This window comes from Mesorhizobium opportunistum WSM2075, assembly GCF_000176035.2.
Lineage (GTDB): Bacteria > Pseudomonadota > Alphaproteobacteria > Rhizobiales > Rhizobiaceae > Mesorhizobium > Mesorhizobium opportunistum.
The window spans coordinates 5,234,879-5,288,415 of sequence record NC_015675.1 but is presented as its reverse complement, the minus strand read 5'-3'; the positions used below and the strand labels follow the sequence as shown (position 1 = coordinate 5,288,415).

Genomic DNA, 53,537 nt, shown 5'->3' with positions numbered 1-53,537 from the left:
TTCGCGCTGGTCGGCGCGGTGGTCGGCGAGTTCCTCGGCGCCAAGCAAGGCATGGGCCTGCTGATCTCGACCGCGCAGGGCGCATTCAACGCCAATGGCGTGTTCGCCGCGATGATCATCCTGGCTGTCATGGCGCTGGTGGTGGAGTTCATCATCACCCGCTTCGAGAACTATGTCGTGAAGTGGCGGCCGGCGCCGTTCAACGAGCAGGGAACGTGATCGGTCAGACCAGGGGCAGCCTGACCAGTCAGGCCAAGGGCAGCCTGACCTCGACCACCAGACCGCCGGCCGCACCATCCCCGAGGGTGACGCGGCCGCCGGCGTTCTCGACCACCTCGCGCACGATCGCCAGCCCGAGCCCGCTGCCTTGCTCGCTCGAACCGGCGACGCGATAGAAGCGTTCGAACACATGCTCGCGCTCGTCCGCCGGGATGCCGGGTCCGTTGTCGGCGACGGTCAGCACGGCCTCGCCATCGAGGGCCGCCAGGCTGACCGTGACACGCCCCCCGACCGGGGAGTAGCGCAGCGCGTTGTCGACAAGGTTGACGATCATCTCGCGCAGCATGGTGCCGTCGCCGGTGACCGGCACGGGACCGGCCTCCTCGAGGCCGAGATCGATGTTGCGGGCGATCGCTGTCGGGGCCTGCGTTTCCAGCACGTGGCGGGCGGCTTCGGCCAGGTCGACGCGGTCGGCGCGCGGCCGCCGGCTGCCTGGCTCGGCGCGTGACAGGGTCAGGAGCTGTTCGGCCAGCCGCGCCAGTTTGCCGGAACTCGCCTGCAGCGCCACCAGCGCCTCCTGGCGGGCATCGGCGGCACTTTCGCGAAGCGCATAGCTTGCCTGTGTGGACAGCAGCGCCAGAGGCGTGCGCAGCTGGTGCGCCGCGTTGGCGATGAAGCGGCGTTGCGCCGCCATCTGCGCCCGCACGCGCTCCATGTAGGCGTTGAGGGCGTCGATCAGCGGGCGGATCTCGCTTTGCGCACCGGGCACTTCGACGGGGTCAAGGTCGCTGCGGTTTGGCGAGCGTACCGCATCGCGCAGCCGGATCAGCGGCGCCAGGCCGCGACGCAAGCCGAGCAGCACGAACACGCCGGCAATCGCCACCAGCGCCAGTTGCTGGGCAAAGGCGCTGAACCAAAGCCGTTTGACCATGGCGTCATGGCCGGCAAGGGTGACGCCCACGGTGACCGATATCGGCGAGTCGTTGCCGGCGCCGATCACCGCATGGCCAAGGGTCATGAGCCGTAGCTGGTGATCGCGATAGGCAGCCTCGACACTGGCATGCTGCGGCGCTTCGGGCAGGTCGGGGTATCCGGTCAGCAGCCGCCCGCCGGCTGTCTCGACGCGATAGTAGACGCTGTCGCGGTCGCCGGTGTCGAACATCTCGATCGCGGCCGGGGGCACCGTGGCATCGAGCACGCCGTCGACCATGGCGACCTGCTCGGCAATCGCCCGCGCCGATCCGACCAGCATCCGGTCGGTGACCAGGTCTGCGGTCGCCAGTGCGTTGCGCTGGCTGGTCCACAGGTTGATGGTCGCGAGCCCGGCAAGCGGCAGCACCACCCATGCCAGCAATTGCAGGCGGAGGCTGTTGATCCTCATGGCGCCAGGATCGTCACGGCGCCAAATCGTCTTGGCGCAAGAGGTAGCCGAGGCCACGCAGTGTGGCGATCTGGACCCGCGACCCTTCGAGTTTCTTGCGCACGCGGTGCACGTAGATCTCGATGGCGCTAGGATCGGCGTCGGTCTCGAAATCGTAGATCGCGGCCGACAATGCCGCCTTGCTCACGGTGCGCCCGGCCTTGACCATCAATTGTTCCAGCACTGCGTGTTCGCGCGGTGTCAGCGCCAGCGTTTCGCCCGCGAGCGAAAACAGCCTTGTGTTGGTGTCGAAGACGAGGTCACCGCAGGTGATCATCGGCGCGGTGCGGTCATTGGCGCGGCGCAACTGCACGCGGATACGCGCTTCGAGTTCCTCGATCTGGAAAGGCTTGGCCAGGTAGTCGTCCGCGCCTTCGTTGAGGCCTTTAACGCGGCCGTCGAGGCTGGCATTGGCTGTGAGCACGATCACCGGCACACGGTTGCCGCGCGCCCGCAGCATGCGCAGCACCTCCATTCCGCCCATGCGCGGCAGCGCAAGGTCGAGGATGATGAGTGCGTGGTCGCCGGCCGCCAGCGCATGCTCGACATCCTCGCCGTCATGCACGATGTCGACGACATAATGCGCCTGGCGTAGGGTCTTGCCCAGCCAGTCCGCCAGTTCGTGGTTGTCCTCGACAAGCAGCAATCGCATGTCTGTTGCTGTTCCTGCATCCGTCTCTTCTCGATCGCGGCGGGCTGCCCTGGGCTTGAACGGCCGCCGCATCCGACAATCAGACTTGAAATGAGCGATAGTCTCGATCTCGACGCAAGGCAAATGCGGGCAGGTGGCCGGCGGCGAAAGGCTTTTCGCAGGCTCGATCCATCCATTTCGGCGTCCACTTCAGCATTAAATCGAACCGAACGGTTCGGTTCTGATTGACAGATTGTATCGCAAATGGTGAACAATAGATCGCGAACTGGTGTCGCTTTCGTCGAAGGCGAAAACTTAAGTTACTGGAAATATTGGAGAAGTCATGTCGCATTTGCTGCGGTGCAATATGCATTGTCCATAATATAACGAATAACTGCAAAACCGATGCGACTGGAAATCAAAAAAGGCATTCCCTACTTCGGGGTGGTCCGAGCGACGCGAAATTCCTCCCAAGGGCACGCCACTAGACGGACAGGACTAGCAAACTGGAGTAACCAAAATGACCAAGATCGCTCTTACCGCCGCCGCCATCCTCGTTGCCACGGGCACGGCCTTTGCCGGCAGCGACAATTATGGCTCGGCCAACGCCAATCAGCCCGCCGCCACTGTCGACCATTCCGTTACCGCTTCGATCTCGAAGTCGAACGGAACCGTCCAGGCCCCGGCTCCGCAGGGCGCCGATCACAACCTCTTCGGCAACCACTAATCGCGTTTCCCGAACCGATCGCAACCAATCTTCAAATCAGGAGTAAATAAAATGACCAAGATCGCTCTTACCGCCGCCGCCATCCTCGTCGCCACGGGCACCGCTTTCGCCGGCAGCGACAATTATGGCTCCAACAATGCCAACCAGCCGGTCGCCAACCAGTCGACTTCCAACGTCGACACGCTCCGCACCGGTTCGATCCTGAAGATCGACAAGACGCAGGCCGACGCCAATGCGAAGGTTCCTGCCGAGTCGGGCCAGGGCATCTGGGGCCGCTAACAGCTTCAAACCCTGCATGACGACAAAGAGCGGTGGGCTTGGCCCGCCGCTCTTGTTTTTTGTGCCATGGCGCAGGCACTGACGGGCACCGTCTTGGGCCGTCGGTCTAGAAAAAAGCTTCCATCTCCAGGAATAAAACGTGGCGGCCTCGGGTCTTGTCCATAGAGCCGGATGATTTCAAGTCGAATGACCTGAAATCTGAATTCGCCTCTAAATCAAAGAGATAGAGCATGAGGGCGCCCGAAAGCCGCGTCACATTTTTTGGCATCATGCTCTAGCGGAACCGTCCTCCCAAGACGCCGCCCAACGGATGAAACAGGAGATTGAAATGAACAGGATCGCTCTCGCTACCGCCGCCATTCTCGTTATGACCGGCGCTGCTTTTGCCGGCAGTGACCACTATGGCTCCGATGGTGCCAACCAGCCGGTCGCCTCGGTTGCCGGCGTCGACCATGCCGCCACCGGCGCGGTCAAGGACACGGACATGGCCGGGCACAAGGCAGCCGACACCAACATGAAACCCGCCAAGGAATGGCCCGAACCCGGCCAGGGCATCTGGGGGAACTGATGTCCGTGGGCAGATATGCGGCGGGTTCGCCCCGCCGTTCCTGCCAACATCAGCCTACTGGCTCAGATCCCTCGGCCGCAGGAAATGCGTCAGCCGCGCGGACGACAGGCCGGACCAGTCGCCCTCGAAGACCAAGCGCGCAAGGGCTGCCGTCGGGAACTTTTCCTCGAGCCGCTTGCGCGCTTTCGCTTCCGATCCTGAACCGGCAAGCTGTTTCGCCAGATCCTCCAGGCCCGGATTGTGGCCGACCACCAGCAGGCAACCGTTCGACGGATCGGCCAGGCGAATCTGGCTCAGAATATCCGCCGCCGAAGCGTCATAGAGCGCCTCGGCAAACACAGATCGAGGATGCATGGGCAACTCCGCCGCCACCAGCCGCCAGGTGTCGCGTGTGCGCAGCGCCGGCGACACCAGCGCCAGATCCGGAACCCAGTCGCGCGCCGCAAGCTCGCGCCCGATCAGCGGCGCCGTCTTCAACCCGCGCTCGGCGAGCGGCCGGTCGAAATCGGCAAGCTTGGGATCATCCCGACTCGACTTAGCGTGGCGCAGGACAAGCAGCTGTCTCATCGGTATTGGTCAGGACCAGGGAATGTCGGCATTGAAATCCTTGCCATATCCGCCACCATACTTCGTGCCCGTGGTTGCATCAAAGGCCGCTGACAAAGTGCCGAAGATGAACAGACCTACACGTTGCTTGTCACGATCCCACCTAACGGCGACATCTGCCTCGGTGATCGCCCACGCGCCTGAGCGAATATGAATTGTGCCAATGATCGGTCCAACTGCCTGGCCCTTGATCTCGCTCAGATAAAATAGGCTCTAGCGTTTTGTGCCCCATCGGTCTCGTCATATTCAAAAATACCGGCGAAATCGCCTTTTCTTCGGATTGCACTGTCGAAGACGTCCACGGCTTTGATCCTAAAACAGCGTCGAAACATCGCGCGCACCATGCACGATACGCACGATCTCGATCCATCCCTCCGCGAGGCGATACAGGATGAGATAGTTGCCGATCGTCAGCGCTCGCGCGTCGGCGCCGATGTCGGGTCTACGTGGTCCGGATTCGGGGAAGGCAGCAAGCTGCAGGATACGTTCCGCGATAGCATCAAGAAAGTGATCGGCTGCACGTGGACTGTCATTGGCGATGGCAAGCCAGATATCGACAAGGTCTCCTTCTGCCGCCGGGCTGCGGATGATCGGCATGCTCACCATGAAGCTATTTCTTGATAGCGTCGACGAGCCGGCTGCGGGCCTTCTGTTTTATGTCTTCGATGTCGAAAGGAGCGAATGGACCGCTTTCCAACCCCTCGATCCAGGCTTTGCGCAACCGTTCCGCCTCGGCCTCGCGCAACGGCTGGCGTAACCGCCACTCGCGCAGCGCCTCGCGGATCACCTCGCTTGCCGATCCGTAGCGCCCGCTGTCGACGGCGCCCTTGACCATCTCAAGCAACTCCGGCGAAAGCGCCACGCTAACTTTCTCGACTGTCGCCATTGAACTGTCTCCTTCAACCAGAAGGGTAGCAATATTTGCTACCAGGCTCAAGGCTCAAGGCGTAATCCGCGCCAGGTGCTCCAGATCGGCTTCCTCGCGCAGCGGGTCGGGCGCCATCACCACCGACGTGCCGTTGTCGGCATCGTCGGCAAAATGGGCAAGCACGGTGCGGCCGGCCTCCATGCGCGCCTTGCCTTCGGCGACCAGCCCCAGCGCCAGCGCATAGAGCCGGTGCTCGGCCTTCAGCACCCGGGCGGCCAGCGTGTCGGCATTGTCGCCGACCATCACCGGCACGGCCGCCTGCGCGATGATCGGGCCGTCATCCATTTCGGTCGTGACGAAATGCACCGTGCAGCCGTGGATGCGTATGCCGGCCGCAAGTGCGCGCGCATGCGTATCAAGCCCCTTGAAGGCGGGCAGCAGGGCAGGGTGGATGTTGATCATGCGGCCCTGCCATTTCTGCACGAAGCCGGGAGTGAGGATGCGCATATAGCCGGCCAGCGCCACGATATCGGTGTGGAAGGCCGTGAGTGCGGCGTCTATCGCGGCATCGTGCGCCTGCTTGCTGCCATGGTCGGCACGGGAAATGACCCGCGTGGCGATGCCGCGTGCCTTGGCGATGCCGAGGCCGGCGGCATCCGCCTTGTCGGAGATGACGCCGACGATCTCGGCCGGGAAGGCCGGGTCGCTGGCAGCCGCGATCAGCGCGGTCATGTTCGATCCACGTCCCGAGATCAGGACGACGGTGCGTTTTTTCTGCATATTCATAGGCCGATCGAGCCCCGATAGATGACGCCGGCGTCGCGGCGCGGCACGATGCGGCCGATCGGCGTCACCGTCTCGCCGGCTTCCTGCAGCACGGCGGCGACCTGCGCCGCCTGGCCGGAGGCGACCGCCAGGATCATGCCGATGCCGCAATTGAAGGTGCGCATCATCTCTTCCGGCGCCACGCCGCCGGTCTTGGCCAGCCAGGAGAATACCGCGGGCACGTCGATCGCCTCGAGGTCGAGTTCGGCCGAAAAATCCTTGGGCAGCACGCGCGGAATGTTTTCCGGGAAGCCGCCGCCGGTGATGTGGGCCAGCGCCTTGATGCCATGCGTGTTGCGGATCGCCTTGAGGATCGACTTGACGTAGATGCGGGTCGGTTCGAGCAGCGCCTCGGCCAGCGTCACCTCGTCGTTGAATGGCGCCGGATCGCTCCAGGCGAGGCCGCTGACACCGACGATGCGGCGCACCAGCGAAAAGCCGTTCGAATGCAGGCCCGAGGAGGCCAGACCCAACAGCACGTCACCTTCGACGATATCGTCGGTCGGCAGCAACTGGCCGCGTTCGGCCGCGCCCACCGCAAAGCCGGCAAGGTCGTAGTCGTTGCCGTGATACATGCCGGGCATTTCCGCGGTCTCGCCGCCGATCAGCGCGCAGCCGGCCTGGCGGCAGCCCGTGGCGATGCCGCCGACGATCGCCGCACCTTGGTCGGGATCGAGCTTGCCGGTGGCGAAATAGTCGAGGAAGAACAGCGGCTCGGCACCTTGCACGACAATGTCGTTGACGCACATGGCGACGAGGTCGATGCCGATCGTGTCGTGCTTGCCGGCTTCGATGGCGATCTTGAGCTTGGTTCCGACGCCGTCATTGGCCGCGACCAGCACCGGATCGGTGAAGCCCGCCGCCTTGAGGTCGAACAGGCCGCCGAACCCGCCGATCTCGCCATCGGCGCCCGGCCGGCGCGTCGCGCGCACCAGCGGCTTGATCTTCTCGACCATCAGATTGCCGGCATCGATATCGACACCGGCCTCGGCATAAGTGAGCCCGTTCCTGCGCTTGCCCGTTTTGTCCTGGCCCGTTTCGCGCTTGCTCATCGCAATTTCCCTGTTTGCGGGCTCTTCGCATGAATGGTTTCGGGGGGCAAGGATAACGGCGGCGGAGGGGCGGTTCAAAGTGACAAAATCGTGGACAGCGGACCCCAACCGGCCAGTCCGCGCGGCAAAGGGGATTGGCGGCTTCTCCCTTGCACCCGGCTTTCGTCTCGATCATCTATCAGCAAGCAAACTGGCAGGCACGCATTTGACGATCCCCAACCTGATCACCATCCTGCGGCTTCTCCTGGTGCCCGCCGTGGTGCTGGCGATGCTGCAGGAGCGCTGGGACTGGGCCTTCGTCGGGTTCGTCGTCGCCGGCGTCTCCGACGGTGTCGACGGCTTCATCGCCCGCCGTTTCAACCAGTGGTCCAGGCTCGGCGCCTATCTCGATCCGATTGCCGACAAGCTGCTTTTGGTTTCGGTGTTCATCGTCATGGGCTTCATAGGACAGTTGCCGCTATGGCTGGTCGTCACCATGGTGGCGCGCGATGCGCTGATCGTTTGCGCGGTTCTGTTGTCTTCCGTCATGGCCCAGCCGGTCGAGATGAAGCCGCTGTTCGTCTCGAAGGCCAACACCGCCATCCAGATCGTCCTGGCGGCGGTCGTGCTGGGCGAGCTGGCTCTTGCCGTGCGACTCGACCCTTTGCGGCCGGCCCTCATATTGCTGTCCGGGGTCTTGACCGTGGCTTCGGCCGCGGCCTATCTCGTGGCTTGGCTGAGGCATATGAGCGGCTATGGCGAAAGCTCCAAACCGGACACCTGACCAAGGATCCATCGAAGCGGCCGCTGAGGCTGCGGCGGCAGGCGAAACTGCGTCTCTGGCGTTCCGCCGGCAGATCTTCTTCTGGCTGGCCGGATTGGCGGTGCTTGCGCTGTTCCTCTATGTCTTCAGCGACATCCTGCTGCCCTTCGTCGCCGGCATGGTGCTTGCCTATTTCCTCGATCCGGTCGCCGACCGGCTGCAACGGCTCGGCCTGTCGCGCTTCATGGCGACGGTGGTCATCCTCATCACCTTCCTTATCGTGCTGGTGCTGGCATTCGTCATTCTGATCCCGGTGCTGGCGACGCAGATGGCCGACTTCGCCGGCAAACTGCCGGAGTACCTGACCCGGCTGCAGAGCCTGATCACGTCGTTCGATCCGAAATGGCTGGAAGAGAAATTCGGCGTCAACGCCAATGGCTTGCGCGACGGCCTGAATTCGCTGCTGACTTCCGGCTTTGGCCTGATCACCACCGTCTTCACCTCGTTGTGGAGTTCCGGCATGGCGTTGGTCTCGGTGGTCAGCCTGTTCGTGGTGACGCCGGTGGTTGCCTTCTACATGCTGCTCGACTGGGACCGCATGGTCGCGGTCATCGACAGTTGGGTGCCGCGCGACAACGTCGCCACGGTGCGCGCCATCGCGCGCGACATCAACACCGCCACCGCCGGCTTCGTGCGCGGCCAGGGCACGCTCTGCCTGGTGCTTGGCGCCATGTATGCCACCGGCCTGACGCTTACCGGGTTGAATTTCGCCATCCTCATCGGCCTCTTCGCCGGGCTGATCTCCTTCATTCCCTATGTCGGTTCGTTGACCGGCCTGGTGCTGGCCGTCGGCGTTGCCTTCGTCCAGTTCTGGCCGGACTGGACCATGATCGTCGCCGTTGCCGTGGTGTTCTTCATCGGCCAGTTCATCGAAGGCAACATCCTGCAGCCCCGGCTGGTCGGCAAAAGCGTCGGCCTGCATCCGGTATGGCTGATGTTCGCGCTGTTTGCCTTCGGCGCGCTGTTCGGTTTCGTGGGCCTGCTGATCGCCGTGCCGGCTTCGGCGGCCGTCGCCGTGCTGGTGCGCTTTGCCATCGCCCGCTATCTCGAATCGCCGCTCTACAAGGGCCATGCGAAAGAGCCCGTGCCGCCGCTGCCCGCCGATCGTGGCGGCGGCCGCCGCACGCAGCCGCGTCGCTGACGTGACTGCCCAGCGCACCGATCCGCCGCGCCAGCTGCCGCTCGATCTCGGCCACGGCACCGGCTATTCGCGCGACGAGCTCGTCGTCTCCGGCACCAACAGCCAGGCGGCGGCGCTGGTCGACCGCTGGCCCGACTGGCCCTCGCCGGTTGTGGTGCTGGCGGGTCCCGCCGGATCCGGCAAGACGCATCTCGCCGCCATCTGGCGCGCGCACGCCAACGCGGTGGCCGTCGACGCCGGGCGCATCGGCGACAGCATCGCCAATCTTGGCGCCCGCCCGGCGCTGATCGACGATGTCGACGCCGGAGCGGTCGACGAACAAGGCCTGTTCCACCTTATCAATGCCGTGCGTGGCGCCGGCTCGACGCTGTTGTTGACGGCGCGGCGCTTTCCGGCCGCCTGGGGTGTGTCATTGCCCGATCTTGCCTCGCGGCTGAAGGCGGCGGCGACAGTCGAGATCCACGAGCCCGACGACCTTCTGCTGGCGGGTGTCATCACCAAATTGTTCGCCGACCGCCAGGTCGAGGTCGAGCCGCATGTCGTGCAGTATCTGGTGCGGCGTATCGAACGCTCGCTGGCGACGGCGATGCGTGTGGTGGAGCGGCTGGATCGCATCGCGCTCGAGCGCAAGATGCCGATCACCAGGGCGCTCGCCGCCGAAACCGTCAGCGTGATGGACGAAGGACAGGGTGAGTTCGAGATCTGACGGCCTCGATGTTCGGATAGAGCCTGCCGGCATGGCGGCTCTCCGTGCTACCTGCCGGTGTTCCATTTTGGGAAAACAAGGCTGGCATCAGTCTTGCTCCGAGAGTTTGCCGGCTGACCCCGGTCCTGATTGCGTTCCAAGTCAGGTTGTAGGCTCGCCGGGGGATGGCGCGGGGGTTCTCGCCCGGCGAGCTTGCCTGTCGAAAGGCCCAGGATCGACGGGCCTAGAAAGATCGACAGGCCCAAAGGTCGACAGGCCCATGGTCGGCGAGCCACAAGGCGGCCATGCGCTCATGCCAGTGGCTATCGATATCGCGTTTTTGAGAAGGATGGTCGGAGTGGAGAGATTCGAACTCCCGACCCTCTGGTCCCAAACCAGATGCGCTACCAGCCTGCGCTACACTCCGAACGGTCTGTTGCCTATTCATTTCGGCGTTGGATGGCAAGTGCAAAAACCTGCAAGTGCAAAAACCTTGCCGCCGTGCGCATTGCGCAGTAATGACGGGCCAAGGGCGGGCGATACCGCCTTGCACAACAATGAGGTGGCCATGTCCGCGCGCATTTTCAGCCCAGCCAAAACCGCGATGCAGTCCGGCAAGGCCAAGACCGGTTATTGGGTGCTGGAGTTCGACCCCGAGATGCGCAAGAAGATCGACCCGCTGATGGGCTATACCACGTCCGGAGACATGAGAAGCCAGATCAGGCTCACCTTCGACACGCGGGAAGAAGCAGTGGCCTATGCCGAAAAGGAAGGCCTTGCCTTCCGCGTCGAGGAGCCGAAAGAGGCTAAGCGCCGCCAGATTTCCTATGCGGAGAATTTCCGTTATGACCGCAGGACGCCCTGGACGCATTGAACGCGCGCCCAAACGGGCGCCAGAGGCAATATCTACCGGCCCCCGGGTCGGCCAGCGGTCCCGTAGCTCAGCTGGATAGAGCACCGGCCTTCTAAGCCGATGGTCACAGGTTCGAATCCTGTCGGGATCGCCAATCTTTTAAGTGTACGGCCCGGACGCATGGGTTACGGTTTATACCGAAGACATGGGTAACACTTGGCCCGAGAGGGTTCTGTGGACGGTTTTGATTTTGATTGCGTTTTCATTTTAGGAAGACCTAATATCGAAGTGCTTTGAAATCGGCATTTTGGGAGGAGTGTCATGCCTAGAGTTTCAGATCTTTTCTTCAAGACCGCCGTCGTGTGGCTCATTTTGGGAATAGGCGCCGGTTTGCAGATGGCGATCTCGGGCGACCACGGTGCTTTTCCGGCCCATGCACATATCAATCTGCTCGGATGGGTCACAAGCGCGATATTCGGCGGCTACTACGCCCTCAATCCCGCAAAGGCAGCTCGTAGGATCGCAATGATCCACTTCGGCCTCTATACGATCGGCTTGGTAATCATGCTGCCAGCCCTGTATCTGATGCTACACGGCGGCTATACGGCGATCGAGCCGGTCGTCGCCGCCGGCTCGCTGATCGTGGCCGCTGCCGTGCTGGTGTTTGCCTTCGTGGTCTTCTCAGGCGCGAGCGTGCGTTTGGCATCTGAGCTGTCGCCAGCCACACGCTGAATTGGCGGAATTGATATCAGCGAGATAAGCCCGCCAGCAAGCCGCGGGCCGCCGAAGCTTTGGGACCGGCGATCGGCCCGCGCAAGCAGCGCCAGAACCCTATTGGCAATTCCGCGCGCCAAGGTTTGAGGAGGAGCATCACCGGCGGCACAATATTTTAGTGGCTGCGAAACAAAGATTTCCGACCCGCGTTTAGGCTCGTCCGACATGGGAGCCTCGGGAATGGATCCAGCAACCGCAGCGGTGATGGTTTTGCTTTCGTGCAGCCCAGGCCATGCGTCTGTCTGCAAACCGGTCAACTGGGCGCCTGAGACACGCTATGCCTCGCTTGAGAAATGCCGTGCCTCATTGGCCGACAGGCTCGGGGCCACGCCTAGCGGAGAATTAGTCGGTCGATGCCGTCTTGTCGACCAGACCGTCACCGGTTCGCTGCCTGCCGGATATACGACGGTTGTGGTGACCCGAGGCATTGGGAGCAACGCCGTCAGCACGAGCTATATAGTGCAGCACCACGAGTGAGGTTTCCTGGAGGAAGCGAGCTACGCGGCGGACTTGATTGTCCGCTGGGCGGATCCCCTGGCTGGGCGCCCGCCCATTTTGGGTGCGGGACCGCAGTCCGCCGAGTTCGCAATCCGAGCAAACAAAAGTGCGACAAGATCAGTATGCGTGCAGTCGGCTTCCGGCCGCTCAGCATCATCGTCCCGGAATTATTTCGTGATCTTTCGGGCCTGGAACCTTACCACACACCGCGCGTTCGGGGCCTTGTATTCGCGGTGCCTGATAAAAAGGCAATGTGAGGACCAGCGAATCGGGCGGGGCAAAATAGGTGCGGGTTGGGGGAGGAGAAGCAGGCCATGTCGAAACGTGAAATTGGAACGTCCCCTGCTTTGGGGCGGCGTATCGCCGAACTCAAGGCCAGAATGCAGGATGCCGAAATTTCCGACCATGAGATGAGGACCTTTCACAAGGTCGCCGCCATCATGGGGGCGGGCGACGGTTCGCTGCGACTGGATGCCGACGACCTGATCGCGGCATCCTTCGTTGTCGAGGCGGGTGGACCGTCACCCAACCGCTGACATTCAGGATTTTCCCGCATCCGCGCGAAGTTCGGTGAATTCGCTTCCGCCGCCGGAGCACTGCCGCCCATTGAGGCAAGCGTGCTCCGGCTCCCGCTCAACCGATCTCGAATTGAAACGAACATCTTATCATTTTGTTTGCGTTGGCACGTCATAGTAGAGGCGGCTAACGGAGTGAAACGGGATGAAGCTCGACCTGTCGCCGACCAGCTGGGGCAGGGTGGTCGCTGTCACTGCCGCCGGAACGGCGTTCTTTATCGCTGTGGCGTTTTTCGTCGATTCGTTCAATTTCCCCTATCTTTCGACCGAGGCCGTCTGGCGTGCGCAGCTGACCGACCTGATGCTTCCCCTGGTGCTGGGCGGCTCGTTCCTGTTTTTTCTCATGTGGAAGATCCGGCAACTGGCCATAGCCCAGCGCGATCTCAGCGTCATCGCGGCGACGGACAGCCTGACGGCGGTGTTGAACCGAGGCGCCTTCTCGATGCTGGTCGAAGCCTATCTCGAGCAGACCCGCAAACAGGAGCTGACCCGTTCCGGCGCGCTGCTGATCATCGACGCCGACCACTTCAAGTCGATCAACGACCGCCTCGGCCATGACTGCGGCGACCAGGCGCTCAAGCTGATAGCGCAGACGATCAAGGCACAGTTGCGCGGCAGCGATATCGTCGGCCGCATCGGCGGCGAGGAGTTTGGCGTGTTTCTGCCTGGTGTCGATCCCTCGCAATCTTGGCTGGTTGCCGAAAGCATCCGCCGGCGCATCAGCGAGATGGACTTTTCGCCCGGTGGCCGCTCCTGTCCGCTTTCCGTCAGCATTGGCGGCACCAGCTTCAACGGGCCGACCACCTACGAGGCGATATTCTCCGCCGCCGACAGACGGCTCTATGCCGCCAAATCGAATGGCCGCGATCAGGTCAGCTTCGATCCGGCGCAGGCCGCACCGGAACCCAGCGCCGCCACCATGCATTGACCACCGCCTTGCAAGTGGCTGGAGGCTACGCGGGCGGCTTCCTTGACGCTCTCTCACCGCTATGCTTCCTCCGAGCAAGGCCAGGTAAGCGCAGCGATCATGATCCATTTGTTCAACGGTTTTCAGAACCCGTTTGGCGGCAGTGAACGCGAAACGCTGGACCTGTACCGACTGTTGAGCGCCGATGTGCCGGTGCGGCTGTGGGCAACCTCCTCGCGCGTATCGGACGAGCTGATGCGCCAATTCCCGATTCGCCCCGTCTCGCCGGCAACGCGCAACGTGCCGGACGGTGGCACCTATGTCTTCCTCGGCGCGCATTGGCGCAACAAGCTATGGCCCTACCTGATCCCGAGGCCGCGCCGGCTGATCTATGTCTTCAACACCTTTCACCCGAAGATCATCGCGCTGACGACGCGCATGCCGCGCCTGCTTGGCTGGCCCGACGCCGAACTGGTTTTGATATCCGACTTTCAAAAGCGACTGTTGCGGGTCGAGGGCGTGGTTCATCCGTCGCCGATCGATATCGACCGTTTCGCGCCACGGCAGGGAAGGCCGGACGGTCCGTTCACGGTTGGCCGGCTGAGCCGCGACACGGCGGACAAGCATCACGCCGACGATGCGGCGCTTTACGAGGCATTGCTGGCCGATGGCGTCGCGGTGCGGATTCAAGGCGGCATGCTGCTCAGGGACAGGCTCGCGCCGCATCCGCTGCTCGAACTCCTGCCGCAGGGCCAATTTGCCGCCGAACAGTTCCTGCCGACGCTCGACGTGTTCTACTACCGCACCGGTTCGCATGTGGAGACGTTCGGCCGCGTCGTGTTCGAGGCGATGGCTTGCGGTTTGCCCGTGGTCTGTCATGTGCATGGCGGCTATGCCGACCACATCAGGCACGGCGAAAACGGCTTTCTGTTCGAAACCACGCAGCAGGCAGCCGGCATCCTGGCCGAGCTCAAGGCCGATCCGGCGCGGCGAGTAACCGTGGGCAAGAAGGCGAGGCAGACCGTCGAACAGCTGTTTTCACCGCAGGCATTGCGGCAACAGCTTGATTTCTACCGGCGTTAGCGGCACCACGCCATCTGGCCTTCCCAGGCACCCTTCGGCGCGCCAACAGATCGAGCAGGACTTCCACCGATGACATTGATGGGTGCCGCGGCGCTGCTGATCCTGGTCCTCACCTATGCCGGTGTCGCTATCGGCCGCATCCCTGGCCTGCGTCTCGACCGCGCGGGGATCGCACTGCTGGGCGGCGCCGCGATGATCGCCATTGGCGCCCTCAGCATGGAGGATGCCTATCGGGCCATCAATTTCGACACCATCACGCTTCTGCTCGGCATGATGATCGTGGTGGCTCATCTGAAGGTATCGGGCGCTTTTCGCGGCCTTGGCGCCATCGCCATCGAGCACGCGCACGCACCGTTCATGCTCCTGGTGATGGTGACGCTTCTAACCGGCGTGCTGTCGGCCTTCCTGGTCAACGACGCCATCTGCCTGGTCATGGCGCCGATCGTCGTCCACGTCACCCGCGTCATCAACCGCAACCCGGTCCCTTATCTGATCGCCACCGCCACGGCATCGAACTGCGGCAGCGTCGCCACCATCACCGGTAATCCGCAAAACATGGTCATCGGCGCGCTGTCGGGCATTTCCTATCCGGCCTTTTCGGCGGCGCTGGCGCCGGTCGCGCTGTTCGGCCTCGTCGCGGTCATCGTCATCGTGCGCATCGTCTACCGGGCCGAATTCACCCGCACCGCCGAATTGACGCCGCATGTCTCGCGCGGCCGCATGCATCGCGGGCAAGTGCTGAAGGCGGTGATCGTATGCATCGGGCTGGCGATCGCCTTCTTCGCCGGCGTTCCCGTGGCCAAGGCGGCGCTGGTCGGCGGCGCCATTCTCCTGCTCACCCGCGCCATCAAGCCTGAACGCATCTACCGCGAAATCGACGGGCCGCTGCTGTTCATGTTCGCCGGACTGTTCGTCGTGGTTGCCGGCGCCGAAAAGACGCTGCTGACACCCGACATCATCGCCTCGGCCAAGGATCTCGGCCTGGACGACGTCTGGCGGCTGTCCGGCTTCACCGCGGTGCTCTCCAACATCATGAGCAATGTTCCGGCGGTGCTGGCGTTGAGGCCGTTCATACCCGGCCTGGAGAATCCGCAGCGTGCCTGGCTGGTCGTCGCCATGAGTTCGACGCTCGCCGGCAATTTCACTTTGCTCGGCTCGGTCGCCAACCTGATCGTTGCCGAGCACGCGCGGGTCACCGGCAACCCGTTGTCCTTCGGTGCCTTCTTCAAGGTCGGCTTGCCGCTGACGCTGATCACGCTCGTCGCCGGCACCGCTTGGCTGGCGTTTGGGTTCTAGAGGGGAGCTTCAATCGAGTGACCAGCAAAGGTCAAGGAGACATCGGCAATCTGATCCGGCGGGCTGTGGCCGCCTTCAATTCCGGCAATCACGACCAGGCGCTGGAGCTGTGTGAATTGGGCCTGACGCAGCACCCGGGAGATCCGGCGCTTTGCCATCTCCTGGCGGCTGTATTGTTCGCGAAGGCAGACCTGCTCGAGGCTCGTGCACGCATCGAAGCCAGTCTTGCCGCTCGCCCGGACAATGTGCCGGCCTTGATCCTGGCATGCAGGATTGCCCGGGCCGAAGGCCGGTTTGAAGCGGCGCTGCGGCAATTGGAGCGCGCTGCAAGGCTCTCGTCGCATGCGGAAATACTCGTCGAGCGGGCACGCACCCTGGATCAGGCAGGTGATAGTTCGGCGGCGGGCGTGTCTTGGACACTTGTCTTGCAACAGGATCCGAAATCCGAGGAGGCAGCGGCTCGCCTCGGGCGCCTGGCGTGGGAACGCGGTGCGTCTCTGGAGGCGGAAGCTCTGCTTGAACGCGCCGTAGCAGGCGGCGGGCATCCAACTGCCTGGTTCGATCTCGGGTTGGTGCGTCAGGACTTGCGCAAGTTTGGCAGCGCCGCACAGGCCTATCGACGGGTGCTTGAGATGAGCCCGGACGCACCGGAGGCTGCTGTCAATCTGGGCGTCGTCCTGCAGGAAACCGGCGATCTCGACGGGGCCATGGCAGCCTATTCATTGGCCTATGGTTTGAGCCCATCTACCTTTGGAGTGATCGCCATGGCACTTACGTCGGCGCCAAGCGGCCGGTTGTGGCTCGATGAGGAGGCGCTGCGTCGCTCACTCGCAGGTGGAGCGCCCCCGCCTGGCGCGAAACCGTTTGCGGTAGACACCGGGCGTTGACAGGACATCGGCGACCGTCTGCGTAAAGGCGGCTTGGCGTTTCTCGTCGAACACCTCGTATTCGAGCTGCGGCGCGGCCCGCGGAACCGCAAAGCATTGCGCGACAGGAGTTCCTTTCGGGAGCACGCCCGAGAATTCGGGCTCCGTCCAGACCGCCGGGAAATTGATGCCGCCATCGCTGAACCGGTCGCAATCCACCAGACCCGTCACCAGCCTGAAGGGCAGATCGTCGCGATTGACCGGATGAGTCGCGAACAGCGACCAGCCATCCTCGACTTCAATGGTCCAGAAGCTGTTGAATTTGAGGGCGGCCTGGCCTGGGTTCGCAAACGGGCTGCCGGCGAGCTGACCCGGCGTGTGGAAACTCAGCGGAGCTCTGGGGTGGTTCTTGGTAACCGGATCCGGGATCTTCCAATTCCAGGAAAACGCCCCCTTGTCGACAACGACGTCGCAAGGCAGCAAGACCATGAAGCCATAGGTCATCGCGTCGACCACCGGCGGGCACTGCTTGAGCGTACGAATGTCGCGGCCATGGATTGCCGAATATGCGGTGGCAGGCATAGCGCGCAGCCAATCCGGCAGAGCGCCTCGCGCCGGCATTGGGCGCGGCAAATGTTCGGCCAACATTGGATCACATCGGAAAATGACACGCATCGCCGCCTCCTGGCGTTGCGATATCATGGTTGGCAGCTACGCTCCAAGCCAGTCAGTCCTTGTTCCCGCATCTAGCCCGAACAATGTTCGGCGGCCCGGTTGAGCTGCAGCGCGGCAGTACCTCGCCGCAGCTCAACCGGGCCAGAGATTAGGGCGATACGTCGAGATGGCCCTTCATGTTGGGATGGAAGCGGCAGAAATAGTCGAGCGTTCCCGCCGCCTTCAATGTCAGGCTTGCTGATTTCCGTGGCTGGATCATCACCTCCCAGCCGCCCTTCACTGTGGCTGTGTGGGCGATCACGTCCTTGTTCACCCACTCGATCGTGTCGCCGACCTTCGCCTCGACGGCATCAGGCGAAAAGACCAGCTTGTCGATGGTGACCTGGATGGTCGCACCCGCCGCCGGCGCCGCCGCAAGGACCAGCGCCAGCGTGGCCAGCCATGGCAAGCGATTTGAAGCTCCCGCTTTCATTTCAGCATGCCGGCGACGTGTTCGGCATGCTGCTCATGGCCTTGAAAGATCTTCAGGCCAGTCTCCAGCAGGCCCTTCAACTCGGCATTGCTGGCCGAGGGAATGAGCAGGGTTTCGAGCGCGCCGTTGACCTGCTTGTGGTAGGCGACCTCGTTGTCGACATAAGCCTTGTCGAAGGCCGCGCCTTTCAGCTTGGCGAGCTTGGCGCGCTCCTCTTTCGCCGCCTTCGTCAGCGCCTGGCTGGTGGCGTTGTCTTCGGGCTTCACCTTGAGCTTCTTGACCAGGTCGAGCGCCTGCTTGTTTACCGCTTCGTGGTCGCGCTCCATGTCCTTGGCGAAATCGAGAACCTCCTTGTTCTTCGATTTCTTGATCGCTTGCTTGGCGGCCTCGATGTCGAGGACGCCGGCCGTATAGGCGATATGAGCGATCTGCGGGTCGGTCGGCTTGTCGGCGGCCTGTGCGAACGGGGCGGCGCCGACGAGAAGCAAGGCGGCAAGGGCGGCGGTGTATCGGGTGAACATGGCATCCTCCTTGCCCGGTCGCGAGGAGGCGCCGGGCTCACATTTTTCAGTTGACGCTGATTGGATGCGGAAGCTGGAGAAACGTTCCCGGAAAATCAGGACAGGATCATTCGAAGCCCAGCCTTCCCATCACCGCCTGGGTCAGCCGCTCGCAGCGCCGGCCGGCGAAGGGGAAGGCGTCGAGCAGCACAGGGCCGATCTCGTCGTCCAGCGCCTTGCGCAACAGGGCACGCGCCCGGTGCAGCCTCGTCTTGACCGTCTCCGGCCGCAGACCGAGCAGGTCGGCGGTCTCCTCCATGCTCAGGCCCTCGATGACGCGGGCGACGAAGACCATGCGGTAGATGTCGGGCAGGCTGTCGGTAGCCCGTTCGACAAGTGCGAGAATCTGCCGCTGCGCCATCGTCCGCTCCGGATCGTCGCTGGGATTGAGGGGAAAGCGGATGATCCGCGCTTCCGGATTTTCAGGCATCGCCACAATGCGACGCCTCTTGCGCAGGCGGCCCAGCGCTTCGTTGATGACGATGCGCGACAGCCAGGTGGCGAGCGAGGACTCGCCACGGAATGCCGCCAGGCTGGCGAAAGCGTGGACATAAGCCTCCTGGACGATGTCCTCGGCCTCGGCGTCGTTGCGCACCACGCCGCGCGCGATGCGGAAGAGCCGCTGGTTGTGCGTCTTGATGATGGCGCGGAAGGCGTTCGCCTCGCGCGCCAGCGCTCGCTGCACGAGCAGCATGTCGCCGGAAGGGTTTTGGGCCACTGCGGGTGTGGCGGGCATTGCGAGCTTGCTCATCGCGACCGGATCTCCCGAACAAGGCCCGAACAGGCACTTGACTGCACGTTGGATACGCCTGCCGCAAAAAGGTTCCCGGGTTTCGGCGATCCGACTTCGCTTTTTTAGGCCGCCGCCAATCCCTTGTCAGCCGTCTGCACGCGTGCGGCCGCCGCCAGAAGGTCGGTCTGCGTGATCAGGCCGAGAATGCGCCGCTCACCGTCGACGATGACCACGGCGTGGCTGCGGCCGTCGGTCAGCACGGGAAGCAGGCTCATCGCCGGCGTATTGGGCGAGGCGGTGCCGGCCCTGGACATCACACCCTTCACCATATCGACGGCCTTCGTCAGCTCGCGCAGGCCGACGGCGCCGACCAGCCTTGCTTCGGCGTCGACCACCGGCAAGGTGCGGATGTTGTGATCGAGCAGCTGCTGGCGTGCCTCATCGACCGTGGCTTGCTCGGGCACTGAAACCACGTCACGCGACATAATGTCCTGGCAAAGCAGCGTCCGGTGCGACCGCACCATCGCCTGCAGTTCGACTTGTCTCAACAGCCGTTCAAGGTCGTCGCGGTCGATGTCGAAGGTTTCGTCGAGTGTGGTCAGCGCCGCATCGACATCCTCGGGCCGGAAGCCGACGCGCTGCCCCGCAGGCGGATCGGCGGTGCCGTGGCTGTTGGCGGCGGGCACGGCGACATGCGGATAGTTGCGCCGTGCCAGCCTGTGGAAGAGGTAGCCGAGCGTGACCAGGATGATCGAATTCAGCGCCACCGGCACGAAGGGAAACAGGAAGCCCGCGCTGACGACGGCCGGCCCGCCGAGCACCGCCGTCAACGCCGCGGCACCACCCGGCGGATGCAGGCAGCGCGTGAACGACATCGCCGCGATGGCGAGCGCCACCGCGAGGCCGGATGCAAATATCGGATCATGGACGAAATGCATGACTGTCACGCCCACCAGCGCGGATATGGAATTGCCGCCGATGATCGACCAGGGCTGCGCCAGAGGGCTCGCGGGCACGGCGAAGAGAAGCACGGCGGAGGCGCCCATCGGCGCCACCAGCAGGGCCACATGCGGGCCGCCGCCCATCGCCAGTCCGCTGATCGCGCCGGTCAGAGCGATGCCGATCGTCGCTCCGATGCACGCCAACAGACGTTCACGCAGCGTCGCGCCGGCGAGGATGGGAACAAAAAGACGAAAGGCCATGGCAACTTTGTGGTGGAGGGATCGGCTTGGTGACGAATGGATTGGCTAAAATGCCGTGCAGCACGCAATGAAGCCGAACCCACGGATTTGAAAGTCAAACAAATCCGGAAAGCCGCGGCCCGGGAGAATAATATTGCGTGCCACACGGCGCTGGGATGCTGCGAGCGGCTCGCGCTTTGTCATCAGCGTCAATGCTTTGCGGTCGTTTTCTGATTCTGCTCGGCAGCCGGCCCGTACGCGCGGTCAGGCGGCAGCCGCGGCGGCCAGACCACGCTGGATATCCGCCTTCAGATCGTCGACATCCTCGAGGCCGATCTGCAGGCGGATCAACGGGCCTTCATAGGCAGCTTTTGCAACGACGCGATCGCCGAGCCAGACCGGCACGGCGAGGCTCTCGTAGCCGCCCCAGGAATAGCCGAGCCCAAAGATCCGCAACGCGTCGAGGAAGGCGTGCTGCTGTTTCTGGCCGCCGCCGGCAAGCACGATGGAGAAGATGCCGCTGGAACCGCAGAAGTCGCGCTTCCACAGGCCATGATCAGGGTGGCTGGGGAGGGCAGGGTGGAGAACGCGCGCCACGCCCGGCTGGCCCTCGAGCCACGACGCGATGGCGAGCGCGCTGCGCTGATGATGCTCCAGCCGCACGCCCATGGTGCGCAGGCCGCGCAGCACTTGGTAGACATCGTCGGGTCCAGCACAGCAGCCAAGCGTGCAAAAGCTCTCATAGAGCTGCTTCCAGCAACGCTCATTGGCCGAGACCGTGCCGAGCAGCACATCGGAATGACCGGCCGGATATTTCGTCGCCGCATGGATGGAGATGTCGACGCCATGGTCGAGCGGACGGAAGTAGAGCGGCGTCGCCCAGGTGTTGTCCATCATCACGATCGCGCCGGCCGCATGCGCGGCGGTGGCGATGGCCGGAATGTCCTGCACCTCGAACGTGTTGGAGGCCGGCGATTCCGTGAACACCACCTTGGTGTTGGGCTTGATCAGGGCGGCGATGCCCGCGCCGATATGGGGGTCGTAATACTCGACCTCGACTCCCAGCCGCTTCAGCATCGTGTCGGCGAAATTGCGGGTCGGGTGGTAGACGGAATCGACGATCAGCAGGTGATCGCCGGCCGATACGAAGGCGAGCAGCGGTATGGTCACCGCCGCAAGCCCCGACGGCACCACGATCGTGCCGGCCGAGCCTTCCAGCGCGTCGATGGCGTGGGCAAGGGCGTCCGTCGTCGGCGTGCCGCGCGTGCCGTAAGTGTATTTCTGGCTGCGCGCCGCCATCGCGGCGGCATTGGGAAACAGCACGGTCGAGGCATGCACCACCGGCGGATTGACGAAGCCGAAATAGTCGTGCGGGTTGTTGCCCGAATGGGCAAGCCGCGTGTTGATGCCCACCTTGCCTGGCCCGCTGCCGTCATTCACCATTCTTGGTCGCCTCGTTTGACAAGGCGCTAGGCATAGTGCGGCGCCATGGGCCGTGCAACAGCCAGCCGCCGCCACGGGACGGACTTCGGATATGCCAATTCGAGGACAGCTTTGCCGGGTGCGATCTGGCCGCCGGATATTGTAAGCCGCTGCAAAAGGTATATGGTGGATGTCTAATACAAATAGGCGGGCCAATCTTACCGGATGTTCAATCCCGGCAGCGGCTAACGCACTGGCAAATTGGGCATCCGCATCACCGCTTCTCGCTCCCGCCGAACAACAATGGGAGGGATCGTTATGCCCAACGTCAAGTGGATGTTAAAGGCGCGTGAATTCGTCAATTGCAACTGCGCCTATGGCTGCCCATGCCAATTCAACGCCTTGCCGACATATGGTTTCTGCCAGGCTGTGGTCGGCATGGAAGTCGAAAGCGGCTATCATGGCGATACCAGGCTCGATGGCCTGCGCTTTGCGGGTGTGTTTCGTTGGCCTGGCGCGATTCATGAAGGCGGCGGCGAGGCCGCGGTGGTCATCGACGAACGGGCGAGCGAGGCGCAGCGCGTAGCCCTGCTTCGCATTCTCGGCGGCGAGGACACCGAGCCCGGCGCGACCATATTCCAGGTTTTCTCGACCACGCTGGAAACGCTGCATGACCCGATCTTCGCCGCCATCGACTTCAAAGTCGACGTCGATGCAAGGACAGGCCATCTGCACGTGCCCGGCATCACCGAGGGCCATGGCGAGCCGATCAAGAATCCCATCACCGGCGCCGAGCATCGGGCGCGCATAGACCTTCCGCGCGGTTTCGAATACGCACTGGCCGAAATCGGGCGCGGCTGGACCAAGGCGACCGGTCCGATCGCGTTCGAACTGGCCGATACCCATAGCCACTTTGCCAATCTGCATCTCACGCAAAGCGGCATCGTGCATTGAGCTGATCATGAGCGACACGGCCCTCGAGGCGGCGCTGCGGCGCGACCGCGCGGTCGTGACGGCTGCGCTCGTCGTGATCGCCGTGCTCGCCTGGGCCTATGTGCTGTGGCTCGCCGCCGGCATGGTCACCCCCGGTTCGCCCGCGCCGGCCGGCGCGGGCGGCGGCATGGCCGAAATGGACATGTCGAACATGGCCGGCATGAACATGGCCGGCATGGACATCGCCGGCATGGACATGGGCGCCACCGCGGCGCCCGTTTTCCGGGCCTGGGCAGCGGCGGATTTCGCTTTCATCTTCACGATGTGGACGGTGATGATGGTCGGCATGATGACGCCTTCGGTGGCGCCGATGCTGCTGCTCTATGCCGGCGTCGGACGCAAGGCGCGGGCCGACGGCCGGCCCATTGCCTCGACGGGATGGTTTTTTGCCGGTTATCTCGCGGTCTGGGTCGTCTTCAGCCTGGTGGCGACCGCCGCGCAATGGCTGCTCGCCGGCCTTGCCTTGCTCAGCCCTTCGATGGCGACCGACAGCGCGATCCTCGGCGGTCTCGTCCTGATCGCGGCCGGCCTTTATCAATGGACGCCGATGAAGGGCGTCTGCCTGCGGCAATGCCAGGCGCCGATCGCGTTCCTGGCCAGCCATGGCGGGTTCCGTCCCGCTCCGTTCGGCGCGCTTCGGCTCGGCATCGAACACGGCGCCTATTGCCTCGGCTGCTGCTGGGCGCTGATGGCCCTGCTGTTCGTTGGCGGCGTCATGAACGTGCTGTGGATCGCCGGCATCGCCGCACTCGTCCTGCTTGAGAAGATCATCCCCACCGGGCAATTGGTGCCGCGCATTACGGGCGTGCTGATGGCCGCAATCGGCGTCTGGTTCATCGTCGGAGCATTCTGAACAGCTTCGCATCCTCGCCCGCGAACGCCGCGGCCGTGTCTGCTCCGAGACGGATCGTGTCTGTCCGGAGACTGATGATGTCAGTCGATCGCGGCGGGACGCCAGTAACGCGGAGTAACGGGCAAGGACGGATTCCGACCGGGAACCTCACTTTACGTAAGGCTGATCATGCCGACTTTATTTGCGCTCATGACTAAATCGCGGGCGCTCTTGTCCGCAATTCAGGCATTCGGGGCAATCGATTTTCAAACACGTTGGAAATCAGTCATTTCCCTTGACCTCACGGGAATTATCGCCTTCGATGCTGTCCGTGAATGGGAGGCAGCGCGTCGGTTTACGATGCGGGGTTCCGGGAATGGGCCGGAATGGGAGCTGCGTTCACACGGAAAAAAGATCAGGTTTTGCCTGAAAACAGAAAAGGGTCTGTGGGTCATGAAACACATTGCTATCGGCATTCTTGGTGCCGCTGCTCTTGGATTGATGGCGTCGGCCGCATCGGCTACCACGCTCGATACGGTCAAGGCGAAAGGCTTCATCCAGTGCGGCGTCTCGACAGGCCTCGCCGGCTTCTCGGCGCCGGACGACAAGGGTGACTGGCAAGGCATCGATGCGGATTTCTGCCGCGCTGTCGCAGCCGCCGTCTTCGGTGACGGCACCAAGGTCAAGTTCACGCCGCTCAGCGCCAAGGAGCGCTTCACCGCCCTGCAGTCCGGCGAAGTCGACATCCTGTCGCGCAACACCACCTGGACCATCAACCGCGACACGGCACTTGGCCTGAATTTCATCGGCGTCACCTATTATGACGGCCAGGGCTTCATGATCAACGCCAAGAAGCTGCCGGGCGTCAATTCGGCCCTCCAGCTTTCGGGCGCCGCAGTCTGCGTGCAGAGCGGCACCACCACCGAGCTCAACCTCGCCGACTACTTCAAGGCGAACAAGATGGAGTACAACCCGGTTGTCTTCGAGAAGCTCGAAGAGGTCAATGCCGCCTATGACGCCGGCCGCTGCGACGTCTACACCACCGACCAGTCGGGTCTCTACGGCATCCGCCTGACCCTCGGCTCGCCGGCGGATCACGTCGTGCTGCCCGAGATCATCTCCAAGGAGCCGCTCGGACCGGCGGTGCGCCAGGGCGACGACCAGTGGTACCACATCGTCAAGTGGACTTATTTCGCGCTGCTCGACGCCGAGGAACTCGGCATCACCAAGGCCAATGTCGATGAGATGAAGAATTCCGCCAGTCCGGAGATCAAGCGCGTGCTCGGCCAGGAAGCCGACACCAAGATCGGCACCGATCTCGGTGTCTCCAACGATTGGGTCGTCAACATCGTCAAGGCCGTCGGCAATTACGGCGAAATGTTCGACCGCAATGTCGGCTCGGGCAGCCCGCTCAAGATCGCCCGTGGCATCAACGCGTTGTGGACCAAGGGCGGCCTGCAATACGCTCCGCCGATCCGCTGACCGAAATGTGATCCGGGAGGCAGATCGTCTGCCTCCCGGTTTCTCTTTCCAGGGGATGGTCGCATGGCATCGCAGGAAATCCTTCGCGAGGAGCCAAGCCGGGCTTCGTTCGTCAATGATCCGAAAGTCCGCAGTCTCTTCTTCCAGACGCTGGTCGTCATCGTGCTGTTCGGCTCTGTCTGGTGGATCGTGCAGAACGTCATCGACAATCTGCAGCGCCTGCACATCGCCTCCGGCTTCGGCTTCCTTAGGGGACGCGCCGGTTTCGACATCTCGGACACGCCGATCGCCTATACGTCGGACTCGACCTATGGCCGCGCCATCGTCGTCGGCCTGATCAACACCATCATCGTCGCCGTCGCCGGCATCATCACCGCCACCATCATCGGCTTCGTCATCGGCATCGGCCGTTTGTCGCAGAACTGGCTGATCCAGAAGATCTGCACCGTCTATGTCGAGATATTCCGCAACATCCCGCCGCTGCTGGTCATCTTCTTCTGGTATTCGGGCGTGCTGGCCGTGCTGCCGCCGCCGCGTGACAGCTACAACCTGCCCTTCGGCTCCTTCCTCAACCAGCGTGGCTTCTACTTTCCGCGCCCGGTCTGGGGCGACGGCTCCTGGCTGATCCTGGTCGCGCTCGTCGTCGGCATCGCCATGGCGTGGTTCGTCGCCCGCAAGGCGCGTCAGCGGCAGATGGCGACAGGCCAGCAATTTCCTGTGTTGTGGACTTCCGTGGCGCTGATCGTCGGGCTGCCGCTGCTCGCTTATGTGCTGAGCGGCTTTCCGCTGAGCTTCGATCTTCCGAAACAGTCGACCTTCAACCTGACCGGCGGCTTTCAGGTCAAGCCGGAGTTCCTGTCGCTCTATCTGGCGCTGTCCTGCTACACGGCGGCCTTCATCGCCGAGATCGTGCGGGCCGGCATCAGGGGCGTCAGCAAGGGCCAGACCGAAGCCGCCGCAGCCCTTGGCTTGCGGTCCGGATCGATCCTGCGGCTGGTTGTGGTGCCGCAAGCCATGCGCATCGTCATTCCGCCGCTGACCAGCCAGTATCTGAACCTGACCAAGAACTCCTCGCTGGCCATCGCCATCGGCTATCCCGACCTGACGGCGACCGCCGGCACGGTGCTCAACCAGACCGGCCAGGCGGTCGAAGGCGTGCTGATCATGATGATCGCCTATCTCATCCTCAGCCTGGTGACATCGGCCGTCATGAACGTGGTCAACGCCAGAATGGCGCTGGTGGAGAGGTAGGACCATGCAGGAACACGACATGTCCTGGGTGCGTACCGAAATGGCTCTGGCGCAGCCGGCGCCGGCAAGCGTCAGCGGTCCGATGGCCTGGGTGCGCAAGAACCTGGTCGGCACGGTCGGCGACACCATCCTGACCATCCTCGGCATCATCATCGTCGCCTGGGTGCTGCCGCAGGTCATCGGCTGGGCGTTCATCAATGCCGTGTGGACCGGGCCGGATCGCACCGTCTGCGCGACCGTGGCGCAAGGCGGCATTCAGCCGGATGGCTGGAGCGGCGCCTGCTGGGCCTTCGTCAACGCCAAGTTCGGCCAGTTCATGTTCGGCACCTATCCGGTCGAGGAGCGCTGGCGGCCGATCGTGGTCGCCATCCTGTTCGCGGCGCTGCTGATACCGATGCTGATCCCGCGCGTGCCGCGCAAGGGGTTGAACGCCATCCTGCTTTTCCTGGTGCTGCCGATCGTTTCCTTCTTCCTGCTGGTCGGCGGCATGTTCGGTCTGCCGCATGTCGAAACCTCGCGCTGGGGCGGGCTGCTGATCACGCTCAGCCTCTCCTTCGTCGGCATCGCCGTGTCGCTGCCGCTGGGCACAGTGCTGGCGCTCGGCCGGCGCTCCAAGATGCCGATCGTCAAGATGCTGTGCGTCATCTTCATCGAAGCCGTGCGCGGCATCCCGCTGATCACCGTCCTGTTCTTCGTCTCCGTCATGCTGCCGCTGTTCCTGCCGGCCGGCGTCACCTTCGACAAGTATTTGCGGGCGCTGATCGGCGTGTCGCTGTTTGCCGCCGCCTATATGGCCGAGGTGGTGCGTGGCGGGCTGCAGGCGATCCCGAAGGGCCAGTATGAAGGCGCCGATTCGCTCGGCCTCGGCTACTGGCAGAAGATGAGCCTGATCGTGTTGCCGCAGGCGCTGAAGCTGGTCATTCCCGGCATCGTCAACACCTTCATCGGCATGTTCAAGGACACCAGCCTGGTCCTGATCATCTCGATGTTCGACCTGCTCGGCATCGTCAAGCAGAACTTTTCCGACGCCAATTGGGCAACGGCGCAGACCGCGAAATCCGGTCTCGTCTTCGCGGCCTTCGTGTTCTGGCTGTTCTGCTTCGGCATGTCGCGCTATTCAATGTACACTGAACGCCGGCTCGACACCGGCCACAAACGCTAAACAAAAAAGCAAGGGGACCCCGTCATGGCCACCGAAAATGCCGTCAGCGCGGAAGAGATCAAGGTCAACGCCGCCAAGATGCATATCTCCACCACCGATGTCGCCATCGACATCATCGCCATGCACAAATGGTATGGCGAGTTCCATGTCCTGAAGGACATCAATTTGAAGGTGATGCGCGGCGAGCGCATCGTCATCTGCGGCCCGTCCGGCTCCGGCAAATCGACGATGATCCGCTGCATCAACCGGCTGGAAGAGCACCAGAAGGGCAAGATCATCGTCGACGGCAAGGAACTCACCAACGATCTGAAGAAGATCGACGAGGTGCGCCGCGAGGTCGGCATGGTGTTCCAGCACTTCAACCTGTTCCCGCATCTGACCATCCTGGAAAACTGCACGCTGGCGCCGATCTGGGTGCGCAAGACGCCGAAGAAGCAGGCCGAGGAAATCGCCATGCACTTCCTCAAGCGCGTGAAGATCCCGGAACAGGCCAACAAATATCCTGGCCAGCTGTCCGGCGGCCAGCAGCAGCGCGTGGCGATCGCGCGCTCGCTGTGCATGAACCCGCGCATCATGCTGTTCGACGAGCCGACCTCGGCGCTCGATCCGGAAATGATCAAGGAAGTGCTGGAGACCATGGTTGGCCTGGCCGAAGAAGGCATGACCATGCTGTGCGTCACCCACGAAATGGGCTTTGCCCGCAAGGTCGCCAACCGGGTGATCTTCATGGATCAGGGCCAGATCGTCGAGCAGAACACGCCGGCCGAGTTCTTCGACCACCCGCGCCACGAGCGCACGAAACTGTTCCTGTCGCAGATCCTGCACTGAGCGCTCCGACGCAAGTTCAGGAGGCCCGGCCGCACCACGGCCGGGCTTCCTTGCATTTGAGCGAGTGGATCGCTTGCATTGGAACGCGACTGAGCCGCAAAGTCGCTACCTCATGAGAAAACTCGGCCGTTTTCTGGGTCTGCTGTTGATAGCGGCCGCGCTAGCCGCGACGCTCGGCACGCTGGTGCCGCGGCCGCTGTGGCCGGCCGCCGCGGCGGGCGAGGGCACACGGCACATATTGGTGCTGAAGAACCCGATCCACACCGACATCGCCATTCCGGTGGACGATGCCGTGCGCCAGCGCTTTCGTTTCCTGGTCGAGGCTGGCATCCCGGCCGACAGTCCCGAGGTGCGCTATATCGTCTTTGGCTGGGGTGGCCGCGCCTTCTATCTGGAAACGCCGACCTGGTCGCAGCTCAAGGCCATTCCGGTAATGAAAGCACTGACCATCGACGCGTCGGTCGTGCATGTCGATGTCACCGGCGATATCGTTGAACCGCATCCCGATGTCGCCAGCTTCGACATCGGCGAGGACCGTTTTGCGGCCTTGCTTGATTTTATCGCAGCCAGCTTTCAGCAGGGGGCTGGCGGCCCAATCGTCATCGAGAATGCGGCCTATTCCCGGTTCGACCGCTTCTACGAGGCGAACGGCCATTTCAACGCGCTGGTCGGCTGCAACACCTGGACGGCGGCGGCGCTGCGCACTGCAGGCCTGCGCACCGGCTGGTGGAACCCGCTGCCGGCTTCGCTTGGGTGGTCGTTGAGCTTGTACAATTAGTGTGCGCATTTCGCGAATTGGCAAACGTCGCGTTCCTTCGCGCCCCCCTCTGTCCTGCCGGACATCTCCCCCACGAGGGGGAGATCGGATCTGGCTCCGGCTTTCGCTAATCTCCAACGTTTGCAAAAGGACGCCGGCGCCAAAGCTGCCAATCTCCCCCCTCGTGGGGGAGATGTCCGGCAGGACAGAGGGGGGCGCTGTCCCCGCCAGCCTATCGGTTTCTTTATTGTCTCGATGTCCTACCGCCTAATAATCTTCGGTTCCTCCCACCCGTAGAGCCAGTCCAGATCCGCCGCGAGCTTTTCCGCCGGCCGCGTCGCCAGCACCAGGTTGCGAGCCAATGCCACCGGACCCCAGGCATGCCAGGCCAGCCGGTTGAGCGCGCCGCGCCGGATCACCTTCTCGACGCGCGGTCGCCTGAGATTTTCCCAGATCGCCAGGCCCTGCTTCGGATCGGCCGGGAAGTCGGCGATTACCCCGGCAAGCGTTGCGGCATCTTCGATGGCCATGGCGGCCCCTTGCGCCGCGAATGGGGTCATCGCATGTGCGGCGTCGCCAATCAGGGCGATGCCGGTTGGTGTCGTCCAGTGCTGCTTCTGGTCGACCGTATGGAGCGGCCAAGTCAGCCACGGGCCGGCCATTTCCACCAGCCTTGCAAGGGCTGCCGCCGTGCCGCTCATTGCATTGGCGAGGATGACGGGATCGGCATGACCCGACCAACCCTCGGCAATGCGCTCGCCTTTGGTGAAGGCGACAAGGTTGAAGGCATCGCCCTTGCTGACGGGATAGGCGACCATGTGGAATCCCGGATGCAGAAAAGTCGTGACACAATCAGCCGCCCCAATCGCGGCAAAGGCTTGCCCGGCGCCGCTGTCGGCGGCAACAGTCGTGCGCCAGGCCAGTTCGCCGGAAAAACGGCTTCTTGACGATCCCCCCCGAGCTCGATCGACAACCGCGCGCACGGATGACCACACGCCGTCGGCGCCGACCAGAAGGAAGCCCTGTGACTGGACGGTCTTGCCGTCCGTCTCCAGTGTCGCCGTCACACCATCGTCGCCTGTGGCAGCGCCGCTGACGCGCGCACCCTTGACCAGACGAATATTCGGGTTTTCGGCAACGTGTGCGGTCAGCGCGCTCTGCAGGTCGGCTCTGTGGGCGACGAGATAAGGCGCCCCCCAGCGTTCTTCGGCGGCCTGCCCGAGTGGTACACGCGCCAGTTCGCGCAACGTCCTTGCGTCCTTCAGCACCACGGCCTCAGGCCGCACCGTTGCCGGCAGCAGCCGCTTGAGCACGCCGAGTTGGCGCAGGATGCGTGTCGCGTTGGGGGAAAGCTGGATGCCGGCTCCCACGGCCTCCAGCCGCTGCGCCTGTTCGAACACCTGCACGGGGTAGCCGCGTTCGGCGAAGGCAAGCGCCGCGGTCAGCCCGGCAACGCCCGCTCCGGCGATGACGACTTGCCGCTTGTCGTCCATCAGGCCCGTCGCGGAAGAATCAGGCGGCCTGGTCGATGTAGAGGCAGCCCGCCGGCAGCGTTTCCGTGGCCTTCAGCTTCGGCGAATAGCGGTAGAGCGTCGAGCAATAGGGGCAGACCTTCTCATTGTCGTCGCCCATGTCGAGAAACACATGCGGATGGTCGAAAGGCGGGTTGGCGCCCGTGCACATGAATTCCTTGACACCGATGTCGATTGCCGGAAAGCCCGCATCGTTCTGGAAATGGGGAATGGAACCGCCTGCCATCGTCGTCTCCTTAACGCAGTCTCGCATGCATCTGGATCATAACAGGTCTCTTTGCAAGATCGATGAAATCAAACTGTCGCAAAAGCCTGTCAGAGGATAAGTTAAGCCGGTTAACCGGCCGAGCTGGTGGGAAGAGCAGGAACAATGAACGAACTGAAGCCGGTACAGAGCGAATTCATCAATGTCGAGGCGGCAAGCCCGGAGGGCGGCAATCCAGACCGTTTCGTCAATCGCGAGTTTTCCTGGCTGCAGTTCAATCGCCGCGTGCTCGAGGAATCGCTGAACACCAATCATCCGCTGCTGGAGCGCGTCCGCTTCCTGTCGATCTCGGCCGCCAATCTCGACGAGTTCTTCATGGTCCGCGTCGCCGGCCTCGCCGGCCAGGTGCGCGAGGGCATCGTCTTGAAGAGCCCTGACGGCCGCACGCCCGAACAGCAGCTCGAACAGCTGCTGCGCGAGGTCGAGCGGCTGCAGGAAGACCAGCAGAAGAGCCTATCGGCGCTGACCGTGCTGCTCAACAAGGAAGGCATCGAGACCATTACGCGGGATGCGCTGACCAAGGACGAGAAGACCTGGCTGGAAGAGCATTTCCAGGACCAGGTGTTTCCGGTGCTGACCCCGTTGTCGATCGATCCGGCGCATCCATTCCCGTTCATTCCCAATCTCGGTTTCTCGATGGCGCTGCAGCTTCGCCATCGCAAGAATGGCGAGGAGATGAGCGCGCTCTTGCGCCTGCCGGTGGCGCTGAAGCGCTTCATCCGCCTTCCGGACCGCAAGCACCATGTCCGCTTCATCCCGCTGGAAGAGGCGGTCGGCCTCTATATCGGCAAGCTGTTCCCCGGCTATGAGGTCAAGGGTTCCGGCACATTCCGCATCATCCGCGACAGCGACATCGAGGTCGAGGAGGAATCGGAAGATCTGGTGCGCCTGTTCGAGACGGCGCTGAAGCGCCGCCGCCGCGGTTCGGTGATCCGCATCGAATTCGACAAGCTGATGCCCAGCGAATTGCGCGACTTCGTCGCCGGCGAGCTTGGCGTCTCGTCGAGCCGTATCAGCGTGCTCACCGGCCCGTTGGCGCTCAGCCAGATCTCCGAGATCGTGGCGGTCGCCCGCGACGATTTGAAGTTCACGCCCTACAATCCGCGCTTTCCCGAGCGCATCCGCGAGCATGGTGGCGACTGTTTTGCCGCCATCCGCGAGAAGGACATCATCGTCCACCACCCCTATGAATCCTTCGACGTCGTGGTGCAGTTCCTGCGCCAGGCCATGGCCGACCCCGAGGTGGTGGCGATCAAGCAGACGCTTTACCGCACCTCCAACGACAGCCCGATCGTGCGCGCGCTGGTCGATGCGGCCGAGGCCGGCAAGTCGGTGACCGCGCTTGTCGAGCTCAAGGCCCGTTTCGACGAGGAAGCCAACATCCGCTGGGCGCGCGATCTGGAGCGCGCCGGCGTGCAGGTCGTGTTCGGTTTCCTCGAACTCAAGACCCACGCCAAGATGTCGCTGGTGGTGCGCCGCGAAGACGGCAAACTGCGCAACTACGTGCATCTGGGCACCGGCAACTACCATCCGGTCACCGCGCGCATCTATACTGACCTGTCCTTCTTCACCACCGATCCGACGATCGCCCGCGACGTCGCCCAGCTGTTCAATTTCATCACCGGCTACGCTGAGCCGACCGACGAAATGCGGCTGGCGATCTCGCCCTTCACGCTGAGAAGCCGCATTCTGAAGCACATTTCCGCCGAAGTCGCCCATGCGCTGGAAGGAAAGCCGGCTCGCATCTGGATGAAGATGAACGCGCTTGTCGACCCGATCATCATCGATGCGCTCTATGATGCCAGCCGCGCCGGCGTCGAGATCGACCTCGTCGTGCGCGGTATCTGTTGCCTCAGGCCTCAGGTTCCGGGGCTTTCGGAAAACATCCGGGTGAAGTCGATCGTCGGCCGGTTTCTCGAGCACAGCCGCATCTATTGCTTCGGCAATGGCCATGGCCTGCCCTCGGACGAAGCGATCGTCTACATCTCCTCGGCCGATCTCATGCCGCGCAATCTCGACCGCCGCGTCGAGACCATGGTGCCGATCACCAATCCAACTGTGCATGAACAGGTCCTTGGCCAGATCATGCTCGGCAACATCATGGACAATCAGCAAAGTTTCGACGTATTGGCTGATGGAACCTCCCGGCGCGTCGTGCTGGAGGAGGGCGAGGAACCGTTCAACGCGCAGGAATATTTCATGACCAATCCGAGCCTGTCGGGACGGGGTGACGCGCTGAAGTCGCACGCGCCCAAGCGCATCGCGCAGTTCAAGCGCCGCAAGAAGAACGCCGCAGCGTCCGGCTGATGCTGTCTGATTCCCAGGGCCGGCTGCAGGACCGCCGACCGCTGTCCATCATCGACATCGGGTCGAATTCGATCCGCCTTGTCGTCTATGAGGGACTGGCGCGTTCGCCGACCATGCTGTTCAACGAAAAGATGCTGGCCGGCCTTGGCCGCGGCATCGTTTCGACCGGCAAACTCGATCCCGAGGCGGTGACGCGCTCGATGGAGGAGTTCCGCCGCTTCCGTGCGCTCTCCGACCAGGCCGGCGCCGAGCACATGTATGTCTTGGCCACCGCCGCCGCCCGCGAGGCGATCAATGGTCCCGATTTCATCCACCGCGCCGAAGAGGTGCTGAAGACCGAGATTCGTGTCATCAGCGGTCGCCAGGAGGCCTATTATTCGGCGCTCGGTGTCATTTCCGGCTTCCACCCGGCCAACGGCATCGCCGGCGATCTCGGCGGCGGCAGCCTCGAACTGGTCGACGTCAATGGCGAGGCGATCGGCGATGGCATAACGCTGCCGCTGGGTGGCCTGCGCCTGCAGGACATGGCCAAGAACTCGCTTACCCAGGCGCAGAAGATCGCGCGCGACGAACTGGCGCGGGCCAAGCTGTTGAAGGGCGGGCAGGGCCGGCCCTTCTACGCCGTCGGCGGCACCTGGCGAAACCTCGCCCGGCTGCACATGGAGATGACCAACTACCCGCTTGGCGTCATGCACCACTACGAGATATCCGCCGAGAGCGCGACGGCCTTTCTCAAGCAGGTGGCAAAAGCCGAGATCGAGAAGATCAAGGGCATTGAAGGCGTATCGAAAAATCGCCGCTCGCTGCTGCCTTACGGCTCTATCGTCCTGCAGGAGATCATGGCGGCCATGCAGCCGTCGAAGATCATCGTCTCGGCGCTCGGTGTGCGCGAAGGCTTTCTCTATTCGCTGCTCGACGAGGCCGAGCAGAAGGCCGATCCGTTGATTTCGGCATCCGAGGAACTCGCCCGCTTGCGCTCGCGCTCGCTCACCCATTCGCATGAACTGGTCGACTGGACGGCAAAATCCTTTGCCGCCTTCGGCATCGATGAGACGGAGGACGAGGCGCGCTACCGCCACGCCGCCGCATTGCTGGCCGATATAGGCTGGCGCGCCCATCCGGAGTATCGCGGCAGGCAATCGCTCAACATCATCGCGCACGCCTCCTTCTTCGGCGTGGACCATCCCGGCCGTGCCTTCCTGGCCTTGGCCAACGCTTATCGCCACGATGGCATCTTCAACGAATCCATCGCGCCCGAAATCAAGGCGCTGGCGACGCCGCGCTATCTGGAACGTGCCCGGGTTCTGGCGGCGATGATGCGCGTCGTCTATCTGCTGACGGCCTCGATGCCCGGCATCATGCCCAGGCTCAAATGGGAGCAGCGCGCCAACGGCGTGCTGGCGCTGGTGTTGCCGGCGTCCCTGGCCGACCTCTATGGCGAACGGCCGGCCGGGCGCCTAGCGCAACTGGCGCGCATCACCAACCGTCGGCTGGTGCTGGCGGTCGAGGGCGGCCCGAGCATGTCGGTGAAATGAACACGGCCCATCAGAGCGTGATTTATCGGACCCACGCGGATATTGAATCAATTCAATCGCGCCACTTGCCAGCGGTTTCGCGTTTGATGACCGGCTTCCCCCACTCCGTCGCTGCTTCGCAGCGCCACCTCTCCCCCCCTCCGGAGGGAGAGGAAGGGAGCGTTGCTGGACGAGCGTTAACGCCAAAGAACTTGGCGCCTTCCTCTACCCCGTCGATCGGGGAGAGGTGGCTCGGCGAAGCCGAGACGGAGTGGGGGTCGACCAGTTCGGGCGCGGTTAAGCGAAGATATCAAACCGCGCCCCGCCCGTCGGCCGACCAGGCGCCAGCACCGGCCATGGCCAGCGCCAGGAAGCCGCCCGCGATCGCAATGTCCTTCATCAGCATCTGCTGGTGCAGGAAGGCGAGCGTCGCATCGCCGGCGCCCTGGCCATAATGACCGATGAAGCCGGCCGCGATGCAGAAGGCGGCAAGCAACAGCGCCACGATCCGCGTCTGGAAGCCGATGAGGATCAGCAGTCCGGCGATCAGCTCGAACAGGCCCGTGCCCCACGCGGCAAGCGCGGGCAGCGGCAGGCCCAGGCCGGCGAAATAATTGGTGGTGCCGGCGATGTTGGCGAGCGCCTGGAAGCCGGACGGTACGAACAGCACGGCAAACAGCAGCCGCGAAACGAGAAGCAATGCGTTGCGAGCCATGGCCCATCTCCCTTGTCGCCGCACGATCGGGCTCAGCCGGCGGCCAGGCAGTCTACGCCTGCGAGGCTGCGGCTGAAACCGGAGAGCCGCCTATTCCAGACAACGAAGAAGCGGCGCGAAAAATTCCGTGCCGCTTCCATTTTCAAGGCTTGGGAGGGAAGGCTTGGAGCAACTCCGAGGAAAAGCGCATAGCGCTTTCCCTCGGGAACTGCGTCAGAACAAGGAAACTCAGCCGCGCTTGGCGTCGATAGAGTAGGCGCCGGCGCCCGACGAAGCCAGCAGCAGGAAGCCGCCGGTGATGGCGAGGTTCTTGAGAAACTGGATCATCTGCATCTGGTCGGCCCAGCCGGTGTGGGCGACAAGGCCGGTGGCGACCGTGAAGATCGCGAGCACCCAGGCGGCGATCCTGGTCTGGAAGCCGACGAGGATGGCGAGCCCGCCGAGCAGTTCGATCAGGCCGACGATGACGGCCGTCACTGTTGGCAACGGCAGCCCGAGGGCGCCGAAATAGCCAGCGGTTCCGGAAATGGCAGCCAGCTTGCCGAAGCCGGAAAGCAGGAAAATGACCGCGAGCAGGATGCGGCCGAGCAGGATCGTGACAGAACTATTGGACGCTGTGCCGGCGCCGGCGGCGGAAGTGTTGGTGGACATGGTGGCTCTCCGAGTGGGTTGAATGACCACCCAGATAGACGATGCCGACTGTTCACCAAAGCCGCCTGTGTGGCGACACATTGTTCACAGGTCATACGTTTCCGTGATCGCGCGACGCGCGCGAAATTCGTGTCGGATGACGCGGTGACGGGGGTAAATTTTCCCGCCGAAAACCTCACCCCGGATGGGTCATGTCCGCGGGCCGCACCAGCCGGTCATAGTCGGCCTCGCTGACCAGGCCGGTGGCCAGCGTTTCCTCGCGCAGCGTCGTGCCCTTTTTGTGCGCGGTCTTGGCGATCTTGGCGGCATTGTCGTAGCCGATGGTTGGCGCCAGCGCCGTCACCAGCATCAGCGAGCGGTCGAGGGCCGCCTTGATGTTGTCTTCGCGAGCCTCGATGCCGACGACGCAATTGTCGGTGAAGGAGACCGAAGCGTCGGCGAGCAACTGCACCGACTGCAGGAAGTTGTAGGCCATCAGCGGATTGTAGACGTTGAGCTCGAAATGGCCTTGGCTGCCGGCGAAAGTGACGGCGGCATTGTTGCCGAACACCTGCACGCAGACCTGGGTCAACGCTTCGCACTGCGTCGGGTTGACCTTGCCCGGCATGATCGACGAGCCGGGTTCGTTTTCCGGCAGCGACAATTCACCGAGGCCCGAGCGCGGCCCGGAACCGAGGAAGCGGATGTCGTTGGCGACCTTGAACAGGGCAGCGGCAGCGGCATTGATGGCGCCGTGCGAGAACACCATGGAATCGTGCGCCGCGAGCGCCTCGAACTTGTTGGGCGCGGTGACGAAGGCGATGCCGGTAATGGCGGCGATGCGGTCGGCCACCCGCTCGGCGAAGCCAACCGGCGCGTTGAGGCCGGTGCCGACGGCGGTGCCGCCCTGCGCCAGCTCCTGCAGGCCGGGCAGCGTCAACTCGATGCGCTTGATCGACGAGGCGACCTGCGCCGCATAGCCCGAGAATTCCTGGCCCAGCGTCAGCGGCGTGGCATCCTGCGTGTGGGTGCGGCCGATCTTGATGATGTGGTTGAACTCCCTGCTCTTGGCGGCCAGCGCCTTGTGCAGGTGCTTCAGCGCCGGCAGGAGGTCGTGCACGATGCGCTCGGCGCAGGCGATGTGCATGGCCGTCGGATAGGTGTCGTTCGACGACTGGCTCATATTGACGTGGTCGTTGGGGTGTACCGGCTTCTTCGAGCCCATGACGCCGCCCAGCATCTCGATCGCCCGGTTCGAGATCACCTCATTGGCGTTCATGTTGGACTGCGTGCCCGAGCCGGTCTGCCAGACCACCAGCGGGAAATGGTCGTTGAGCTTGCCGTCGATAACCTCCTGCGCGGCCGCGATGATCGCCTTGCCGATGGCGGGATCGAGCCGCTTCAGCTCCATATTGGCTTCCGCTGCCGCCCGCTTGACGATACCGAGCGCCCGCACGACCGAAACCGGCTGCTTTTCCCAGCCGATCTTGAAATTGCCCAGGGAACGCTGCGCCTGCGCGCCCCAATAGCGGTCGGCGGCGACCTCGATGGGACCGAACGTGTCGGTTTCGGTTCTGGTCTTTGGCGTGCTCACGGCAAGTCTCCGGTCTGTCGATTTGGGCAACGGCGTATCGCGTTGCACAAAACGCATCAAGCGGAGATTGCGGACGGTGAGGATGCAAATCGGTTGAAGATGGTCCTTGGGATTACGCTTTGTATGCAGGCGCCCGCATGTTCGCGAAACTGTCTTTCCCGACCTAGAGGCCGCGGCGGCCAAATCCGGTTGGACCTGTGGGACGCCTCGTTTGCGGCGCCGGTGGTGCGGGATCGATCCTGCTGGCTTGCTGGCCCACCCTGGTGGATCGCGATTGTTGCTGAACAGAGTGCTCGGCCTTCATACGCGAGATGTGTGTGCTGAGCTCGCTTCTGGAATCATCGGTGCCGGATGGCGGACCATAGTCGTTGTTGCCGCCTGAACCGGAGAAAAAGCCGCATTCGACGAGCACCCATAGTCCGCCGATATAGGGGAGGAACAACAGCAGGGACCATACGCCCGACTTGTCCAGATCATGGTACCGCTTGATCGTTGCGGCGAAATTGATCCAGAGCGAAAGGACGGAGCCGGTGATTAGCGCCAGATTGACACTTAGCCGGTCTGAATGAAGCGCCCTGAGCCTTTGACCAGCCGATGCACCTCCGACGTGGACAAGCGCGGCGACGGTCACCACCAACAGGGCCAGCACCACGAACTGGGCCAACCACCATTGTCCACGCCCGATCCGCCCGGAAAATCCAAACAAAAGATTCATGTACATCCCCCATCGGCATGTGGGGGCAATATTCATTGCGTATGTAAAAAGTTACTAAAGATATGCTGGCGAAATAAGGAATATGGCGAGCCGACCATCTGGATGGTTAATTGATGAGGAATGGAGCATATAAACAAAGATCAGTATTTATTCTTGTCGATGGGATCTGCACTCGTCAGCTGAAGCAGCCGTTGGCCGACGATCGGATCTATCCGGTCCGAGGCAACAACGCGCCGCGCCTGTCCGTCTCACGCAGGGCGACAACTGGCGCTCATCCCGCCGTGTACCCGCCATCGATCGCGAAGATACCACCGCTCGTCCACGCGGCCTCGTCACTTGCGAGATAGACCGCGATGCCAGCCAGATCGTCCGGGCGGCCGATGCGGCCCAGCGGATAGCTGCGGTCGACATAGGCCTTCAGCTCCGCCTGTGCCTCGGCCGGCAGGTTGTCGACGGTCTTGCGCCGCATGGCGGTGTCGACCGTGCCGGGCGCGATGGCGTTGACCCGGATGCCGCGCGGGCCGAGTTCGAAGGCAAGCGACTTGGTCAGCGAATTCAGCGCGCCCTTGGACAGCGAGTAGAGGCTGGATGGCCGCTTCGGGATCATCTTGTTGGCGAAATAGGAAGAGATGTTGATGACAGACGCGCCGGCGCCGAAATGTTGCAACAGGCCCTGGGTGAGAAAGAACGCCGCCGTCACATTGAGCGCGAAGGAGTGCTGGAATTGCGCCTCGCTGACGGTTTCGAACGGCACGAGATAGGCGACACCGGCATTGTTGACGAGGATATCGAGCGGCTGGCCGGCGCCATTCACATGCTCGACGACGGCGGCGATGCCGGGGCTGACGGCAAGATCGGCCGACAATGTCTCGACCGTGCCGACAGGACCGGTAGCCGTCAGCTTGTCGCGAGCGGCTTCGAGCTTGCCCGCGTCGCGCCCGACGATCAGCATATCGGCGCCCTCGCGCAGGAACGCCTCGGCGATCGCAAGGCCGATGCCGTCCGAACCGCCGGTCACCAGCGCGCGCTTGTTGCGAAGTTTCATGGGAACGCTCCAAAGCAGCCTTGGCCAGCCCAAGAGCACTGCATAGTCGCGGCAGTGGTCAACCCAGCGGCCTATCCCACGGTATGAACTTCGATCGCCGCCGGCCCTGCGGCTTGCTTCGGAGGGGCGAACAGGATAGCCGGCTTGACCGAGCGGTCGTGCAGTTTCAAGTGAGGCGCCACGGGCTTCCTATCGAAATACCTTTCCCAAGAAGCATTGTTGAATCCCGCAAGGGCATTGTTGAAAATGGCTACTCTCGAGACCGCGAACCGAAAGCTTCCCTTGCCGGTCGATGTCGTCGAGGTCGGCAGGCGCTTTCTGCCCGGGCTCAATCGGGGTGAAATCTACTGTCGCCTCGACGACGGGAAGCTCATCGTGCGCTCCCGTGCCGCCTGGCTTGAACGGCACGTGCAGGTCCTGACGCTGATTGCCGAGGCATTGGCGTCGCTTGGCGCCCGCAGCATGCCGCCTTTCTACATGCTTCTCGGGGACACCCCGTCCCGCAGAAGGCATCGCCGTTTCCGCACCCGCTTTGCCTTCTCCCAAGCCGACGGCTATGGCGAGGTGGCGGCGCCCGATTTCGTTTTCGATGGATGGCCGGACGCAAAGTTCGACGATTATGATGAGAAGACACGAGCGATGGCGGTGGCATCGGAAGAGCCGCCGCGCGACAACAGATTGTTCTGGGCGGGGCGCTGCATGAACGAAGCCCGCAAAAGGGTCGTCGATCTCGCAAAAGCCCGGCCAGACCTGCTGGAGGCCTACGACACCGAGCCGAACTACGACGTCGCCGTCAATCGCTATTCCACCAGGTTCAGGACGATGGAGGAGCAGGTCGCGACGTACAGGTACATGATCGACATCGAGGGCGCCGGCTACAGTGGCCGCCTCAAGATGCTGCTCCACACCAAACGGGTGGTTCTGCTGCAGGATCGGCCATGGCGCGAATGGTTTTTCGACGATATCGAGCCGTTTCGCCACTATGTCCCGGTGGCGCGCGACATGTCGGACCTAGCGGAGCGCATCGAGTGGCTGCGCGCCAATCCGAAAAGGGAAGCCGAAATAGCCATGGAGGCGCAGCACTTCGCACAGACCCGCCTGACCCGCGCCGCAGCGGTGGCGGCATGGGCGAAGCTCCTGGGGGATCACGCCGCCGCCGGCGGCAATCTGAAATCCGGTCTCCAGCACCGCAAGCGCGCAACCGGCTGGCCGATCTGACCGTGCGCCTGTTCCCATGAGATGAAACTCAGCCCGGCTGGCAAGCCAGCCGGTTTACGCGCCGACGGCCGCAGGCTGGTGCATGGCCAGTCGCGCGGCGACAAGATCCCTGACCTGGCGGATCGCCTGTTCGCGCGAGATGCTGCCCGGTTGCAGGCCGAGCCGCAGCCAAAGCCCGTCGATCAGCGCGGTGACGCCAAGCGCGATGTCGTCCGCATCTCCAGGCGGGGCTAGGCCGCGCAGGCCGGACAACAGGTTCGAGCGCATGCGGGCGTGAAGCACCCTCTGGATGCGCGCCAGCTTCTCGTCGCGCGGGACCTCGGCGCAAAGCGAAAGCCAGGCATGGCATAGCGGTGGCCGGAACAGGTGCTCCTCGAAATTGCCGTCGATCACGGCATCGAGGCGCTCCATCGGCGTCCGCGCCTGGCGCAGCCGGGTGACCACCGCGTCGCGCAGGACGGCATTGGCCTCGCGCATGGCATGCTCGAACAGTTCCTGCTTGTTGCGGAAGTAGTGCAGCACGATGCCCTTGGAGGCGCCTGCGTGGGCGGCAACCTTTTCCAGCGTGGCACCTGCAATGCCTTCGCGCTCCAGCACGGCGAAGGCTGCCTGCCGCAATTCCTTGCGGCGTATGTCGCCGAGACGCTTGAGTTTCACGGGTTCGATCCATGCATGGCGAATCCACGTTGACATTTTCGTCCGGTCAGATCAATCATTGACCAGTGGGACAATAAAAAGACCAATTGGTCAATCAGGCGATAATTGGTCACAAGAGGAGAACCGAAAAATGTTGCGCATCCTTGCAAATGGCGTGTGTCTTGCCGCGTTGGCGCTGGCGTCTCAGGCAGCCCAGGCGGCAGAAGCGGAGGAGTGCAGGACGGTCCGCATGGCCGAACCGGGCTGGAATGATCTTGCCTTCACCACGGGCGTGGCCAACGTCCTGCTGCAAGCGCTCGGCTATCAGCCGCAAAGCGAGGTGCTTGGCATCAACGTCATCTACGAAGGCATGAAGAACAGGGATCTCGACCTGTTCCTCGGCTATTGGGACCCGGCGATGGTCACTTACTACGAGCCCTATAAGAAGGATGGCTCGATCGAGAATGTGCGCGTCAATCTCGTCGGCGCCAAATACACCTTCGCCGTGCCGACCTATGTCTGGGAGGCCGGCGTCAAGGACATTGCCGACCTGCACAAGTTCGCCGACAAGTTCGGCAAGAAGATGTACGGCATCGAGCCCGGCTCCAACCAATTGATGATGGACGCCATCGCCGATCCGAGCTTTGGCCTCGATGGCTGGCACGTGGTCGAGTCCAGCGAGGCCGGCATGCTCTCCGAGGTCGGCTACGAGATCAAGGAGAAGCAGTTCATCGTCTTCCAGGGTTGGGCGCCGCATCCGATGAACACCATGTACGATTTCAAGTATCTGACCGGCGGCGACAAGTTCTTCGGCCCGAATTTCGGTGCCGCCACGGTGACGACGCAGGTGCGCAAGGGCTATCTCGATCAGTGCCCGAACGTCGCGCAATTCTTGAAAAATCTCGCCTTCGACATCGATTTCGAGAATGTCGGCATGGGCTACCTGATCAATGACGGCATGAAGCCGGAGGATGGGGCGCTGAAGGCGGTCACGCTGAATAAGAGCCGCCTCGATGCCTGGCTCGCCGGCGTCACCACTTTCGACGGCAAGCCCGGCCTTGCCGCGGTCAAGGAAAAGCTCGGCCTGTGAGATCGGCCGCGCTGGATGCCTTGCCCGACGCTGGGGCCGAACAGGACGCCTGGGCCGGCCGCAAGCGATTGGTCGATGTTGGCGACCTCGAGATCGCCTATGTCGAGATCGCGGGCGCCGAGCCGCCGCTGCTTCTGGTGCACGGCTTCACCGACACCAGCCGCAGCTTTTCGCTTCTTGCGCCGCATCTGGCCGGCCGCCGGCTGATCATGCCCGACCTGCGCGGCCACGGTGCGTCGCAAGCGGGAAAAGGCTTCGGCATCGCCGAATTTGCCGATGATATCGCCGGCCTGATCGGGCGTTTGCGGCTCAACCGGCCCGTCGTCGTCGGCCATTCCCTGGGCGCCATGGTGGCCATCGCATTGGCCGCGCGACATGATGCGCTTGTCGGGGGACTGGTGGTCATGGCCGGCACGGTGAAGCCTGGTTTCTCGCGCGATCATGCGCTGGTCGCGGGCGTTGAGGCCTTGCATGACCCGATATCGCCGGCCGACCCGTTCTATGCCTGGTGGCATGCCTGCCGGCCCGGCGTGCCGCAGCCCTTTCTCGCCGGTCTTGCGAAAGACGCCTCGGCGATGCCTGCGGCGCGTTGGCGCGCCATCCTGGAAGAGATCCGCCGGGCCGACCTGACCGATGCGGCACAGACAGTTCGGACCCAAACGCTGATCCTAGCCGGCGCGTACGACCCGCTGTTCGGCGAGGCGCACCAGCAGGCGTTGCTCCGCGCGCTTCCTGATGCTGTCCTCGTGCGAGCCGACGCGTGTGGCCACAATCCGCATTGGGAGGAGCCGGCTTTTGTCGCCAGGGCCGTCGGCCGGACCTTCGGCGAAGCCTGAACTCAGCCGAATAGTGAGCGAAGCATCGACACCGGGTCGCCAATGAGGCCCAGCGCATGCAGGATCACCGCCACGGCGAACGCGATGATGAGGATCCGGCTGGCGATCACCAAGGCAAAGCCCAAGGGGTTTTTATCGACGTCGAAACGATAAATGCCATCATTGGCGACGCCCGAGGACAGCGATCTGTATATGCCCCAGACCGCCGCGAGGGCTAGCAGGCCGAAGACCGTTGCGATGAACCACTGCGGCATGGGTGACGTCCGATTGGATGTCGGCAGCATAAAACAGCCGGATTAAGCAATCGCTGATGTGCCGAGTAGCGATCGCCCGGTTGGCGAAAGCCGCAGCACGTCCGTCGGCTTTGACAGTCTCGGTTCCACGGCCCGCTGAAAAGCCTGCCAGCCGAGCGAGGCTGCAAGCGTCGTCTGGCATTGCGCGTGGGCATCCTCGCTTTCGAAGCCGGTGACGGACAGGAAAACATTTTCGCCGGTTCGAACCGGCAGGCGTGAAAACGTGTTTTCGGCGCGCTCCGTCATGAACGCCCCGAGCAGGCGCGCGCCGTTCGCGGCAAGCTGCGGGGCGGCCTCTGTTCGAAAGTGCCCAGCGAAGCCGGTTTCGGTGCCTGGCCGCAAATGATGAATCGAAATCTCAACGAGGGTATCTAAAGCGCTTTGCGGGTTTGGTTTTCCGGCTTCCGCCGCGGCTGGCCTTTGCAACCCCGACAGATCGAAACCCGCGCTCGGCCATGCCGGCTTCAAAAGCAGAACGTCGTCTGAATCGATCATCGTGGCGTTAGCGGCGTCCCGATGTTCGGCCCAGACCGGGCCGCCATAGAAGGCCGTCAGCGCGTCTTTCCTAGTCTCCATATCGTCGAAGCCGCGCAGCCAGACGAACATGTCGGGACGGTCGAGATCCCTGAACTGGCCGATAATGGTCATCCCGGCGTCTTCCTGGCCCTCGATGAACTTGCTGTCGAAGAGGTCGATGAGTGTGTCGCGCTGGCCCGATTTCAACGTGTATTGCCGCAATTCGACGACGGGCGACGCGCATGCCGCAAGCTCCGACTTGGCATTGAGGGGCAGGTCCATCGCGTTCTTCTCCAAAACAGGGTGATCATCCTGTTTATAAACAGACCGGTTGTCCTGTTTTGTCAACATGCTATTGTCCGGCAATGTCAGCAGAGATGACCATTCGACCGGGCCCACGGTCTCGCAACCGCATCAACGACCCCCAGGGCATGCGCCGGAAAATGCTCGATGTCGCCGAGGTCGCGTTCCAGGCGCGCGGCTATCACGCGTCCAGCCTCGGCGATCTGATGGCGGCGGCAGGGGTCAGCGGCGGTGCGCTGCATCACCATTTCCCGACCAAGAAGGCGCTGGCGCTGGCGGTGATCGAGGAGCGCGTGGCAGCCGCGGTCGAAGAGACATGGATCGTGCCGGTCAAGGCTGCGGCCTCAGTGCGCGAGGGCGTGCGCCTCGTCTTCGAGGCTGTGGCGGCCGAACTGGAACAGCAGGGTTTCGTGCGCGGCTGCCCGCTCAACAACCTGGCGCACGAACTGTCTCTTGCCGATCCGGAGTTCCGCACCGCCCTTGCCGGCATCTTTTCGGGATGGCGGCAGGCGATCGCCGACAAGATCAGGGCCGACCAGCAAGCGGGCAGGGAGCTGGGCATCGATCCCCAGCGCTTTGCGGCGCTGGTGATCGCCACCTACTCGGGCGCCATGTCGATGGCCAAGACGGCGCAGGACGTCGGCCCGTTGCGCGATTGCCTGGCGGCGTTGGAGTGGGACGCCTCCCAGGCCGAGTCGTCCCAGGGCGAGACGTCCCAGGGCGAGACGGGAGCGAGGCGGCGTCGCAGGGTGCTGCGGCGGTACGGAACCTCGTGAGGCCAGTCCCTTACCGGCCAGTCTCCCTTACTCGGCCAGTCTTCCTTACCCGGCTAGCATCCCTTACTCGGCCAGAGGTTTGATCGTCTCGTAGCCGTTCACCGATTCCTTGCTGGTGCCTTCATCGTAGCGCCGGGCGAGGGCGGCTTGCAGATCGGGTGCATAGAGCACGGTATAGGCATCGAGCGTCTCGCCTGCTCCGTTCTTGAAGATCTCCTGGACGGCGAGCACATTGTATTTGCAGTCGCCCAGGCTGAACGTCTCCTTGCCCTTGACCACCAGCGTCAGCGTCTTGGTGCTCTTCGGCTGCTTGCTGGGCGACAGCTCGACAAACTCGATCGTGCCTTTGGTCCCCTTCTTCAGCGGAAACAGTTTTCGCAGGTCGGAAAACGGGATCATCGCCAGCCGGCCGGTGTCGCTGTCGCGAAACACCTCGATCAGGCCGGCAAACAGGAACTGCTTCTGTGGTGATTGCGAAGCGTAGGTATTGGCGACGGAGACCATTCCCCCGCCTACGGGCCGAAACTCGCTTTGGATGCCGGGCCTCGCCAGAATGAAGCCATTCTTGGCGGACTTTGCGTCGATGCAACCGGCGGCATGCGCGGTGCTCGCGGACAGGATCACGATCGCGGCAAGGATCGCGCAGATCGGTGCGGTTTTCATTTCGTCCTCCTCTGCTCGCGCAAGTTGAAGGCTAGACATGCCAGACCCTAGACATGCCAGGCCCTAGACATGCCAGACCCATCACCCTGTGTCGATGCTCGGCAAGGAGAGGCGCTGGACGACCCCCCGCTCTCCATGCTGAAATTCCCCGATGATGAATCGCCTTTCGCCGCTTTCACGACGCCGCTTTCTGGTGGGGACCGCCGGTCTTGCCGCAGCTGGCGTGCTGTCACGATCGGCGCTCGGTCAGACCGGGCAACGCATCCAGCCCATCGACGCCACCTTCCTGTTCATCGCCGATATCCATGCCTGCCGCATGGCAAGCGGTTTGAGCCCCAACTGCCAGCAGGAAGGCAAGACCGACGCGGCACTGCTGCGCAATGTCGCGGCGCTGAACGCCATCGGCGACAAGGACTGGCCCGCCGAAATCGACGGCGTCGCCACCGGCCTGCGTTCGGCTGGCAGCCGCATCGGCACGCCGCTCGGTCTCGTCGTTGGCGGCGACATCACCGACGACGGCGGCGGCCAGATCACCCAGCCGAGCGAGGGCACGCAGCTCCTGCAGTTCAGCCAGCGCTACCAGCAAGGTGTCGGCCCCGATCGCGTTCACATGCCGGTCTATGTCGGTCTCGGCAATCATGATCTCGACCAGAACGGGCCGCCGCACCATGTCGACTGGTATCGGCGCGAAATGCGCGACTATGTCGAGGTCAACCACCGTGCCGGCGTCTTCTTCAAGCCGCCCGCGCCGGCCACCAGCTACGATGTCGACACCGACTGCTATTCCTGGGACTGGGGCGGCCTGCATCTCGTCCAGACCCATCGTTTCGCCGGTGACACCGGCCACGGCGCCGAAAGCAGCCTGCCATGGCTGAAGCAGGATCTGGCGACCTACGCGGCGGACGGTCGCCCCGTCATCCTGTTCCAGCACTATGGCTGGGACACGTTCTCGATCGAGCGTTGGGATGCCGTCAAGAGAACCTACGAAGATGACGGCGCCGGCGCGCCGCACTGGTGGGGCGAAGCCGACAGGCAGGCGCTGCTGGCGGCGCTGAAGGGCTACAATGTCGTTGCCATCTTCCACGGCCACCAGCACGCCACGCCGCTGATCTATCACCGCGACGGGCTCGACCTGTTCAAGCCGAAGGCCGCCTATATGGGCGGTTTCGCCGTCGCCAGGGTGACCAGCGACGGCATGGACGTCGCGCTTGGCGAGGCGATCGATGACCATGGCGAGGTCGCTTTCACCAACGCCTTCAGCAAAGGCTGGAGCACATGACAGTCGATGCAGCCATCCGAAAAGGTCAGAGCGCCTTCTTGATTTTTTCCTTCATGTCGCCGTAGGCCTTCTGCACCTTGCCGGTGGCCTTGTCGGCCATGCCTCTGGCCTGGGTCTGCCTGTTGCCGGTCGCCTTGCCGGCGGCTTCCTTGACCGAACCCTTGACCTGCTTGGCCACGCCTGCGACCTGATCCTTGTTCACCATTTCCGCATCTCCCGGGTTTTGAATTCGAAGGAATTGGGTTTTGAATTCGAACGAATTCATCCGCGGCAAGCCAACGGACAGATCCCGCTTGGGTTCCAGGCGTCGTTCGGCCGGCAGATCAGGTCGCACCGTCGCTTCCTGGCGAAAGGCCGGCAGGCTAGGCTGAGAATACGCATCGGGTTTGGACAATCGTGCGCGGGGAGAAAAATGGCGGAATTCACGCTCTACATCGGCAACAAATGCTTCTCCTCATGGTCGCTGCGGCCATGGCTGGCGATGAGGCATCTGGATATCCCGTTCAAGGAAGGTTTTGTGCGGCTGCGTACGCCGGAGACCGCCGCCAATCTGGCGAAAGTGTCGCCAACCGGTCAGGTCCCGGTTTTGAATCACAGCGGAAGGATCGTCTGGGAAACCCTTGCCATCCTTGAATATCTTGCAGACCTCTACCCGCAGAAAAAACTCTGGCCGGACGACCTTGGCGCCCGCGCGCTGGCGCGCTCGGTGGCGACCGAGATGCATTCCGGTTTTCGCGAGGTTCGCTACGGCTGGCCGATGAATTTGCGCCGGCCCAAGGTTCATAAGCCGCTCGACGCCGAAGGCGAGGCGCAACGCGCCCGCATCGAGGCGCTGTGGCGTGAGTGCCGCGAAAAATATGGCAAGGGCGGCCCGTTCCTGTTCGGCCATTTCACCGCGGCAGATGCCATGTATGCGCCGGTCGTCACCCGCTTCGACACCTATGGCGGCGTGCTGGCGCCCGACACCAGGGCCTATGTCGAGGCCGTGCTGGCAACGCCTGCGATGCGGCACTGGTATGCGGAAGCGGCGAAGGAAATGTGGCCGGAACCCGGGCCGGACGAATAAACTCGCCACAGGCTGGGCTTCCAGAAACGTTCGCGCGGCCTATCTGAAGGAGTGGGCCGGGCATCTGGAGAAGATCCATGACATCCTCTAATTCCCCTCTCCTGGGCAAGGTCGCGCTCGTCACTGGGGCCTCGTCGGGCATCGGCGAAGCGACCGCGGCGGCACTTGCCGCCGCCGGCGCCAAGGTGGCGGTCGCCGCCCGCCGCGCCGATCGCCTCGACATGCTGGTTGGCCGCATCGAGAAGGCTGGCGGCAAGGCGCTCGCCATCGAAGCTGACATCGCCAAGGGCGGCGACATCACCGCCATGGTCGACAAGATTGTCTCCGAATGGGGCCGGCTCGACATTCTCGTCAACAATGCCGGCGTCATGCTGCTGTCGCCGGCGGACGAAGCCGACCTCGATGATTGGCGCCGCATGATCGAGCTCAATCTGATCGGCCTGATGGCCGCCACCAAGGCGGCGCTGCCGCACCTCAAGGCTGCCAAAGGCCATGTCGTCAACGTATCCTCGGTCGCCGGACGCGTCGCCAATCCGGGTGCCAGCGCCTACGCGGCAACCAAGTTTGGTGTCGTCGCCTTCTCGGAATCGCTGCGCCGCGAGGTCTATGTCGACAAGGTGCGCGTCACCGTCATCGAGCCCGGCCTGGTGCGCACCGAGCTTGGCGACCATATCACCAATCCCGCCATGAAGGCCGGCCTCGACCAGCGCCTCGCCACCCTGGAAGCGCTGACCGCCGACGATATTGCGAACGCCATCCTCTACGCCGTCAGCCAGCCACCGCGCGTCAACATCAACGAAATCCTTATCCGCCCGACCGATCAGGAGCGCTGAACCGCGGGCGGAGCAGGGACCGTGACCGCCGGCGATCCGATGGCGCGTTCGGGCCTCGGTTCCCATGACGATCTCCTGCCGCCGATCGGCGGCGCGACCTTGGGACCCGGCACATACAAGAACGCCCCTCGCACCTTTTATCGTGCGGGAGGCGTCCTTTTGTCGGCATTCCCGAGATTTCTCTCTAGGATTGCCGACCATTGAAATGCGCCGGTGTGGAATTGGTTCCGGGCGTGGTGCGTTTTTTCGGGAAAATGAACGCACGGTCGTTCAGCCGGTTCGCCAGTTGAGGCCTATGCACCGAGCAACCCAAAATTGAATTCGGGCCGCTGAAAAACCAGAAATTGACTCGCCGCCAAAAGAAGTCTACAAGAAACATGTCGATATTTGTTTGACTGACTTTTGTTATCCGCGCCCGAATGCGCGCCTTTGACGAACTTCCCCATCAAAAATCGAGACAAAAATCGTTGTGCATTCGCACCGCGATTAGCGAATATTTGCCATGGAAAGGGTTCGTTTATGAGCACCGGCACAGTTAAATGGTTCAACGCCACCAAAGGTTTTGGTTTTATTCAGCCTGACGACGGCTCGGCCGACGTTTTCGTCCACATCTCGGCCGTAGAGCGCGCCGGCATGCGCGACATCGTCGAGGGCCAGAAGGTTGGCTACGAGATGGTCCGCGACAACAAGTCGGGCAAGATGTCCGCCGACCAGTTGAAGGCGGCCTGAAAAAAGAATTCGGCCCTCCCGGTGACCACGGATGTACTGGCACCGGTGAGTGGCGAATTCTGGCGCATGGCCACGGAGACCTGAGTTTCCAAGGCACGTCATGCGCATGAGAGGAGTGTTCCTGTACATCCAGCCTGTGCATCCATCTGGATGTGCGTGGATGCGCGGTGCTCCCCACGGAAGGTCAGGCGGTGCCTGGCCTTTTTCATTTTACGCTTGTTGCCGCCGAAAATGCGCTGCGCATCGTGCTGAACGTGCTAAGGGACGCTCCAGCAGTGCGTGGTCCTGACCGAAGACCCGGTCTCGCCCTATCGGCACCAGGCTCCTGACAGGAGAAAGATTTTGACCGCCCATTCGAAGACAGCCGCCGATCCGGCGGTGTCGCTGTTCAGCAAGACGCAAACCCAGTCGATGTCGCTCAACCGCATCATGTCCGAGCGCGATGCCGTCAGCGAGGCGCGTGAGGCCAAGACGGCACGCTTGCGCGAACTGCGCCTGGAAAAGGAAGCCGATGAGATGGCCGCGGCCGCGGCGCGCCCGGCATTGCCGAAACGGGCTGGAAAACGCTGATGGCCACCAAGCGCGTACCGCCAACGCCGATAGCCGCCGACGCGACCATCGCCGACATGGTCGAAGGGCTCGACAAGCCCGTCGAATACGTCCGCCGTGTGCTGGAAAAGCTCGAGCGCTGCAAACGCGCCCATGGCGATGCCCAGGTGCGCGTCGGTGTGCGCGGCCGTGCCGAGTGCCCGAACTACCTGATCGAATATGTCCGCGAAGACGCCAAGACCCATGAGCGGGTGACTTATCAGGACGCCGCCTACAGCGGCAGCACGCATCGCGAACTGGCGCCCCACCACATCGAGGCGGCAAAGAACTGGTCGCCCGAGGAAATGAACATCACGGCGGTTTCGGCACTGATCGGCCGCTTGCGCAATCCGCGCGCACCATCATCGCGTTTCGCCGACGAGGACTGACATGGCCATAAAATTCTCAGCCAAGGACCAGCCTGCGGCGCCGGTCGCCGCAGTAAAGCCGGCCAAGCCGGTCGCGCCGAAGGCCGACGCTGCCGACACCGCGACCGACCTGTTCAAGTCGCCGGCCGAGACGCCCCGCGGCAAGGCAGGCAAGAAGAAATAGCGCCTTGCCGCGCGACGCCGATCATGACCTTGCCGCGCTCGCACCGCGCGGCTCGCGGGTGCCTGCCTTCGACTGCCAGAGCTGCGGCGCCTGCTGCTCCTACTCGGCCGAATGGCCGCGTTTTTCCACCGAGGATGACGCGCAGCTCGACCGCATCCCGGAAAAATATATAGCGGCTGACCTGTCCGGCATGCGCTGCGACGGCGTGCGCTGCTCGGCCCTGTCCGGCGAAGTCGGCAAGGCGACGGCTTGCGGCATCTACGATGTCCGGCCAGACGTCTGCCGCGCCTGCATGCCCGGCGACGCGGAGTGCCTGATGGCGCGCCGCGAACACGGATTGCCGATCTTCTAGAATTGCCCGTGTAACTGCCGATCTCCCCCGCTTGTGCGCGGCCCCGCGGCCCGGTACCTTCCTGGCCGGGCAGGCTGCCGGAGGAGATCATCGTGAGCATCGAATTCCTGTTGACGTCGCTGATCGTCGTGGCTTCGCCCGGCACCGGCGTTCTCTACACGCTGAGTGCCGGACTTTCGCGCGGTGCGCGGGCCTCGATCATTGCCGCCTTCGGCTGCACGCTCGGCATCATCCCGCACATGGCCGCCGCCATCACCGGCCTCGCGGCGCTGCTGCACACCAGCGCGGTCGCCTTCGAGACGCTGAAATATCTCGGCGTCGCCTATCTGCTCTACATGGCCTGGAACACGCTGAAGGAGAAGGGTGGCCTGAGCGTCGAGGACAATGTCGCGCCGCGCTCGGCCGGCAAGGTGATCGCCACCGGCATTCTCGTCAACGTGCTCAACCCGAAACTGTCGATCTTCTTCTTCGCCTTCCTGCCGCAATTCGTTAGCGCCACCGAACCCAACGCGCTGTCGAAGATGCTGGAGCTCAGCTCCGTCTTCATGCTTTTGACCTTCGTGGTCTTCGTCGGCTACGGCATCTTCGCCGCCTCGATCCGCAGCCATGTCGTGTCGCGGCCCATGGTGCTGACCTGGATGCGTCGCACCTTCGCCGGCGCCTTCGTTATGCTCGGTGCAAAGCTGGCGCTGGCCGATCGGTAGCGCCACCAGGAGCGGTTCAGTCCCGCTGATCCGCTCCCGTGCTTGTTCATACGCAATTCCGGACCGAAAACCGGATATCCCTGTTCAGGGCGCGCTATCCCTTTACATAGCCCATCGCCTCGACGATCCGTCCGTCGGCGACGCGCATGAGGTTGACGCCGCGCACCGAATGGCCGTCGGCCATCCAGTAGCGCCAGCGGATCGTGGCACGGTCGCCGGCCACGAAAGTCTCTTCGATGTCGAAGCGCGTGCCGGGTCCGGTGGCGATCGCCGACCACAGTTCGACACAGGCGGCTTTGCCGGCGCGGCGGGCGCCGTCCGGCGCCGGGGTGGTGTTCTCGATCACGCAGTCCTGCGCCACCAGGTCGTTGAGCGCCGATGGATCGTGACGCTGGAACACGTCGTTGTAACGCCGCATGATTTCGGCTGTTTGGCCAGAGAGCTTTGCCGTGGCGAGGTCGATGATGATTTCCCTGGTCATTGGTTGGCTCCTTTCGTTCCGTGATCGATGGCGGCGTCGACGAGGGTCGCCTTCAGCGTGATCGTGGCGACACCTGCCAGTGCCCGGGAGACCAGGCAGCCTGCCTTGGCCGACTGCGCCAGCCTCTCGAAATCGTCCGCGCCCAGCCCGGCGACACTTGCCCCAGTCTTGAGTTCGATATGGGTGATCGTCGGTCCGGCCGCGGTCGCGCCGAGATGCACCTTGGCTGTCGTGTGGATAGTTTGGGCCGTGTGGCCCTCGCTGCCGAGGACGGCGCTCAGTGTCATCGAGAAGCAGCCGGCATGCGCCGCGGCGATCAGCTCCTCCGGGTTGGTGCCTGGACCGTTCTCGAAACGCGACGGAAAGGAATAGGCGCCTTCGAAGACACCGCTGCCGAGCCGCAACCGGCCCGAACCTTCCTTCAGCGTGCCTTGCCATTTGGCCGAAGCTTCACGAATTGTCATTGGTCTGCTCTCCCTTGTTTGATTGTGAGAAGTCGGGATCAGGCGCCGTCGATGGTGACCTTCCCGAAGACGTCGCCTTGCTGGAAATAACGGTACGCGTCGCCGGCCTCGGCAAAGGCAAAGCTCTTGTCGATGACCGGCCGCAACCCGTGCTGCGAGACCGCGCGCAGCATGGCCTCGAGGTTGGTCCGGCTGCCGACGAAAAGGCGGCTGATGGTTGTGAGGCTGCGCTGGTAGAGGGCCGCGGGCATTTCGATCGATCTGCCTCGTGCATCCTGCAGCGTCAGCAGCACGATGTGCCCGTAGAGTGTGCTTGCGATCAGCGATTGCGCGAATGTCGCCGGGCCGCCGGTTTCAACGATAAGGTCGATGCCGCCGGTCTGGTCTCGGACCGTCGCACCCCATTCGGCCATCTCCGATGTCGAGATCACAAGATCGGCGCCCAGCGCCCGCAGCCTGTCGGCCTTCGCGCCGCGCGAGGTGACAGCCGCGACGCGGCAGCCGAGCAGCTTGGCGAACTGCAGCGCAAACAGCGAGACGCCACCGGAGCCGATGACCAGAACCCACTGGCCAGGCTTCGGCATCCCGGCGCCCGTCACTGCATTCCAGGCGGTGACGCCGGCGCAGGTCAGGGTCGCCGCTTCGTGCCAGTCGAGATGATCGGGCAGGCGTACGGCCCATTGTTCGTCGAGGACGGCATATTCGGCCAGCATACCGTCAAGCGTGCAGCCGAGCTGGTCGATGAGACCGGCGTTTATGCGGCCGTCGATCCAGCGTGCGAAATAGCTGCCGGTGACGCGGTCGCCGACGGCGAAGCG

At 63.2% G+C, this 53,537-nt stretch carries 64 protein-coding genes and 2 tRNA genes (2 of these 66 running past the window's edge); 37 read left to right on the top strand and 29 right to left on the bottom strand.

Annotated elements, in window-relative coordinates; translation table 11 throughout:
- Positions 1-219: the 3' portion of an ABC transporter permease gene (locus tag MESOP_RS25610; protein ID WP_013532454.1), read on the top strand. The gene continues 660 nt to the left of window position 1, outside the view; 219 of the gene's 879 nt are visible here — the last part of the coding sequence; the start codon falls outside the window, past its left edge; its stop codon occupies positions 217-219.
- A 28-nt stretch (positions 220-247) separates the two neighbouring features.
- On the opposite strand, the gene MESOP_RS25605 is transcribed toward MESOP_RS25610, so the two are convergent.
- Positions 248-1,600: a sensor histidine kinase gene (locus tag MESOP_RS25605; protein ID WP_013896237.1), complete on the bottom strand. Its 1,353-nt coding sequence runs from the start codon at positions 1,598-1,600 to the stop codon at positions 248-250.
- 13 nt (positions 1,601-1,613) lie between these two features.
- Positions 1,614-2,291 carry a response regulator gene (locus MESOP_RS25600; RefSeq protein WP_013896236.1) on the bottom strand — a complete coding sequence of 226 codons (678 nt, stop codon included), beginning with the start codon at positions 2,289-2,291 and terminating at the stop codon, positions 1,614-1,616.
- A gap of 499 nt (positions 2,292-2,790) precedes the next feature.
- On the opposite strand from MESOP_RS25600, the gene MESOP_RS25595 reads away from it, so the two are divergent.
- The 3 genes from MESOP_RS25595 to MESOP_RS25585 all read left to right on the top strand — a co-directional run bounded on the left by MESOP_RS25595 (position 2,791) and on the right by MESOP_RS25585 (position 3,844).
- Positions 2,791-2,997, top strand: coding sequence for a DUF680 domain-containing protein (locus tag MESOP_RS25595; protein ID WP_013896235.1), 207 nt, complete (start codon positions 2,791-2,793; stop codon positions 2,995-2,997).
- A gap of 51 nt (positions 2,998-3,048) precedes the next feature.
- Positions 3,049-3,276 carry a DUF680 domain-containing protein gene (locus MESOP_RS25590; RefSeq protein ID WP_013896234.1) on the top strand — a complete coding sequence of 76 codons (228 nt, stop codon included), beginning with the start codon at positions 3,049-3,051 and terminating at the stop codon, positions 3,274-3,276.
- A gap of 328 nt (positions 3,277-3,604) precedes the next feature.
- Positions 3,605-3,844 (top strand): DUF680 domain-containing protein, encoded by a 240-nt coding sequence (locus MESOP_RS25585; RefSeq protein ID WP_013896233.1) that lies wholly within the window; start codon positions 3,605-3,607, stop codon positions 3,842-3,844.
- Positions 3,845-3,898: 54 nt separating this feature from the next.
- On the opposite strand, the gene MESOP_RS25580 is transcribed toward MESOP_RS25585, so the two are convergent.
- The 5 genes from MESOP_RS25580 to purM all read right to left on the bottom strand — a co-directional run bounded on the left by MESOP_RS25580 (position 3,899) and on the right by purM (position 7,195).
- On the bottom strand, positions 3,899-4,411 hold the full coding sequence (locus tag MESOP_RS25580; RefSeq protein WP_013896232.1) for a SixA phosphatase family protein: 513 nt from the start codon (positions 4,409-4,411) through the stop codon (positions 3,899-3,901).
- Positions 4,412-4,762: 351 nt separating this feature from the next.
- Positions 4,763-5,047: a type II toxin-antitoxin system RelE/ParE family toxin gene (locus tag MESOP_RS25575; RefSeq protein ID WP_013896231.1), complete on the bottom strand. Its 285-nt coding sequence runs from the start codon at positions 5,045-5,047 to the stop codon at positions 4,763-4,765.
- A gap of 13 nt (positions 5,048-5,060) precedes the next feature.
- Entirely contained in the window at positions 5,061-5,336 is a 276-nt protein-coding gene (locus tag MESOP_RS25570) for a type II toxin-antitoxin system ParD family antitoxin (protein ID WP_013896230.1), read from the bottom strand.
- Positions 5,337-5,390: 54 nt separating this feature from the next.
- Positions 5,391-6,104 (bottom strand): phosphoribosylglycinamide formyltransferase, encoded by a 714-nt coding sequence (gene purN, locus MESOP_RS25565; protein ID WP_013896229.1) that lies wholly within the window; start codon positions 6,102-6,104, stop codon positions 5,391-5,393.
- Positions 6,101-7,195, bottom strand: coding sequence for a phosphoribosylformylglycinamidine cyclo-ligase (gene purM / locus MESOP_RS25560; protein ID WP_013896228.1), 1,095 nt, complete (start codon positions 7,193-7,195; stop codon positions 6,101-6,103). Before purM ends, purN begins: the two co-directional genes overlap by 4 nt.
- 205 nt (positions 7,196-7,400) lie before the next feature.
- Between purM and MESOP_RS25555 the strand changes: the two genes are divergently transcribed.
- The 3 genes from MESOP_RS25555 to hdaA are packed head-to-tail and all read left to right on the top strand — an operon-like array spanning position 7,401 to position 9,844.
- Positions 7,401-7,958, top strand: a complete 558-nt coding sequence (locus MESOP_RS25555) for a CDP-alcohol phosphatidyltransferase family protein (protein ID WP_041164322.1) — start codon at positions 7,401-7,403, stop codon at positions 7,956-7,958.
- Entirely contained in the window at positions 7,930-9,138 is a 1,209-nt protein-coding gene (locus tag MESOP_RS25550) for an AI-2E family transporter (RefSeq protein WP_013896226.1), read from the top strand. Before MESOP_RS25555 ends, MESOP_RS25550 begins: the two co-directional genes overlap by 29 nt.
- 1 nt (position 9,139) lies before the next feature.
- Entirely contained in the window at positions 9,140-9,844 is a 705-nt protein-coding gene (gene hdaA, locus MESOP_RS25545; RefSeq protein ID WP_041165000.1) for a DnaA regulatory inactivator HdaA, read from the top strand.
- Positions 9,845-10,173: 329 nt separating this feature from the next.
- On the opposite strand, the gene MESOP_RS25540 is transcribed toward hdaA, so the two are convergent.
- Positions 10,174-10,250, bottom strand: a tRNA-Pro gene (locus MESOP_RS25540).
- 141 nt (positions 10,251-10,391) lie between these two features.
- Between MESOP_RS25540 and MESOP_RS25535 the strand changes: the two genes are divergently transcribed.
- The 8 genes from MESOP_RS25535 (at position 10,392) to MESOP_RS34050 (ending at position 16,696) form a co-directional block, all read left to right on the top strand.
- Complete coding sequence (locus MESOP_RS25535) at positions 10,392-10,697, top strand: ETC complex I subunit (RefSeq protein WP_013896224.1); 306 nt, start codon at positions 10,392-10,394, stop codon at positions 10,695-10,697.
- A gap of 56 nt (positions 10,698-10,753) precedes the next feature.
- Positions 10,754-10,830, top strand: a tRNA-Arg gene (locus MESOP_RS25530).
- 167 nt (positions 10,831-10,997) lie between these two features.
- A complete protein-coding gene (locus MESOP_RS25525) occupies positions 10,998-11,408 on the top strand; it encodes a hypothetical protein (protein WP_013896223.1) in 411 nt (136 codons plus the stop codon).
- Between the two features lie 854 nt (positions 11,409-12,262).
- Entirely contained in the window at positions 12,263-12,484 is a 222-nt protein-coding gene (locus MESOP_RS25520) for a hypothetical protein (RefSeq protein ID WP_013896221.1), read from the top strand.
- A gap of 184 nt (positions 12,485-12,668) precedes the next feature.
- A complete protein-coding gene (locus tag MESOP_RS25515; RefSeq protein ID WP_013896220.1) occupies positions 12,669-13,451 on the top strand; it encodes a GGDEF domain-containing protein in 783 nt (260 codons plus the stop codon).
- 99 nt (positions 13,452-13,550) lie between these two features.
- Complete coding sequence (locus MESOP_RS25510; RefSeq protein WP_013896219.1) at positions 13,551-14,513, top strand: glycosyltransferase family 4 protein; 963 nt, start codon at positions 13,551-13,553, stop codon at positions 14,511-14,513.
- 69 nt (positions 14,514-14,582) lie between these two features.
- The gene (locus tag MESOP_RS25505) at positions 14,583-15,809 is read left to right on the top strand and encodes an anion transporter (RefSeq protein ID WP_013896218.1); all 1,227 of its coding nucleotides are present in this window, start codon (positions 14,583-14,585) and stop codon (positions 15,807-15,809) included.
- A gap of 17 nt (positions 15,810-15,826) precedes the next feature.
- On the top strand, positions 15,827-16,696 hold the full coding sequence (locus MESOP_RS34050) for a tetratricopeptide repeat protein (RefSeq protein WP_013896217.1): 870 nt from the start codon (positions 15,827-15,829) through the stop codon (positions 16,694-16,696).
- Here MESOP_RS34050 and MESOP_RS25495 read toward each other — a convergent pair.
- From MESOP_RS25495 to MESOP_RS25470, 6 genes are all read right to left on the bottom strand, one after another.
- Entirely contained in the window at positions 16,634-17,350 is a 717-nt protein-coding gene (locus MESOP_RS25495; protein ID WP_013896216.1) for a hypothetical protein, read from the bottom strand. The genes MESOP_RS34050 and MESOP_RS25495 overlap by 63 nt on opposite strands.
- A gap of 148 nt (positions 17,351-17,498) precedes the next feature.
- Positions 17,499-17,822, bottom strand: a complete 324-nt coding sequence (locus MESOP_RS25490) for a cupredoxin domain-containing protein (RefSeq protein WP_013896215.1) — start codon at positions 17,820-17,822, stop codon at positions 17,499-17,501.
- A complete protein-coding gene (locus MESOP_RS25485; protein WP_013896214.1) occupies positions 17,819-18,343 on the bottom strand; it encodes a DUF4142 domain-containing protein in 525 nt (174 codons plus the stop codon). Before MESOP_RS25485 ends, MESOP_RS25490 begins: the two co-directional genes overlap by 4 nt.
- A gap of 106 nt (positions 18,344-18,449) precedes the next feature.
- On the bottom strand, positions 18,450-19,118 hold the full coding sequence (locus MESOP_RS25480) for an RNA polymerase sigma factor (protein WP_013896213.1): 669 nt from the start codon (positions 19,116-19,118) through the stop codon (positions 18,450-18,452).
- A gap of 119 nt (positions 19,119-19,237) precedes the next feature.
- Positions 19,238-20,317, bottom strand: a complete 1,080-nt coding sequence (locus tag MESOP_RS25475; RefSeq protein WP_013896212.1) for an HPP family protein — start codon at positions 20,315-20,317, stop codon at positions 19,238-19,240.
- Between the two features lie 243 nt (positions 20,318-20,560).
- Entirely contained in the window at positions 20,561-21,739 is a 1,179-nt protein-coding gene (locus tag MESOP_RS25470; RefSeq protein ID WP_013896211.1) for a cystathionine beta-lyase, read from the bottom strand.
- A 297-nt stretch (positions 21,740-22,036) separates the two neighbouring features.
- On the opposite strand from MESOP_RS25470, the gene MESOP_RS25465 reads away from it, so the two are divergent.
- The 7 genes from MESOP_RS25465 to MESOP_RS25435 all read left to right on the top strand — a co-directional run bounded on the left by MESOP_RS25465 (position 22,037) and on the right by MESOP_RS25435 (position 29,044).
- Positions 22,037-22,672, top strand: a complete 636-nt coding sequence (locus MESOP_RS25465; protein WP_013896210.1) for a DUF1326 domain-containing protein — start codon at positions 22,037-22,039, stop codon at positions 22,670-22,672.
- 7 nt (positions 22,673-22,679) lie between these two features.
- Positions 22,680-23,564, top strand: coding sequence for a DUF2182 domain-containing protein (locus MESOP_RS25460; protein ID WP_013896209.1), 885 nt, complete (start codon positions 22,680-22,682; stop codon positions 23,562-23,564).
- 432 nt (positions 23,565-23,996) lie between these two features.
- Positions 23,997-25,025: an amino acid ABC transporter substrate-binding protein gene (locus MESOP_RS25455; RefSeq protein WP_023766421.1), complete on the top strand. Its 1,029-nt coding sequence runs from the start codon at positions 23,997-23,999 to the stop codon at positions 25,023-25,025.
- 63 nt (positions 25,026-25,088) lie between these two features.
- Positions 25,089-26,276 carry an amino acid ABC transporter permease gene (locus MESOP_RS25450; protein WP_013896207.1) on the top strand — a complete coding sequence of 396 codons (1,188 nt, stop codon included), beginning with the start codon at positions 25,089-25,091 and terminating at the stop codon, positions 26,274-26,276.
- A 4-nt stretch (positions 26,277-26,280) separates the two neighbouring features.
- Complete coding sequence (locus tag MESOP_RS25445; RefSeq protein ID WP_013896206.1) at positions 26,281-27,438, top strand: amino acid ABC transporter permease; 1,158 nt, start codon at positions 26,281-26,283, stop codon at positions 27,436-27,438.
- A 78-nt stretch (positions 27,439-27,516) separates the two neighbouring features.
- A complete protein-coding gene (locus MESOP_RS25440; RefSeq protein ID WP_031240865.1) occupies positions 27,517-28,266 on the top strand; it encodes an amino acid ABC transporter ATP-binding protein in 750 nt (249 codons plus the stop codon).
- Between the two features lie 112 nt (positions 28,267-28,378).
- Positions 28,379-29,044: a TIGR02117 family protein gene (locus tag MESOP_RS25435; RefSeq protein ID WP_041164319.1), complete on the top strand. Its 666-nt coding sequence runs from the start codon at positions 28,379-28,381 to the stop codon at positions 29,042-29,044.
- A 239-nt stretch (positions 29,045-29,283) separates the two neighbouring features.
- Here the strand turns inward: MESOP_RS25435 and MESOP_RS25430 are convergent, their stop codons facing one another.
- Positions 29,284-30,516 (bottom strand): FAD-dependent monooxygenase, encoded by a 1,233-nt coding sequence (locus tag MESOP_RS25430; protein WP_013896204.1) that lies wholly within the window; start codon positions 30,514-30,516, stop codon positions 29,284-29,286.
- A 19-nt stretch (positions 30,517-30,535) separates the two neighbouring features.
- On the bottom strand, positions 30,536-30,781 hold the full coding sequence (locus MESOP_RS25425) for a zinc-finger domain-containing protein (protein ID WP_013896203.1): 246 nt from the start codon (positions 30,779-30,781) through the stop codon (positions 30,536-30,538).
- Positions 30,782-30,925: 144 nt separating this feature from the next.
- Here MESOP_RS25425 and MESOP_RS25420 point away from each other — a divergent pair, with 144 nt between their 5' ends.
- Entirely contained in the window at positions 30,926-33,127 is a 2,202-nt protein-coding gene (locus tag MESOP_RS25420; RefSeq protein WP_013896202.1) for an RNA degradosome polyphosphate kinase, read from the top strand.
- A complete protein-coding gene (ppx, locus tag MESOP_RS25415; RefSeq protein ID WP_013896201.1) occupies positions 33,127-34,662 on the top strand; it encodes an exopolyphosphatase in 1,536 nt (511 codons plus the stop codon). The genes MESOP_RS25420 and ppx overlap by 1 nt, the downstream gene beginning before the upstream one ends.
- Before the next feature lie 289 nt (positions 34,663-34,951).
- Here the strand turns inward: ppx and MESOP_RS25410 are convergent, their stop codons facing one another.
- From MESOP_RS25410 to MESOP_RS25390, 5 genes are all read right to left on the bottom strand, one after another.
- A complete protein-coding gene (locus MESOP_RS25410) occupies positions 34,952-35,356 on the bottom strand; it encodes a DoxX family protein (protein ID WP_013896200.1) in 405 nt (134 codons plus the stop codon).
- 228 nt (positions 35,357-35,584) lie between these two features.
- Positions 35,585-36,007 carry a DoxX family protein gene (locus MESOP_RS25405; RefSeq protein WP_013896199.1) on the bottom strand — a complete coding sequence of 141 codons (423 nt, stop codon included), beginning with the start codon at positions 36,005-36,007 and terminating at the stop codon, positions 35,585-35,587.
- Between the two features lie 175 nt (positions 36,008-36,182).
- Positions 36,183-37,580 carry a class II fumarate hydratase gene (fumC, locus tag MESOP_RS25400; RefSeq protein ID WP_013896198.1) on the bottom strand — a complete coding sequence of 466 codons (1,398 nt, stop codon included), beginning with the start codon at positions 37,578-37,580 and terminating at the stop codon, positions 36,183-36,185.
- Between the two features lie 163 nt (positions 37,581-37,743).
- The gene (locus MESOP_RS25395) at positions 37,744-38,295 is read right to left on the bottom strand and encodes a DUF805 domain-containing protein (protein WP_013896197.1); all 552 of its coding nucleotides are present in this window, start codon (positions 38,293-38,295) and stop codon (positions 37,744-37,746) included.
- Positions 38,296-38,566: 271 nt separating this feature from the next.
- The gene (locus MESOP_RS25390) at positions 38,567-39,340 is read right to left on the bottom strand and encodes an SDR family NAD(P)-dependent oxidoreductase (protein ID WP_013896196.1); all 774 of its coding nucleotides are present in this window, start codon (positions 39,338-39,340) and stop codon (positions 38,567-38,569) included.
- A 246-nt stretch (positions 39,341-39,586) separates the two neighbouring features.
- Here MESOP_RS25390 and MESOP_RS25385 point away from each other — a divergent pair, with 246 nt between their 5' ends.
- Positions 39,587-40,558 carry a glycosyl transferase family 90 gene (locus MESOP_RS25385; RefSeq protein ID WP_013896195.1) on the top strand — a complete coding sequence of 324 codons (972 nt, stop codon included), beginning with the start codon at positions 39,587-39,589 and terminating at the stop codon, positions 40,556-40,558.
- A gap of 54 nt (positions 40,559-40,612) precedes the next feature.
- Here MESOP_RS25385 and betI read toward each other — a convergent pair whose 3' ends face one another.
- Positions 40,613-41,251 (bottom strand): choline-binding transcriptional repressor BetI, encoded by a 639-nt coding sequence (betI, locus tag MESOP_RS25380; protein ID WP_013896194.1) that lies wholly within the window; start codon positions 41,249-41,251, stop codon positions 40,613-40,615.
- Between the two features lie 94 nt (positions 41,252-41,345).
- On the opposite strand from betI, the gene choX reads away from it, so the two are divergent.
- Positions 41,346-42,284, top strand: coding sequence for a choline ABC transporter substrate-binding protein (gene choX / locus MESOP_RS25375; RefSeq protein WP_013896193.1), 939 nt, complete (start codon positions 41,346-41,348; stop codon positions 42,282-42,284).
- Entirely contained in the window at positions 42,281-43,120 is an 840-nt protein-coding gene (locus MESOP_RS25370) for an alpha/beta fold hydrolase (protein WP_013896192.1), read from the top strand. Before choX ends, MESOP_RS25370 begins: the two co-directional genes overlap by 4 nt.
- Before the next feature lie 2 nt (positions 43,121-43,122).
- Here MESOP_RS25370 and MESOP_RS25365 read toward each other — a convergent pair whose 3' ends face one another.
- A complete protein-coding gene (locus MESOP_RS25365; protein WP_013896191.1) occupies positions 43,123-43,374 on the bottom strand; it encodes a hypothetical protein in 252 nt (83 codons plus the stop codon).
- A gap of 42 nt (positions 43,375-43,416) precedes the next feature.
- A complete protein-coding gene (locus MESOP_RS25360; protein ID WP_013896190.1) occupies positions 43,417-44,211 on the bottom strand; it encodes an NIPSNAP family protein in 795 nt (264 codons plus the stop codon).
- Positions 44,212-44,360: 149 nt separating this feature from the next.
- Here MESOP_RS25360 and MESOP_RS25355 point away from each other — a divergent pair, with 149 nt between their 5' ends.
- The gene (locus tag MESOP_RS25355) at positions 44,361-45,008 is read left to right on the top strand and encodes a TetR/AcrR family transcriptional regulator (RefSeq protein ID WP_167313575.1); all 648 of its coding nucleotides are present in this window, start codon (positions 44,361-44,363) and stop codon (positions 45,006-45,008) included.
- A gap of 63 nt (positions 45,009-45,071) precedes the next feature.
- Here the strand turns inward: MESOP_RS25355 and MESOP_RS25350 are convergent, their stop codons facing one another.
- Entirely contained in the window at positions 45,072-45,671 is a 600-nt protein-coding gene (locus MESOP_RS25350) for a hypothetical protein (RefSeq protein WP_013896188.1), read from the bottom strand.
- Positions 45,672-45,822: 151 nt separating this feature from the next.
- On the opposite strand from MESOP_RS25350, the gene MESOP_RS25345 reads away from it, so the two are divergent.
- Positions 45,823-46,950, top strand: coding sequence for a metallophosphoesterase (locus MESOP_RS25345; RefSeq protein ID WP_013896187.1), 1,128 nt, complete (start codon positions 45,823-45,825; stop codon positions 46,948-46,950).
- A gap of 25 nt (positions 46,951-46,975) precedes the next feature.
- On the opposite strand, the gene MESOP_RS25340 is transcribed toward MESOP_RS25345, so the two are convergent.
- Entirely contained in the window at positions 46,976-47,155 is a 180-nt protein-coding gene (locus MESOP_RS25340; RefSeq protein ID WP_013896186.1) for a CsbD family protein, read from the bottom strand.
- 207 nt (positions 47,156-47,362) lie between these two features.
- Here MESOP_RS25340 and MESOP_RS25335 point away from each other — a divergent pair, with 207 nt between their 5' ends.
- The 8 genes from MESOP_RS25335 (at position 47,363) to MESOP_RS25305 (ending at position 51,774) form a co-directional block, all read left to right on the top strand.
- Positions 47,363-48,016, top strand: coding sequence for a glutathione S-transferase family protein (locus MESOP_RS25335; protein ID WP_013896185.1), 654 nt, complete (start codon positions 47,363-47,365; stop codon positions 48,014-48,016).
- A 77-nt stretch (positions 48,017-48,093) separates the two neighbouring features.
- Positions 48,094-48,849 (top strand): SDR family NAD(P)-dependent oxidoreductase, encoded by a 756-nt coding sequence (locus MESOP_RS25330; protein WP_013896184.1) that lies wholly within the window; start codon positions 48,094-48,096, stop codon positions 48,847-48,849.
- Between the two features lie 519 nt (positions 48,850-49,368).
- On the top strand, positions 49,369-49,578 hold the full coding sequence (locus MESOP_RS25325; RefSeq protein ID WP_013896182.1) for a cold-shock protein: 210 nt from the start codon (positions 49,369-49,371) through the stop codon (positions 49,576-49,578).
- A 342-nt stretch (positions 49,579-49,920) separates the two neighbouring features.
- Positions 49,921-50,148 carry a hypothetical protein gene (locus MESOP_RS25320; RefSeq protein ID WP_013896181.1) on the top strand — a complete coding sequence of 76 codons (228 nt, stop codon included), beginning with the start codon at positions 49,921-49,923 and terminating at the stop codon, positions 50,146-50,148.
- Entirely contained in the window at positions 50,148-50,555 is a 408-nt protein-coding gene (locus MESOP_RS25315) for a hypothetical protein (protein WP_013896180.1), read from the top strand. The genes MESOP_RS25320 and MESOP_RS25315 overlap by 1 nt, the downstream gene beginning before the upstream one ends.
- A gap of 1 nt (position 50,556) precedes the next feature.
- Positions 50,557-50,718 carry a hypothetical protein gene (locus MESOP_RS34040; protein WP_013896179.1) on the top strand — a complete coding sequence of 54 codons (162 nt, stop codon included), beginning with the start codon at positions 50,557-50,559 and terminating at the stop codon, positions 50,716-50,718.
- Positions 50,719-50,722: 4 nt separating this feature from the next.
- Complete coding sequence (locus MESOP_RS25310; protein WP_013896178.1) at positions 50,723-51,070, top strand: YkgJ family cysteine cluster protein; 348 nt, start codon at positions 50,723-50,725, stop codon at positions 51,068-51,070.
- 92 nt (positions 51,071-51,162) lie between these two features.
- On the top strand, positions 51,163-51,774 hold the full coding sequence (locus MESOP_RS25305) for a LysE family translocator (RefSeq protein ID WP_013896177.1): 612 nt from the start codon (positions 51,163-51,165) through the stop codon (positions 51,772-51,774).
- Positions 51,775-51,868: 94 nt separating this feature from the next.
- Here the strand turns inward: MESOP_RS25305 and MESOP_RS25300 are convergent, their stop codons facing one another.
- The 3 genes in view from MESOP_RS25300 to MESOP_RS25290 are tightly spaced (at most 38 nt apart) and all read right to left on the bottom strand, a layout consistent with a single transcriptional unit that may run on beyond the window.
- On the bottom strand, positions 51,869-52,255 hold the full coding sequence (locus MESOP_RS25300) for a nuclear transport factor 2 family protein (RefSeq protein ID WP_013896176.1): 387 nt from the start codon (positions 52,253-52,255) through the stop codon (positions 51,869-51,871).
- Positions 52,252-52,719, bottom strand: coding sequence for an OsmC family protein (locus tag MESOP_RS25295; protein WP_013896175.1), 468 nt, complete (start codon positions 52,717-52,719; stop codon positions 52,252-52,254). Before MESOP_RS25295 ends, MESOP_RS25300 begins: the two co-directional genes overlap by 4 nt.
- A 38-nt stretch (positions 52,720-52,757) precedes the next feature.
- On the bottom strand, positions 52,758-53,537 hold the 3' portion of the coding sequence (locus MESOP_RS25290; RefSeq protein ID WP_425339710.1) for a zinc-dependent alcohol dehydrogenase family protein. Its footprint extends 183 nt past the window's final position; 780 of the gene's 963 nt are visible here — the last part of the coding sequence; the start codon falls outside the window, past its right edge; the stop codon is at positions 52,758-52,760.

What these genes read in the sequence shown, in the direction of transcription:
- MESOP_RS25510 (WP_013896219.1), top strand. Translation starts at nt 13,551, where the DNA reads ATGATCCATTTGTTCAACGGTTTTCAGAACCCGTTTGGCGGCAGTGAA.
- choX (WP_013896193.1), top strand. Translation starts at nt 41,346, where the DNA reads ATGTTGCGCATCCTTGCAAATGGCGTGTGTCTTGCCGCGTTGGCGCTG.
- MESOP_RS25325 (WP_013896182.1), top strand. Translation starts at nt 49,369, where the DNA reads ATGAGCACCGGCACAGTTAAATGGTTCAACGCCACCAAAGGTTTTGGT.
- MESOP_RS25430 (WP_013896204.1), bottom strand. Translation starts at nt 30,516, where the DNA reads ATGGACGACAAGCGGCAAGTCGTCATCGCCGGAGCGGGCGTTGCCGGG.
- MESOP_RS25450 (WP_013896207.1), top strand. Translation starts at nt 25,089, where the DNA reads ATGGCATCGCAGGAAATCCTTCGCGAGGAGCCAAGCCGGGCTTCGTTC.
- MESOP_RS25365 (WP_013896191.1), bottom strand. Translation starts at nt 43,374, where the DNA reads ATGCCGCAGTGGTTCATCGCAACGGTCTTCGGCCTGCTAGCCCTCGCG.
- MESOP_RS25580 (WP_013896232.1), bottom strand. Translation starts at nt 4,411, where the DNA reads ATGAGACAGCTGCTTGTCCTGCGCCACGCTAAGTCGAGTCGGGATGAT.
- MESOP_RS25515 (WP_013896220.1), top strand. Translation starts at nt 12,669, where the DNA reads ATGAAGCTCGACCTGTCGCCGACCAGCTGGGGCAGGGTGGTCGCTGTC.
- MESOP_RS25485 (WP_013896214.1), bottom strand. Translation starts at nt 18,343, where the DNA reads ATGTTCACCCGATACACCGCCGCCCTTGCCGCCTTGCTTCTCGTCGGC.
- MESOP_RS25435 (WP_041164319.1), top strand. Translation starts at nt 28,379, where the DNA reads ATGAGAAAACTCGGCCGTTTTCTGGGTCTGCTGTTGATAGCGGCCGCG.
- MESOP_RS25470 (WP_013896211.1), bottom strand. Translation starts at nt 21,739, where the DNA reads ATGGTGAATGACGGCAGCGGGCCAGGCAAGGTGGGCATCAACACGCGG.
- MESOP_RS25445 (WP_013896206.1), top strand. Translation starts at nt 26,281, where the DNA reads ATGCAGGAACACGACATGTCCTGGGTGCGTACCGAAATGGCTCTGGCG.
- MESOP_RS25520 (WP_013896221.1), top strand. Translation starts at nt 12,263, where the DNA reads ATGTCGAAACGTGAAATTGGAACGTCCCCTGCTTTGGGGCGGCGTATC.
- MESOP_RS25295 (WP_013896175.1), bottom strand. Translation starts at nt 52,719, where the DNA reads ATGACAATTCGTGAAGCTTCGGCCAAATGGCAAGGCACGCTGAAGGAA.
- MESOP_RS25570 (WP_013896230.1), bottom strand. Translation starts at nt 5,336, where the DNA reads ATGGCGACAGTCGAGAAAGTTAGCGTGGCGCTTTCGCCGGAGTTGCTT.
- MESOP_RS25440 (WP_031240865.1), top strand. Translation starts at nt 27,517, where the DNA reads ATGCATATCTCCACCACCGATGTCGCCATCGACATCATCGCCATGCAC.
- MESOP_RS25525 (WP_013896223.1), top strand. Translation starts at nt 10,998, where the DNA reads ATGCCTAGAGTTTCAGATCTTTTCTTCAAGACCGCCGTCGTGTGGCTC.
- MESOP_RS25505 (WP_013896218.1), top strand. Translation starts at nt 14,583, where the DNA reads ATGACATTGATGGGTGCCGCGGCGCTGCTGATCCTGGTCCTCACCTAT.
- MESOP_RS25390 (WP_013896196.1), bottom strand. Translation starts at nt 39,340, where the DNA reads ATGAAACTTCGCAACAAGCGCGCGCTGGTGACCGGCGGTTCGGACGGC.
- MESOP_RS25590 (WP_013896234.1), top strand. Translation starts at nt 3,049, where the DNA reads ATGACCAAGATCGCTCTTACCGCCGCCGCCATCCTCGTCGCCACGGGC.
- MESOP_RS34040 (WP_013896179.1), top strand. Translation starts at nt 50,557, where the DNA reads ATGGCCATAAAATTCTCAGCCAAGGACCAGCCTGCGGCGCCGGTCGCC.
- MESOP_RS25475 (WP_013896212.1), bottom strand. Translation starts at nt 20,317, where the DNA reads ATGGCCTTTCGTCTTTTTGTTCCCATCCTCGCCGGCGCGACGCTGCGT.
- MESOP_RS25315 (WP_013896180.1), top strand. Translation starts at nt 50,148, where the DNA reads ATGGCCACCAAGCGCGTACCGCCAACGCCGATAGCCGCCGACGCGACC.
- purN (WP_013896229.1), bottom strand. Translation starts at nt 6,104, where the DNA reads ATGAATATGCAGAAAAAACGCACCGTCGTCCTGATCTCGGGACGTGGA.
- MESOP_RS25465 (WP_013896210.1), top strand. Translation starts at nt 22,037, where the DNA reads ATGCCCAACGTCAAGTGGATGTTAAAGGCGCGTGAATTCGTCAATTGC.
- MESOP_RS25385 (WP_013896195.1), top strand. Translation starts at nt 39,587, where the DNA reads ATGGCTACTCTCGAGACCGCGAACCGAAAGCTTCCCTTGCCGGTCGAT.
- MESOP_RS25300 (WP_013896176.1), bottom strand. Translation starts at nt 52,255, where the DNA reads ATGACCAGGGAAATCATCATCGACCTCGCCACGGCAAAGCTCTCTGGC.
- MESOP_RS25335 (WP_013896185.1), top strand. Translation starts at nt 47,363, where the DNA reads ATGGCGGAATTCACGCTCTACATCGGCAACAAATGCTTCTCCTCATGG.
- MESOP_RS25460 (WP_013896209.1), top strand. Translation starts at nt 22,680, where the DNA reads ATGAGCGACACGGCCCTCGAGGCGGCGCTGCGGCGCGACCGCGCGGTC.
- MESOP_RS25455 (WP_023766421.1), top strand. Translation starts at nt 23,997, where the DNA reads ATGAAACACATTGCTATCGGCATTCTTGGTGCCGCTGCTCTTGGATTG.
- MESOP_RS25480 (WP_013896213.1), bottom strand. Translation starts at nt 19,118, where the DNA reads ATGCCCGCCACACCCGCAGTGGCCCAAAACCCTTCCGGCGACATGCTG.
- MESOP_RS25595 (WP_013896235.1), top strand. Translation starts at nt 2,791, where the DNA reads ATGACCAAGATCGCTCTTACCGCCGCCGCCATCCTCGTTGCCACGGGC.
- MESOP_RS25330 (WP_013896184.1), top strand. Translation starts at nt 48,094, where the DNA reads ATGACATCCTCTAATTCCCCTCTCCTGGGCAAGGTCGCGCTCGTCACT.
- MESOP_RS25575 (WP_013896231.1), bottom strand. Translation starts at nt 5,047, where the DNA reads ATGCCGATCATCCGCAGCCCGGCGGCAGAAGGAGACCTTGTCGATATC.
- MESOP_RS25395 (WP_013896197.1), bottom strand. Translation starts at nt 38,295, where the DNA reads ATGAATCTTTTGTTTGGATTTTCCGGGCGGATCGGGCGTGGACAATGG.
- MESOP_RS25550 (WP_013896226.1), top strand. Translation starts at nt 7,930, where the DNA reads ATGGCGAAAGCTCCAAACCGGACACCTGACCAAGGATCCATCGAAGCG.
- MESOP_RS25490 (WP_013896215.1), bottom strand. Translation starts at nt 17,822, where the DNA reads ATGAAAGCGGGAGCTTCAAATCGCTTGCCATGGCTGGCCACGCTGGCG.
- MESOP_RS25535 (WP_013896224.1), top strand. Translation starts at nt 10,392, where the DNA reads ATGTCCGCGCGCATTTTCAGCCCAGCCAAAACCGCGATGCAGTCCGGC.
- MESOP_RS25355 (WP_167313575.1), top strand. Translation starts at nt 44,361, where the DNA reads ATGCGCCGGAAAATGCTCGATGTCGCCGAGGTCGCGTTCCAGGCGCGC.
- MESOP_RS25420 (WP_013896202.1), top strand. Translation starts at nt 30,926, where the DNA reads ATGAACGAACTGAAGCCGGTACAGAGCGAATTCATCAATGTCGAGGCG.
- betI (WP_013896194.1), bottom strand. Translation starts at nt 41,251, where the DNA reads ATGTCAACGTGGATTCGCCATGCATGGATCGAACCCGTGAAACTCAAG.
- MESOP_RS25605 (WP_013896237.1), bottom strand. Translation starts at nt 1,600, where the DNA reads ATGAGGATCAACAGCCTCCGCCTGCAATTGCTGGCATGGGTGGTGCTG.
- MESOP_RS25405 (WP_013896199.1), bottom strand. Translation starts at nt 36,007, where the DNA reads ATGTCCACCAACACTTCCGCCGCCGGCGCCGGCACAGCGTCCAATAGT.
- MESOP_RS25600 (WP_013896236.1), bottom strand. Translation starts at nt 2,291, where the DNA reads ATGCGATTGCTGCTTGTCGAGGACAACCACGAACTGGCGGACTGGCTG.
- MESOP_RS25410 (WP_013896200.1), bottom strand. Translation starts at nt 35,356, where the DNA reads ATGGCTCGCAACGCATTGCTTCTCGTTTCGCGGCTGCTGTTTGCCGTG.
- MESOP_RS25425 (WP_013896203.1), bottom strand. Translation starts at nt 30,781, where the DNA reads ATGGCAGGCGGTTCCATTCCCCATTTCCAGAACGATGCGGGCTTTCCG.
- MESOP_RS25345 (WP_013896187.1), top strand. Translation starts at nt 45,823, where the DNA reads ATGATGAATCGCCTTTCGCCGCTTTCACGACGCCGCTTTCTGGTGGGG.
- MESOP_RS25350 (WP_013896188.1), bottom strand. Translation starts at nt 45,671, where the DNA reads ATGAAAACCGCACCGATCTGCGCGATCCTTGCCGCGATCGTGATCCTG.
- MESOP_RS25495 (WP_013896216.1), bottom strand. Translation starts at nt 17,350, where the DNA reads ATGCGTGTCATTTTCCGATGTGATCCAATGTTGGCCGAACATTTGCCG.
- MESOP_RS25340 (WP_013896186.1), bottom strand. Translation starts at nt 47,155, where the DNA reads ATGGTGAACAAGGATCAGGTCGCAGGCGTGGCCAAGCAGGTCAAGGGT.
- purM (WP_013896228.1), bottom strand. Translation starts at nt 7,195, where the DNA reads ATGAGCAAGCGCGAAACGGGCCAGGACAAAACGGGCAAGCGCAGGAAC.
- MESOP_RS25360 (WP_013896190.1), bottom strand. Translation starts at nt 44,211, where the DNA reads ATGGACCTGCCCCTCAATGCCAAGTCGGAGCTTGCGGCATGCGCGTCG.
- MESOP_RS25585 (WP_013896233.1), top strand. Translation starts at nt 3,605, where the DNA reads ATGAACAGGATCGCTCTCGCTACCGCCGCCATTCTCGTTATGACCGGC.
- ppx (WP_013896201.1), top strand. Translation starts at nt 33,127, where the DNA reads ATGCTGTCTGATTCCCAGGGCCGGCTGCAGGACCGCCGACCGCTGTCC.